The 57087-nt window shown below is 70.1% G+C and carries 47 protein-coding genes, 1 tRNA gene and 1 pseudogene (2 of these 49 only partly in view); 18 read left to right on the plus strand and 31 right to left on the minus strand.

What is annotated here, in order from left to right:
- Both JHW38_RS11890 and JHW38_RS11895 read right to left on the minus strand, forming a co-directional pair.
- Nucleotides 1-700 (minus strand): annotated as a pseudogene (locus JHW38_RS11890) (protein kinase domain-containing protein); its annotated part reaches 1670 nt to the left of the window's first position; the annotation flags it as partial.
- Between the two features lie 28 nt (nt 701-728).
- The gene (locus JHW38_RS11895; RefSeq protein WP_207526111.1) at nt 729-1280 is read right to left on the minus strand and encodes an ECF-type sigma factor; all 552 of its coding nucleotides are present in this window, start codon (nt 1278-1280) and stop codon (nt 729-731) included.
- A 219-nt stretch (nt 1281-1499) separates the two neighbouring features.
- On the opposite strand from JHW38_RS11895, the gene JHW38_RS11900 reads away from it, so the two are divergent.
- On the plus strand, nt 1500-1976 hold the full coding sequence (locus JHW38_RS11900; RefSeq protein ID WP_207526112.1) for a GNAT family N-acetyltransferase: 477 nt from the start codon (nt 1500-1502) through the stop codon (nt 1974-1976).
- 239 nt (nt 1977-2215) lie between these two features.
- Here the strand turns inward: JHW38_RS11900 and JHW38_RS11905 are convergent.
- From JHW38_RS11905 to rplM, 3 genes are all read right to left on the minus strand, one after another.
- Nucleotides 2216-2290 (minus strand) — tRNA-Gln (locus JHW38_RS11905).
- A 75-nt stretch (nt 2291-2365) separates the two neighbouring features.
- A complete protein-coding gene (gene rpsI, locus JHW38_RS11910) occupies nt 2366-2758 on the minus strand; it encodes a 30S ribosomal protein S9 (RefSeq protein WP_207526113.1) in 393 nt (130 codons plus the stop codon).
- Between the two features lie 15 nt (nt 2759-2773).
- Complete coding sequence (rplM, locus tag JHW38_RS11915; RefSeq protein WP_207526114.1) at nt 2774-3202, minus strand: 50S ribosomal protein L13; 429 nt, start codon at nt 3200-3202, stop codon at nt 2774-2776.
- A gap of 185 nt (nt 3203-3387) precedes the next feature.
- On the opposite strand from rplM, the gene JHW38_RS11920 reads away from it, so the two are divergent.
- Nucleotides 3388-4587, plus strand: a complete 1200-nt coding sequence (locus JHW38_RS11920; RefSeq protein WP_207526115.1) for a (Fe-S)-binding protein — start codon at nt 3388-3390, stop codon at nt 4585-4587.
- A gap of 388 nt (nt 4588-4975) precedes the next feature.
- Nucleotides 4976-5617 (plus strand): 2-polyprenyl-3-methyl-6-methoxy-1,4-benzoquinone monooxygenase, encoded by a 642-nt coding sequence (gene coq7 / locus JHW38_RS11925; protein ID WP_207526116.1) that lies wholly within the window; start codon nt 4976-4978, stop codon nt 5615-5617.
- Nucleotides 5618-5927: 310 nt separating this feature from the next.
- Here coq7 and speD read toward each other — a convergent pair whose 3' ends face one another.
- Complete coding sequence (speD, locus tag JHW38_RS11930) at nt 5928-6722, minus strand: adenosylmethionine decarboxylase (RefSeq protein WP_057948915.1); 795 nt, start codon at nt 6720-6722, stop codon at nt 5928-5930.
- 240 nt (nt 6723-6962) lie between these two features.
- Here speD and crp point away from each other — a divergent pair, with 240 nt between their 5' ends.
- Nucleotides 6963-7628, plus strand: a complete 666-nt coding sequence (gene crp, locus JHW38_RS11935; protein ID WP_036148366.1) for a cAMP-activated global transcriptional regulator CRP — start codon at nt 6963-6965, stop codon at nt 7626-7628.
- Between the two features lie 6 nt (nt 7629-7634).
- Nucleotides 7635-8096 carry a global regulator CLP-associated N-acetyltransferase gene (locus tag JHW38_RS11940; protein WP_207526117.1) on the plus strand — a complete coding sequence of 154 codons (462 nt, stop codon included), beginning with the start codon at nt 7635-7637 and terminating at the stop codon, nt 8094-8096.
- A gap of 338 nt (nt 8097-8434) precedes the next feature.
- Here JHW38_RS11940 and JHW38_RS11945 read toward each other — a convergent pair whose 3' ends face one another.
- From JHW38_RS11945 to JHW38_RS12010, 14 genes are all read right to left on the minus strand, one after another.
- The gene (locus tag JHW38_RS11945) at nt 8435-9178 is read right to left on the minus strand and encodes a haloacid dehalogenase-like hydrolase (protein ID WP_207526118.1); all 744 of its coding nucleotides are present in this window, start codon (nt 9176-9178) and stop codon (nt 8435-8437) included.
- Nucleotides 9175-9966 carry an indole-3-glycerol phosphate synthase TrpC gene (trpC, locus tag JHW38_RS11950; RefSeq protein ID WP_207526119.1) on the minus strand — a complete coding sequence of 264 codons (792 nt, stop codon included), beginning with the start codon at nt 9964-9966 and terminating at the stop codon, nt 9175-9177. The genes JHW38_RS11945 and trpC overlap by 4 nt, the downstream gene beginning before the upstream one ends.
- Nucleotides 9963-10304, minus strand: a complete 342-nt coding sequence (locus tag JHW38_RS11955) for an antibiotic biosynthesis monooxygenase family protein (RefSeq protein ID WP_207526120.1) — start codon at nt 10302-10304, stop codon at nt 9963-9965. The genes trpC and JHW38_RS11955 overlap by 4 nt, the downstream gene beginning before the upstream one ends.
- Before the next feature lie 47 nt (nt 10305-10351).
- Complete coding sequence (trpD, locus tag JHW38_RS11960; protein ID WP_207526121.1) at nt 10352-11386, minus strand: anthranilate phosphoribosyltransferase; 1035 nt, start codon at nt 11384-11386, stop codon at nt 10352-10354.
- Nucleotides 11387-11526: 140 nt separating this feature from the next.
- Nucleotides 11527-12108, minus strand: a complete 582-nt coding sequence (locus tag JHW38_RS11965) for an anthranilate synthase component II (RefSeq protein WP_207526122.1) — start codon at nt 12106-12108, stop codon at nt 11527-11529.
- A 521-nt stretch (nt 12109-12629) separates the two neighbouring features.
- Nucleotides 12630-13988, minus strand: coding sequence for a sensor histidine kinase (locus JHW38_RS11970; protein WP_207526123.1), 1359 nt, complete (start codon nt 13986-13988; stop codon nt 12630-12632).
- Between the two features lie 106 nt (nt 13989-14094).
- Nucleotides 14095-14769: a response regulator transcription factor gene (locus JHW38_RS11975; protein ID WP_057948930.1), complete on the minus strand. Its 675-nt coding sequence runs from the start codon at nt 14767-14769 to the stop codon at nt 14095-14097.
- Nucleotides 14770-15094: 325 nt separating this feature from the next.
- The gene (locus JHW38_RS11980; RefSeq protein WP_207526124.1) at nt 15095-15298 is read right to left on the minus strand and encodes a hypothetical protein; all 204 of its coding nucleotides are present in this window, start codon (nt 15296-15298) and stop codon (nt 15095-15097) included.
- A 213-nt stretch (nt 15299-15511) separates the two neighbouring features.
- Nucleotides 15512-16063 carry an ester cyclase gene (locus tag JHW38_RS11985; protein WP_207526125.1) on the minus strand — a complete coding sequence of 184 codons (552 nt, stop codon included), beginning with the start codon at nt 16061-16063 and terminating at the stop codon, nt 15512-15514.
- A 328-nt stretch (nt 16064-16391) separates the two neighbouring features.
- Entirely contained in the window at nt 16392-17867 is a 1476-nt protein-coding gene (gene trpE / locus JHW38_RS11990; RefSeq protein ID WP_207526126.1) for an anthranilate synthase component I, read from the minus strand.
- Nucleotides 17868-18013: 146 nt separating this feature from the next.
- A complete protein-coding gene (gene yegS, locus JHW38_RS11995) occupies nt 18014-18994 on the minus strand; it encodes a lipid kinase YegS (protein ID WP_207526127.1) in 981 nt (326 codons plus the stop codon).
- Nucleotides 18995-19359: 365 nt separating this feature from the next.
- Nucleotides 19360-19833: a ribonuclease E activity regulator RraA gene (gene rraA / locus JHW38_RS12000; RefSeq protein WP_207526128.1), complete on the minus strand. Its 474-nt coding sequence runs from the start codon at nt 19831-19833 to the stop codon at nt 19360-19362.
- A gap of 79 nt (nt 19834-19912) precedes the next feature.
- Nucleotides 19913-20593: a ribulose-phosphate 3-epimerase gene (gene rpe, locus JHW38_RS12005; protein ID WP_207526129.1), complete on the minus strand. Its 681-nt coding sequence runs from the start codon at nt 20591-20593 to the stop codon at nt 19913-19915.
- 135 nt (nt 20594-20728) lie between these two features.
- Nucleotides 20729-21070 carry a J domain-containing protein gene (locus JHW38_RS12010; RefSeq protein ID WP_207526130.1) on the minus strand — a complete coding sequence of 114 codons (342 nt, stop codon included), beginning with the start codon at nt 21068-21070 and terminating at the stop codon, nt 20729-20731.
- A 271-nt stretch (nt 21071-21341) separates the two neighbouring features.
- Between JHW38_RS12010 and JHW38_RS12015 the strand changes: the two genes are divergently transcribed.
- The 3 genes from JHW38_RS12015 to JHW38_RS12025 all read left to right on the plus strand — a co-directional run bounded on the left by JHW38_RS12015 (nt 21342) and on the right by JHW38_RS12025 (nt 23574).
- Nucleotides 21342-22271: a phosphoribosylaminoimidazolesuccinocarboxamide synthase gene (locus tag JHW38_RS12015; protein ID WP_207526131.1), complete on the plus strand. Its 930-nt coding sequence runs from the start codon at nt 21342-21344 to the stop codon at nt 22269-22271.
- A 375-nt stretch (nt 22272-22646) separates the two neighbouring features.
- Nucleotides 22647-22982: a DMT family transporter gene (locus JHW38_RS12020; protein WP_207526132.1), complete on the plus strand. Its 336-nt coding sequence runs from the start codon at nt 22647-22649 to the stop codon at nt 22980-22982.
- 97 nt (nt 22983-23079) lie between these two features.
- The gene (locus tag JHW38_RS12025; RefSeq protein WP_207526133.1) at nt 23080-23574 is read left to right on the plus strand and encodes a DUF962 domain-containing protein; all 495 of its coding nucleotides are present in this window, start codon (nt 23080-23082) and stop codon (nt 23572-23574) included.
- Here the strand turns inward: JHW38_RS12025 and JHW38_RS12030 are convergent.
- Both JHW38_RS12030 and JHW38_RS12035 read right to left on the minus strand, forming a co-directional pair.
- The gene (locus tag JHW38_RS12030) at nt 23571-24023 is read right to left on the minus strand and encodes a hypothetical protein (protein ID WP_207526134.1); all 453 of its coding nucleotides are present in this window, start codon (nt 24021-24023) and stop codon (nt 23571-23573) included. The genes JHW38_RS12025 and JHW38_RS12030 overlap by 4 nt on opposite strands.
- 190 nt (nt 24024-24213) lie before the next feature.
- On the minus strand, nt 24214-24627 hold the full coding sequence (locus JHW38_RS12035) for a hypothetical protein (RefSeq protein ID WP_207526135.1): 414 nt from the start codon (nt 24625-24627) through the stop codon (nt 24214-24216).
- A gap of 122 nt (nt 24628-24749) precedes the next feature.
- Between JHW38_RS12035 and JHW38_RS12040 the strand changes: the two genes are divergently transcribed.
- The 3 genes from JHW38_RS12040 (at nt 24750) to JHW38_RS12050 (ending at nt 31783) form a co-directional block, all read left to right on the plus strand.
- The gene (locus JHW38_RS12040; RefSeq protein ID WP_207526136.1) at nt 24750-25610 is read left to right on the plus strand and encodes a DMT family transporter; all 861 of its coding nucleotides are present in this window, start codon (nt 24750-24752) and stop codon (nt 25608-25610) included.
- Nucleotides 25611-25886: 276 nt separating this feature from the next.
- On the plus strand, nt 25887-28775 hold the full coding sequence (locus tag JHW38_RS12045; RefSeq protein WP_207526137.1) for a S8 family serine peptidase: 2889 nt from the start codon (nt 25887-25889) through the stop codon (nt 28773-28775).
- A gap of 74 nt (nt 28776-28849) precedes the next feature.
- Complete coding sequence (locus tag JHW38_RS12050) at nt 28850-31783, plus strand: S8 family serine peptidase (protein ID WP_207526138.1); 2934 nt, start codon at nt 28850-28852, stop codon at nt 31781-31783.
- Nucleotides 31784-32028: 245 nt separating this feature from the next.
- Here the strand turns inward: JHW38_RS12050 and JHW38_RS12055 are convergent, their stop codons facing one another.
- From JHW38_RS12055 to hppD, 7 genes are all read right to left on the minus strand, one after another.
- Nucleotides 32029-32895: an SDR family oxidoreductase gene (locus JHW38_RS12055; RefSeq protein WP_207526139.1), complete on the minus strand. Its 867-nt coding sequence runs from the start codon at nt 32893-32895 to the stop codon at nt 32029-32031.
- Nucleotides 32896-32917: 22 nt separating this feature from the next.
- Nucleotides 32918-34150: a Na+/H+ antiporter NhaA gene (gene nhaA, locus JHW38_RS12060; RefSeq protein WP_242691336.1), complete on the minus strand. Its 1233-nt coding sequence runs from the start codon at nt 34148-34150 to the stop codon at nt 32918-32920.
- 64 nt (nt 34151-34214) lie between these two features.
- Complete coding sequence (locus tag JHW38_RS12065) at nt 34215-35228, minus strand: sodium:calcium antiporter (RefSeq protein ID WP_207526140.1); 1014 nt, start codon at nt 35226-35228, stop codon at nt 34215-34217.
- Between the two features lie 178 nt (nt 35229-35406).
- Nucleotides 35407-36060 carry a lectin gene (locus JHW38_RS12070; protein WP_207526141.1) on the minus strand — a complete coding sequence of 218 codons (654 nt, stop codon included), beginning with the start codon at nt 36058-36060 and terminating at the stop codon, nt 35407-35409.
- Nucleotides 36061-36304: 244 nt separating this feature from the next.
- Nucleotides 36305-37636, minus strand: coding sequence for a homogentisate 1,2-dioxygenase (gene hmgA / locus JHW38_RS12075; protein WP_242691391.1), 1332 nt, complete (start codon nt 37634-37636; stop codon nt 36305-36307).
- A 165-nt stretch (nt 37637-37801) separates the two neighbouring features.
- A complete protein-coding gene (locus tag JHW38_RS12080) occupies nt 37802-38302 on the minus strand; it encodes a hypothetical protein (RefSeq protein WP_207526142.1) in 501 nt (166 codons plus the stop codon).
- Nucleotides 38303-38328: 26 nt separating this feature from the next.
- Nucleotides 38329-39420, minus strand: a complete 1092-nt coding sequence (gene hppD, locus JHW38_RS12085) for a 4-hydroxyphenylpyruvate dioxygenase (protein WP_207526143.1) — start codon at nt 39418-39420, stop codon at nt 38329-38331.
- A 99-nt stretch (nt 39421-39519) separates the two neighbouring features.
- Between hppD and JHW38_RS12090 the strand changes: the two genes are divergently transcribed.
- Complete coding sequence (locus JHW38_RS12090) at nt 39520-40092, plus strand: MarR family winged helix-turn-helix transcriptional regulator (RefSeq protein WP_207526144.1); 573 nt, start codon at nt 39520-39522, stop codon at nt 40090-40092.
- Nucleotides 40093-40464: 372 nt separating this feature from the next.
- Here the strand turns inward: JHW38_RS12090 and JHW38_RS12095 are convergent, their stop codons facing one another.
- Entirely contained in the window at nt 40465-42048 is a 1584-nt protein-coding gene (locus JHW38_RS12095; RefSeq protein ID WP_207526145.1) for a peptide MFS transporter, read from the minus strand.
- Nucleotides 42049-42455: 407 nt separating this feature from the next.
- Nucleotides 42456-43328: a tryptophan 2,3-dioxygenase gene (locus JHW38_RS12100; RefSeq protein WP_207526146.1), complete on the minus strand. Its 873-nt coding sequence runs from the start codon at nt 43326-43328 to the stop codon at nt 42456-42458.
- A 284-nt stretch (nt 43329-43612) separates the two neighbouring features.
- Between JHW38_RS12100 and JHW38_RS12105 the strand changes: the two genes are divergently transcribed.
- From JHW38_RS12105 to JHW38_RS12130, 6 genes are all read left to right on the plus strand, one after another.
- A complete protein-coding gene (locus JHW38_RS12105) occupies nt 43613-46876 on the plus strand; it encodes a lamin tail domain-containing protein (RefSeq protein ID WP_207526147.1) in 3264 nt (1087 codons plus the stop codon).
- 223 nt (nt 46877-47099) lie between these two features.
- Entirely contained in the window at nt 47100-50597 is a 3498-nt protein-coding gene (locus JHW38_RS12110) for a lamin tail domain-containing protein (protein WP_207526148.1), read from the plus strand.
- A 152-nt stretch (nt 50598-50749) separates the two neighbouring features.
- Entirely contained in the window at nt 50750-53974 is a 3225-nt protein-coding gene (locus tag JHW38_RS12115; protein ID WP_207526149.1) for a lamin tail domain-containing protein, read from the plus strand.
- Between the two features lie 713 nt (nt 53975-54687).
- The gene (pdhA, locus tag JHW38_RS12120; RefSeq protein ID WP_207526150.1) at nt 54688-55758 is read left to right on the plus strand and encodes a pyruvate dehydrogenase (acetyl-transferring) E1 component subunit alpha; all 1071 of its coding nucleotides are present in this window, start codon (nt 54688-54690) and stop codon (nt 55756-55758) included.
- Complete coding sequence (locus JHW38_RS12125) at nt 55755-56786, plus strand: alpha-ketoacid dehydrogenase subunit beta (RefSeq protein WP_207526151.1); 1032 nt, start codon at nt 55755-55757, stop codon at nt 56784-56786. The genes pdhA and JHW38_RS12125 overlap by 4 nt, the downstream gene beginning before the upstream one ends.
- 152 nt (nt 56787-56938) lie before the next feature.
- On the plus strand, nt 56939-57087 hold the start of the coding sequence (locus tag JHW38_RS12130; RefSeq protein WP_207526152.1) for a dihydrolipoamide acetyltransferase family protein. 1231 nt of this gene lie beyond the right edge of the window; the window shows 149 of its 1380 coding nt (coding positions 1-149); the start codon lies at nt 56939-56941; its stop codon lies off the right edge, out of view.

A 57087-nucleotide genomic window follows, 5' to 3' on the forward strand; every position in this document is an offset into this window, starting at 1 on the left:
GCAGCACCGGCTCGCCGTCCGCGGCCACCAGCACGTTGGCCGGCTTCAGGTCGCAGTGCACGATCAGCCGCTGGTGCGCGCTCTGCACCGCGCCGCAGATACGCTGGAACAGATGCAGGCGCTGCTCCAGGTCGGGCGCGCTGCGCTTGCAGTACTCGTCCAGCGGCTCGCCCTGCACGTACTCCATGACCAGATAAGGCTGGCCGGCGGGCGTGGTGCCGCCGTCGTACAGGCGGGCGATGTTGGGGTGCTGCAATTCGGCCAGCAACTGCCGCTCCGCCGCCAGGCGCCGGGCGAATTCGTCCTGCTCGCTGCGGCTGCGGCGCACGCCGTCGCTGCGCAACAGCTTGATCGCGGCCTGCTGGCGGAACAGGCCGTCGGCGCGTTCGGCCACGAACACCGTGCCCATGCCGCCGCTGGCGACGCGTTCGACCAGCAGCCACGCGCCGAGGCGATCGCCGGCGCGCAGTTCGTCGGCCGCGTCGGCGCCGTCCGCGCCGGTATCGCCGGCGATCAAGGCCTGCAACGGCCGCGCCACCGCGCCGAGTTCGTCGGTCTGCGCGCGCAGCAGTTGCAGCGCTTCTTCGATCAGCGCGGGATCGTCGCTCAACCCGGCCAGCGCATCGCGCCAGCGTTGCGGCGGCAGGTCGCAGGCCGCGTCGAACAAACGCCGCAGTTGCTGCCAATGCTCGGTCTGCATGCTCTCTCCCGCGCGCCGCGGCGGGCGCTCAACTCAGTTGCTGGCTCAGCCAGGCGCGGGCGAAGCGCAGGTCGCGCTCGACGGTCGGCACCGACACCTCAAGCACGCAAGCGATCTCGCCCTGGGCCATGCCGCCGAAGTACGCCATCTCCACCGCCCGCGCCGCGCGCGGGTCGCGTTCGGACAAACGTTGCAGCGCCTCGTGCAAGGCCAGCACGTCGAGCCCGTCGGTAGCGCCGCCGTGCAGGTCGGCGTGCGACAGGGTCAGCATCACCGGCGACGCGCCGCGCTTGTCGGCGGCGCGCGCGCGCGCTTCGTCGACCAGCACCGAACGCATCTTCAGCGCGGCCAGGGCGAAGAAGTGCGCGCGGTCCTGCCAGTCGACCTCGCCGCCGAGCAGCCGCATCAAGGCTTCGTTGACCAGGGAAGTCGCCTGCAGCGTGCGCTCGCCGCCGCGCGCGCGCAGCCGCGCCGCGGCCATGCCGCGCAGGGTGTCGTAGACCTGGACGAACAGGCGGTCGCGCGCGGCCTCGTCGCCCGAGCGCCAGTCGCGCAGCAAACCGGTCAGATCCTCGCCCATGCGCGTCCCCCGACGCCGTCCGTCCGCGCCCGGTCGGGCGCGCAGGCGAGCATCTCGCAGTCGCCTGCGCGCGGACGCGACGGCCGGCACGGTTCGGGGTGGATCGATGCGTCCGCTGCGATCCGGCGCGCGGCGCGGCAACCGCCGGATCGCGCGTCGCGGCGGCGACGCCGCGGCGATTACAGTGTCGGGCCCGCGCCCGCTGCCCGAATCGACGCCATGACCCCGCTGCGCCCGCTCGTCCCCGCCGACCGCGACATCGTGCGCCGCTTCCTGGGCTCGCGCTGGGGCAGCGCCACGATCCTGCTCGACGGCCGCGCGATCGACGCCGCCGCCCTGCCCGGCTTCGTCGGCTGCAACGGCGGCGAAGTGGCCGCATTGGCGACCCTGCTCGACGAACGCGGCCACAGCGAGATCGTCACGCTCGACGCCACGCCCGCGGGCGCCGGCATCGGCAGCGCGTTGCTCGAACTCGCCGCGCAGCGCGCCCGCGCGCTCGGCCTGAACGCGCTGCTGACCCGCACCACCAACGACAATCTCGACGCCTTGCGCTTCTACCAGCGGCGCGGCTTTCGCCTGCACCGGCTGGTGCCGGGCGCGATCGATCTGGAACGCGAAGCCGATCCGGCGATTCCGCTGCTCGGCCGCCACGGCATTCCGCTGCGCGACGAAATCAGCCTGATTCGCCCGTTGTAGGAGCGGCGCGAGCCGCGACGCGGCCAATCCGAACGCCGAGACAACCGGTCATGCGCGATGCTGCCGGCGCGAACGACGGACTGAGGGCGAATTGCGTTGTAGCCGCGATGGCGCGGTCGCGGCTCGCGCCGCTCCTACAGGGGGCTACGGCGGTTTTCGTAGGGCCGGAAAACAAAAAACCCGCCTCGCGGCGGGTTCTTCGTTGCGCCTGGAACCTTGCGGTTCTCAGCGATCTTGTTTGGCAGCCCCGGATGGATTCGAACCACCGAATGTCTGAGTCAGAGTCAGATGCCTTACCGCTTGGCGACGGGGCTATAAAACGGATTCTAGCGCAAAATTCCGCGACTGCAAAAACAATTTGAAGCCGCGGAACGACCAGCCGGCGAAGCTTAGCGCTTCGAGAACTGGGTGGCGCGACGCGCCTTGTGCAGACCGACCTTCTTGCGCTCGACTTCGCGCGCGTCGCGGGTCATGAAGCCCGCCTTGCGCAGCTCGCCCTTCAGCGATTCGTCGTACTCGACCAGCGCGCGGGCGATGCCCAGGCGGATCGCACCGGCCTGGCCGGTGATGCCGCCGCCGGCGACGGTGATGGTCAGGTCGAACTTGTCGCTCGACTGGGTCAGCTCGAGCGGCTGGCGCACGATCATGCGCGCGGTCTCGCGACCGAAGAAGTCTTCGATCGAACGCTGGTTGATGGTGATCTTGCCGTCGCCCTTGCGCAGGAACACGCGAGCGGTGGAAGACTTGCGGCGGCCGGTGCCGTAGTTCTGCTGGATAGCCATATTCGTGCCTTTACCTTAGATGTCCAGCGGCTGCGGCTGCTGGGCGGCGTGCGGATGCTCGGAGCCCTTGTACACCTTGAGCTTGCGGTACATGGCGCGACCCAGCGGGTTCTTCGGCAGCATGCCCTTCACGGCGATCTCGATCACGCGTTCCGGGTGGCGCTCGAGCGCCTGGCCGAGGGTTTCGCTCTTGAGGTTGCCGATGTAGCCGGTGAACCGGTGGTACATCTTGTCCTGCAGCTTGTTGCCGGTGACCGCGATCTTCTCGGCGTTGATCACCACCAGGTAATCGCCGGTATCGACGTGCGGGGTGTAGACCGGCTTGTGCTTGCCGCGCAGGCGGCGTGCGAGCTCGGTGCTGAGACGACCGAGGGTCTTGCCGGTCGCGTCGACGATGTACCAGTCGCGCTGGACGGTCTCGTTCTTAGCGGTAAAGGTCTTCATTGAGAGTTCTGCTTTGGGTGCCTGGTCGGGCTGGTTCCGGTCGCGGCCCAGGCGGGCAACCTGCGGCGGAACTTCGCCTCGCGTTGTGGAATACGAAACGCAAGAGGCGGAATGATAGCGGCCGCCTGGGTCTCGCGCAAGTCGCCGGCTCAGGGCGCCGGACCGGCCATGTTAGCATCCGGCCCATGCCCGCCGCCCCGTCGCAGCCCGCCCCGCCCGGCCTTGGCCCCTCGCGGCCCGGCCCGGCGGCCGATCCGCTGGCGGCGTTGGCCGACCGCTGCGTTCAATGCGGCCTGTGCCTGCCCGCCTGCCCCACTTACGGCCGCGAACGGGTCGAAGCCGAATCCCCGCGCGGCCGCATCGCCCTGGCCCGGGCCTGGGCGCTGGACACGATCCCGGCCACGCCCGCCTCCGACGCCCACCTCGACCACTGCCTCGGCTGCCGCAGCTGCGAGGCGGTGTGCCCGGCCGGGGTCGAATACGGCAGCCTGCTGGTCGCCGTGCGCGGCCGCCAACGCGAGCGTCGGCCGGCCGGCTGGCGCCAGCGCTGGGTCGAGGGCTTGGCCGCACGGCCGCGCGCGCTCGCGGCCGGACTGGCCGGGTACCGCGCGCTGTACCCGTTGCTGCCGGCGGCCCTGCGCCCGCTGCCGCGCCCGCCCGGACGCGTGCGCGCCCTGCCGCGCGGCCGCGTCGCGCCGGCGGGCGGCCGCGCCGCGTTGTTCGTCGGTTGCATCGCCGACCGCTACGAAGCGCCGCTGCGCGCGGCGCTGGCGCGGCTGTGCGGCGCGCTCGGCGTGGAACTGGAGATCGCCGCCGGCCAAGGCTGCTGCGGCGCCTTGCACGAGCACGCCGGCAACACCGCGGCCGCGGCGGCGCTGGCCACGCGCAACCGCGCCGCCTTCGCCGGCTGCGGCACCGTGCTGACTCTCGCCAGCGGCTGCCACGACAGCCTGCGCCGCGCGCTGCCCGACGATGCCCAGGCCGTCGATGCATTGGCCTTCGTGGCCGAACGCATCGGCGCCCTGCGCTGGCGGCGCACGCCGCAGCGGGTCGCGCTGCATCTGCCCTGCACCCAGCGCAACGTGGTCAAGTCGGTGCCTGCGCTGCGCCGGTTGCTGGCCGCGGTGCCGGGGCTGGAGGTGGTCGAACTCGACGCGGGTTTCGGCTGTTGCGGGGCGTCGGGTACGCAGATGTTGACCGAGCCGGAACGCGCGGCGGAGTACCGCGCGCCGTTGCTGGCGCAGTTCGAACGCAGCGGAGCGACTGCGGTGTTGAGCGCGAATGTCGGATGCCGGTTGCATCTGGGCAATGGGACGGCGGCGCCGGTGCTGCATCCGCTGGAGTTTTTGGCCGGATGCCTGGACGAAGGCGGCGCGGCGGGCTGAGCAGAAGGCGTCGGGGCTGAAGGCCCTTCCACGAGAGCCGCCGCTCCTGCAAAAGCCGCCGCTCCCGCAAGAATCGCTGCTCCCACAAGAACCTTCCCCAAGAGCGGCCGTCCCCACCAGAACGTCATCCCCGCGAAGGCGGGGATCCAGGGCCTCATCGCGACATGACGCTGAAGTCTCTGGATCCCCGCCTTCGCGGGGATGACACCCTGGGGAATGCGCGGCGAGCCCGGCTCGCCCCAGCACAGTTCGCACCAGACCGTTCGCTACCAGACCGTCCGCCCAGACCGTCCACACTCAGCCCATACGCCCACAAGCCCGCGCCCCCGGACGATTTGTCCACCCCGCTTAACCGACTTCTACCCCGCCGCCGCCGTAGAATCGGCGCATGAACGCCCGTGCCCTCAGCCCCCTGGATCGCGTGCTCAGCGAAGCGCAGCGCGCCCTCGACACCGTGTTCGGCGCGCCGCTGGCCGAGCGCGCCAACCCGGCCGGCAACACCGCCGAACTGGTGCTGGAAGCAGGGGAAAAGCGCCATTCCGCCGGGCTGATGCGTATCAACCACGTCGGCGAGGTCTGCGCCCAGGCGCTGTACTGCGGCCAGGCCGCGGTCGCCCGCGACGAGGCCACCCGCGAACACCTGCTGCACGCGGCGCAGGAAGAAACCGACCATCTGGCCTGGTGCGCCGACCGCCTGCGCGAACTCGACAGCCGCCCGAGCCTGCTGAACCCGCTGTGGTACGCCGGCAGCTTCGCCATCGGCGCGCTGGCCGGCCTGCGCGGCGACGGCTGGAACCTGGGCTTCGTGGTCGAAACCGAGCGCCAGGTCGAGGCGCATATCGACGAGCACCTGGAATCGCTGCCCGAAGGCGACCAGCGCAGCCGCGCGATCCTGCGCACGATGAAGGCCGACGAGGCCCGCCACGCCGCCAACGCCGAAGCCGCCGGCGCGCGGATCCTGCCGGTGCCGGTGCCGACGATCATGGCGGCGGCGTCGAAGGTGATGAAGGCGGTCGCGTACCGGCTTTGAGGCTTGGGGCCGGCCGGGCTTCGAGCTGACGCCGGCGGCCGGGTTGCGCGGTCGCGGCTTGCGCCGCTCCTACAGGGCGCGCCCGAACCGGCCGTACCCACCTGTAGGAGCGGCGCAAGCCGCGACGCGGCCCTGTAACCGCCGAGGAGCCCCGGCCGGGCGAGCCTCCACCCGAGCCGCCCCCGATTCGATCCGTAGCCATGCCGGAAGAGCCGCCCCGCCCCAACCCGCCCACGAAAAAGGCCGGCTTGCGCCGGCCTTTCCGCGATGCCCCGGGCCGCCCGCAGGCGCCCCGCGCGTCCGCCCGAGCTCAGTCGGCCAGATTGCGCCCGTGGTAGAGCTCTTCGATCTCGCGCTTGAGCCGCGCCTCGATCTTCATGCGCTCCTTGAACGAGAGGTTCTTGGCCTTCTCCTCGAACAGGTAGGTGTCGAGGTCGAATTCCTTCAGGTGCATCTTCGAATGGAAGATGTTTTCCTGATAGACGTTGACGTCGATCATCTCGTAGCGCGACTTGATGTTCTTGGCCAGGTAGTCCTGGATCGAGTTGATCTTGTGGTCGATGTAGTGCTTGCGGCCCTTGATGTCGCGGGTGAAGCCGCGCACCCGGTAGTCCATCACCACGATGTCGGACTCGAAGCTCTCGATCAGGTAATTCAGGGCTTTCAGCGGCGAAATCACCCCGCAGGTGGCGACGTCGATGTCGGCGCGGAAGGTCGCGATGCCGTTGTCCGGATGGGTTTCCGGATAGGTGTGCACGGTGATGTGCGACTTGTCCATGTGCGCGACCACGGCGTCGGAGATGATCTCCTTGCCGGCGTCCTTCTTGTCGATCACCGGCTCTTCCGAGATCAGGATCGTGACCGACGCGCCCTGCGGGTCGTAGTCCTGGCGGGCGATGTTCAGGATATTCGCGCCGATGATTTCCGCCACATCCGTCAGGATCTGGGTGAGGCGGTCGGCGTTATACGCCTCGTCGATGTACTCGATATACCGTCGGCGCTCGTCTTCGGAGGCCGCGAAGCAGACATCGTAGATATTGAACGAGAGGGCCTTGGTGAGGTTGTTGAAACCCTGCAACCGCAGGCGCGGCAACGGCTTGACCACTGTAGGAAGATTCCGGAGGGACGGCGAGGGCCGCGATTATGAGGCAATTAGCCCCGGGGGGAAACGCACGTCGTTTTTGGGCGCTGTCGGTGACAAAAGCGTGACCGTCGCTGAACTTCCATCACAGGTCCCTATCGGAGCGGGATTTTCGGCGGCAGGATTTGCTCCAGCGGCCGTATCGCCCTAAGCTCGGTCGAAAACAAAGCCCAAATCCCAATGTCCGCCAACCCGGTAGCTCCCTTGACCGCACTGCGCCGAACCAACAGCCCGTTGTTGCCTGACGGCGCAACGATCGAACGTTTCCTGGCCCACTGCCACCGTCGGCGTTATCCGTCCCGCACGGACGTATTCCGCCCCGGCGACCCGGCCAGCACCCTCTATTATGTCGTCTCCGGCTCGGTCAGCATCATTACCGAGGAAGAAGACGGCCGCGAACTGGTCCTGGGCTACTTCGGCCCCGGCGAGTTCGTAGGCGAGCTCGGCCTGTTCATCGAGAGCGACCATCGCGAGGTGATCCTGCGCACGCGCAGCACCTGCGAACTGGCCGAGATCGGGCACGAGCGCCTCTACGACCTGCTGCTGACCCGGCTGTCGCTGGATGCGCCGAAGCTGCTGTACGCGATCGGCGCGCAGATTTCCCGGCGCCTGCTCGACACCAGCCGCAAGGCCGGCCGCCTGGCCTTCCTCGACGTGACCGACCGCATCGTGCGCGCCCTGCACGATCTGGCCAAGGAACCCGAGGCCATGAGCCATCCGCAGGGCACCCAGTTGCGGGTGTCGCGCCAGGAGCTTTCGCGCCTGGTCGGCTGCTCGCGCGAAATGGCCGGCCGCGTGCTGAAGAAGCTGCAGGCCGACGGCAAGCTGCACGCCCGCGGCAAGACTGTCGTCCTCTACGGGACCCGCTGAACCCCGATGGGACGCGCCGCCCCGTCCGACCAGACCGCGCCCACGGTGCGGCTGGCGGAACTGGGAGATGCCAGCGATGTGGCCGAGCTGCTGTGCCAGCTCGGCTACCCGTGCACCCGCGACGAGGCCGCCGAGCGCATCCACGCGCTGCGCGAAGACCCGCGCCATTACCTGTTGCTGGCCGAAATCGACGGCCACGCCTGCGGGCTGATCTCCAGCCACACCCGCTATTCGCTGACCCACGGCGCCGACTTGACCCGGATCACCGCGCTGGTGGTGGCCCGCTCCTGCTACGGCCAGGGCATCGGCCGCCAGCTGCTGCGCGAGGTCGAACGCCGCGCGCGCCGCGACGGCGTCAGCCGGGTCGAAGTCACCAGCAACGTCTCGCGCAGCGACGCGCACGAGTTCTATCGGCGCTGCGGCTATGCCGACGGGTCGTTGAAGTTCGTCAAGACGCTGGGCGATTGAGCGCTTAGGGCTGTCTTTTTGTAGGAGCGGCGCGAGCCGCGACCGCGACAATCCGAACGCCGGCGCCAACAGCCGCAGCCCGTGTCGGGGCCGGTCTCGAACAGGCCTCCACTGCATCGGCCGCCCTGATGGCCGCGTCGCGGCTTGCGCCGCTCCTACAGTCGTCTTCGGCTGGATCGGTAGCTGCCTGTAGGAGCGGCGCGAGCCGCGACCGCGACAATCCGAATACCGGCGCCAATAGCCGAGCCCGCGTCGGGGCCGGTCTCGAACAGACCTCCACTGCATCGGCCGCCCTGATGGCCGCGTCGCGGCTTGCGCCGCTCCTACAGGGGCTTCGGTCAGGAACCGACCGGTTCGCCGCCGCGCCCGGGGCAGCCCCAGTTGAGGATCGGCGTGCCGGGCGGCAGCACGCGTCGGAACATCTCGACCCGGCGCGCTTTCGGGTTCACCACCACCGGCTTGCGCGCGGCTTGCAACAACGGCAGGTCGGCGCTGCTGTCGGAATACGCGGTTTCCACCGGCGCGGTGAAGCCGGCTTCGCGCAGCATCGTCATCTTCATGCGCGAATGGCAGTGGCGGCGCGCGCCGAGCGCGCCCAGGCGCGGGCCGACCAGGGTGCCGACCACGGGCACGTCCTCGTGGGCGACGAAGGCCAGGATCGCGCGCGCCAGTTCCGGCGGCGCGCCGGTGGCGACGACGACCTGGTCGCCCTGTTCGCGGTGGTGGTGCAGCACGTCCAGGGCGATCGGCAGCAGCCGCGCGCGGATCTGCTCGGTGTGGCCGGCGACGTAGCGGTCGATCGCGGCGTCGAGCGTGCGCGCGCCGCGCATGCCGATCGTGCCGACCCAGACATAGGCCGAGATGCCGACCCGGCGCGTGCGCAGCCACGCCACCATCGGCCCGGCCAGCGGGGTGATCGCCAGCGCCAGCGCCATTCGCCACCACGAACGCTGGATCAGCCACGCGAACAGATGGCTGCCCGAATCGCCGTCGTACAGCGTGTGGTCGAAATCGAACACCACCAACGGCGCGCCTTCGCGCACCGCCGGGAAGCGTCCGGCGCCGGCCGGCCGCAGGCTCATGCGGCGAACAGGCGCTGCAGCGCCGTGCCGGGGTCGCGTTCGCGCATGAAACTCTCGCCGACCAGGAAGGTCTGCACGCCGGCTTCGCGCATGCGCGCGACGTCGCTGGCGGTGGCGATGCCGCTCTCGGTCACCAGGGTGCGGTCGCGCGGCACCGCGTCGCGCAGGGCCAAAGTCGTGTCCAGCGACACTTCGAAGGTGCGCAGGTTGCGGTTGTTGACGCCGATCAGCTCGCAATCGGTCTGCAGCGCGCGTTCGAGTTCGTCGATGTCGTGCACTTCCACCAGCACATCCATGCCGAGGTCCATCGCCAGCCCGGCCATTTCGACCATCGGGCCGTCTTCGAGCGCGGCGACGATCAGCAGGATCGCATCGGCGCCGATCGCGCGCGCTTCGTACACCTGATACGGATCGACGGTGAAGTCCTTGCGCAGCACCGGCAGCGTGCAGGCTTCGCGCGCTTCGGCCAGGTAGGCGTTGCTGCCCTGGAAGAAGTCGACGTCGGTCAGCACCGACAGGCAGGCGGCGCCGCCGGTCTGGTAGCTGCGCGCGATCTCGGCCGGGCGGAAATCGGGACGGATCACGCCCTTGGACGGGCTGGCCTTCTTGACCTCGGCGATCACCGCCGCGGTGCCGGCGGCATGCTTGTCGCGGATCGCCTGCACGAACCCGCGCGCCGGCGCCTGGGCGCGGGCGCGCGCGCGCAGGTCGTCGAGCGAACGCACGCGCGAGCGCTGCTGAATCTCCTCGTGCTTGCGCGCGATGATGGTGTTGAGGATGTCGCTCATGCCTTGCTCTTGCTCCCGTACGCGCGTTCGACCTTGGCCACGCGCAATTCGAAATGGTCGTACCAGTGCTCGCGCCCGTAGGCGCGGGTGGCGGCGTGGTCGGCCTGCCGCTTCCAGGCGGCGATGGCCGCCTCGTCGCGCCAATAGCTTACGGTGATGCCGAAGCCGTCGCTGCCGCGGGCCGACTCCACGCCGAGGAAACCGCGCTGCTGCGCGGCCAGTTCGACCATGCGCTGCGCGGCTTCGGCGTAGGCGGCGTCGTCGCCCGGGCTGCGCTGGGAGCTGAAGATCACCGCGTAGTAATGCGGTTTGGGCAGGTCGGCGAAGCTGGCGGTCATGCTGGCTCCCGGTGCGGTGGGCTGGCGGTTTCGGCGTAACGTTGAGGTTATTTTCCCGCGAGTTGCGCGGTCAGCGCGACGAACTCGTCGAGCTTGGCCCGCGCCGCGCCCGAGGCCAGCGTGCGCCGCGCCAGATCGATGCCTTCGGCGATGCTCTCGACCTTGCCCGCGACGTACAGCGCCGCGCCGGAGTTCAGCGCGACGATCTCGCGCGGCAGGCCTTCCCGGTTCTCCAGCGCCTGCAGCACCATTTCCCTGGACTCGCCGGCATCGCTGACGCGCAGGTTGCGGCTGGCCGCCATCGCGATGCCGAAATCCTCCGGGTGTACTTCGTACTCGCGCACCTGGCCGTCGCGCAGTTCGCCGACCAGGCTGCCGGCGCCGAGCGAGAGCTCGTCCATGCCGTCGCGGCCCCACACCACCAGCGCGCGTTGCGCGCCGAGTTCCTGCAGCACGCGCACCTGGATGCCGACCAGGTCGGAATGGAACACGCCCATCAGGATGCTCGGCGCGTCGGCGGGGTTGGTCAGCGGGCCGAGGATGTTGAACAGCGTGCGCACGCCCATCTCGCGCCGCACCGGCGCGACGACCTTCATCGCCGGGTGATGCACCGGCGCGAACATGAAGCCGATGCCGGCGCGTTCGATGCACTGCGCGACCTGTTCGGGTTCCAGTTCGATGCGCGCGCCGAGCGCTTCGAGCACGTCGGCGCTGCCGGACTTGGACGACACGCTGCGGTTGCCGTGCTTGGCGACCTTGGCGCCGGCCGCGGCGACCACGAACATGCTCGCGGTGGAAATGTTGAAGGTGTGCGCACCGTCGCCGCCGGTGCCGACGATGTCGACCAGATGGGTCTTGTCGGCGACCGTCACCGGCCGCGCGAATTCGCGCAACACGGTCGCCGCGCCGGCGATTTCGCCGACGGTCTCCTTCTTGACCCGCAGCCCGGTGAGGATGGCCGCGGTCATGGTCGGCGAGACTTCCCCGCGCATGATCGTGCGCATCAGCGCGACCATTTCGTCGTGGAAGATTTCGCGGTGTTCGATGGTGCGCTGGAGCGCTTCTTGCGGGGTCAAAGGCATGGTGGTTTGAATCGGAGAATGGGGAAGGCAGAAGCGGGAATGGGGAACTGCGGGGACGCAGGGGCGGGCCGCGACGCGGTCACCCTCGCCATCGCTCCCTCAGTTCCCCAACCCCGCTTTTCATCTCCCGCTCCACCGCCTCAGCGCTCCAGGAAATTGCGCAACAACGCATGGCCGTGCTCGGTCTTGATCGATTCGGGATGGAACTGCACGCCCTCGACCGGATGCTCGCGATGGCGCAGGCCCATGATTTCCTCGAAGCCGCCGTCTTCGTATTCGGTCCAGGCGGTGACCTCCAGGCTGTCGGGCAAGCTTTCGCGCTGGACCACCAGCGAGTGGTAGCGCGTGGCCTCGTAGCCGTCGGGCAGGCCGGCGAACACGCCGCGGCCTTGGTGGCGGATCGGCGAGGTCTTGCCGTGCATGATCCGCTTGGCCCGGATCACCTGGCCGCCGTAGGCCTGGCCGAGGCTCTGGTGGCCCAGGCACACGCCGAGGATCGGGGTGTGCGCGCCGAGGCGGCGGATCACCTCGAGCGAGACGCCGGCCTGATCGGGCGTGCACGGACCGGGCGAGATCACGATGCGCTGCGGCGCGCGCCGCTCGATCTCGTCCACCGACAGCTCGTCGTTGCGGATCACCTCCACCTCGCTGCCGAGCGCTTGCAGGTACTGCACGAGGTTGTAGGTAAAGCTGTCGTAGTTGTCGATCATCAGAACGGACATGACGCGCCTCGGGTGCGGGTGGTGCCTGGATGGAACGCGGAAGCGCGCCGGCCGGCGGGCCGGCGCGAGAACGGGAACCGCGCGCGCGGACGCGGCGGCGACCGCCCGCGGCGGTGCGCCGGGCCGGCATTATCGCGTGCGCGGACGCCGCCCGGCGCTATCGGGCGGTGGGGTCGGATGCAGGATCCGCGAGCGGCGTCGCGCTGGCGGGGACGGTCGGATCGGGCGGCGCGCAGGGCGCGCGGGCCGGACTCAGCGGCCGCGGGGGCTCGGAACGATGGCGGGGTCACGCGAAAAATCCTCGGAAGACGGCTGCGGGCGGACGGAGGCGCTACGCCACCATCGCCAGCCCAGGCCGGCCTTCGGGGATTTCGTCGGGATCGCGCGGAGGATCATGGGGCTACTGTAACCGCTGGGCGGCGGGGGCGCGAGCCGCGCGGGATCGGCTGTGGCTGAGACAAGTGCGTCGGGCCTGAACGCCCTCGCACAGGCCGGACCTGCGGGCGGGCCCGCCGCTGCGCCTAGCCGCCGGCTTCGCCCAGGCTGACCCGCACCCGCAGCCCCGGCGCGTTGTCGAGCAAGGCGATGTGCCCGCCGTGGCGGTGCAGGATCGCCCGCACCAGGCTCATGCCCAGGCCGGTGCCGGGCGAGCCGCGATGCTCCTCGAGGCGGGCGAAACGGTCGAACACGCGCTCGCGGTCGGCGGCGGGGATGCCGGGGCCGCGGTCGTCGATCTGCAGGACGATGGCGTGGCGCTCGCGCTGCACGCTCAAACCCACTTCGGTGTCGGCCGGCGCGTACTTGATCGCGTTGTCGAGCAGGTTCACCAGCATCTGGAACAACTGGTCGGCATCGCCGCGCACCGCCGCGGCGCCGGGATCGGGCAGGCGCAGGGTCAGGGCGATGCCGCGTTCGGCGGCGATCGGGGTGTACAGCTCGGCGGCGTCGCGGGCGAGGTCGCTGAGGTCGAGCACCGGTTCGTCGTGCACCGGCGATTGCGCTTCGATCCGCGCCAGCCGCAGCAGCGCGCCGAAGGAATGCAGCAGTTGGTCGGTCTCGCCGATCGCGGCGTCGAGCTGGGCGCCGGCTTCGGCACCGGGTTCGCGCCGGCGCAGTTCTTCCAAACGGTTGCGCAGGCGGGTCAGCGGCGTGCGCAGGTCGTGGGCGATGTGGTCGGTGGCGTGGCGCACGCCGTCGAGCAGGTCCTGGATGCGGTCGAGCATGGCGTTGAAGCGCCGCGCCAGCCGGTCGAAGGCGTCGTCGCTGCCGTCCAGGCGCGCGCGCAGCGCCATTTCGCCGCTGCCGACGCGCCCGGCGGTGTCGTCGAGGTGGCTGAGCCGGTGCGAGACCCAACGCGAGGTCAGCCAGCCGATCAGCGCGCCGAGGGTCGCCGCGACCAGCAGCGCGGCCAGCGCGGTGCGCAGCATCAGGCCGAGGAAACGGTCCTGGCTGCGGGTGCGGGTGCCGGTCAGCAAGGTGGTGCCGTCGGGCAGTCGCTGCAGCTGCGCGACCACGCGCAGGTCGCCGTCGGCGCGGTGTTCGGTGAACTCGATCCAGCGCGCGCCGCGGTGATGCAGCGGCAACGCGATGTTGCCGGCGACCACGCGGCCGTCGGCCGCGGTCAGCGCATACACCGCGTCGGGGTCCTCGTCGGCTTCGATGCGGTCGCGCAGTTCGCCCATCAACGCGGTGCGGCCGTCGTCGTGGTACATCTCGACCAGGCCGGCGGCGTCGACCCGGACCAGGTCGCGCGCGTCCTGGATCAGCATCGCCGACACCGCGTAGTGCACGCCGATGCCGAGCAGCACGAACGCGAGCAGGAACGAAGCGGTGACCGCGAGCGCGAGCCGTGCGCTGGTCGAGCGCGGCATCAGCCTCATGCGCGCGCGTCCGCGCCGGAGCGGGCGGCGCGACCACCGGCGGCGCGCGCTGGCGCCGCACTCGTCATGGCGGCGTCCGCAAGCGCAGCGCTCATCGCGGCTGCGCTCACGCGCCCAACCGGTAGCCGGCGCCGCGCACGGTATGCAGCAGCGGGCGCGGATAGCCCTGGTCGATCTTCTGGCGCAAGCGGCTGATGTGCACGTCGATGACGTTGGTCTGCGGGTCGAAGTGATAGTCCCACACCGCTTCCAGCAACATGGTCCGGGTGACCACGCGTTCGGCCTGGCGCATCAGGTATTCGAGCAGGCGGAATTCGCGCGGTTGCAGTTCGATGCGCTTGTCGCCGCGGCGCGCTTCGCGGCTGAGCAGGTCCAGCTCCAGGTCGGCCACGCGCAGCCGAGTCGGCTCGCTGCCGCCGGCGCTGCCGCGGCGCAGGATGCTGTCCAGGCGCGCCGACAGTTCGGCGTAGGCGAACGGCTTGACCAGATAGTCGTCGGCGCCGGCGCGCAGGCCTTCGACGCGGTGGTCGACTTCGCCTAGCGCGGTCAGCAGCAGCACCGGCGTGCGGTTGCCGGCGCCGCGCAGGGTTTGCAGCAGGGTCAGCCCGTCCAGGCCCGGCAGCATCCGGTCCAGGACGATGGCGTCGTAGCTTTCGGTGGTGGCCAGGAACAGGCCGTCCTTGCCGTTGCCGGCGTGATCGACGCTGTGGCCGTCTTCGCGCAGGCCCTTGGCGATGAAGCCGGCGGTGTGGGGATCGTCTTCGACGAGCAGGACGCGCATACCGCCTCCGCGAACGCGACGGTGCATGAATGGGGCGCCGACAGGATAGCGCGCGGGCCGGTGGGCGAGGCGCGAATGCGGCGGTGGATCGGGGACGGCAGGGCGGGCTGGGGAACTCAGAGCTTTCGTCGGCCGGCGCCGGGCGCTGCGCGGGAGACCGACCCTGCCGGCTCACGCCGGCAGCGAACCGCTCTGAGAAAGCTGCCTCGCTGGCTTGCGCCGGCGACGAGTCTCTACAAAAAAGATACCCCGCCGGCTCACGCCGGCGGGGTATCGCACCCACGCCGACGATGCGTGGGGCTCGGGGGAGCAGGCTCGCGAAGGATCAATTCGAGGCCGGCGCCGCTTCCGCAACCGGGGCGGCCGAGGCGGTCTTGGCCTTCGCGGCCTTGTGGTGCTTCTTGTGCTTGTGCTTGACGGTCTTCGCGGCCGGAGCGGCGGTCGCGCCGGCGGTCGCCGGAGCGGCGGCGAAGGCGGAACCGGCGAACGCAGTCAGGGCAGCGGCGAGCAGGATGTTGCGAACGTTCATGGTGAGGCTCCTGGGGAATTCGGGTTGGGAGGTCTGAACCGGTGGGGTGGCCCCATCGCGAAGTCAGATTGCGCCCGCCGCCCTGCCCCGGGCCTTTCCGCCGCATGAACTTTTTTTAATCTGCGCCGGCCGCGTTTTTGCGACGGCCGGCGCGGACGGATCCGATTCGCGCGCACGGCCGCGACGGCCGGCGCGGTTCGCGGCGGCGGCCGATCAGCGTCCGAGGACGCCGAGTTGCCGTTGCAGGCTCAGATTGTCTTCCAGGTGCCAGTTTTCCTTGATGCGGCCGTTCTCGACGCGATAGAGATCGAAGGCCTGGAAATCCACGCGCTGGCCGCGGCCCTGCACTTCGCCGTAGCGGCCGGTGAAGGTTCCGGTGAAATGCAGGCGTAGGGCGACGCGGTCGCCGGCGGCGACCAGATCGGCGATCTCGACCTTCAGGTCGGGCACGGCGGCGCGAAAACCCGCCGAAGCCTGCAACGGCCCCGGCACGCCCTGGACGCGGCCGTCGGGCAAGGTGCGGTCGGCGAAATCCGTGGCCAGCGCGGCGTGCGCGTAGGCCGCATCGCCGGTGTTCCAGAACGCGGCGTAGCGGCGCGCGGCGAGCACGGCGGCGCGCGAGCGGGCGTCGTTGCGGTCGATGAAGTTTCGCTGCGGGAGCGGCAGATTGGCGTCTGCGTCTGCGTCGGTTGCCGGCGCCGCGTTGGCGGCGGACGCGGCGAGCACGACCGATGCGACGATCAGGGCGAGAGGTTTGGCGAACATGGCGGCTTCGAAGACGTGCGAAAGGAACCGCATCGTCGCCGTCGCGTGCCGGCGCGGCATCGGCCCAGGGCGCGAATCAGTTTCCGGTCGCGCTTGAAAATGAAGGCCCGACTGCAGGTGCGGCGCGAGCCGCGACGCGGTAGACCGTTCGCCGAGGAAATGCGAAGCGCTGCGGCTCGATACGGCCGCAGCGGACAAGCCCGCGCAGCAGTTCGGTTGGCGCGGTCGCGGCTTGCGCCGCTCCTGCAGTCGCCTTCGGCCGCTTCGGTCGCGTCCTGCAGGATCGACGCGGGCGATCGTTCGCCGGGAAATCGCGACCGCGCGGGCTTTACAGCCCGCGCGCGGCTTCGGCGACAGCGCGGAACAACGCGCGCCCCTTGTTCATCGTCTCCTCCCACTCCTTCTGCGGATCGGAGTCGTAGACGATGCCGGCGCCGGCCTGCACGTGCAGGCGGCCGTCCTGGATCACCGCGGTGCGGATCGCGATCGCGGTGTCGGCGTCGCCGTGCCAGCCGATGTAGCCGACCGCGCCGGAATAGACGTTGCGCTTGACCGGCTCGAATTCGCGGATCACTTCCAGCGCGCGGATCTTCGGCGCGCCGCTGACGGTGCCGGCCGGGAACGTGGCGCGCAACACATCGGCGTAGCTCATGCCGTCCTTGAGCCGGCCGGTGACCTCGCTGACGATGTGCATGACGTGGCTGTAGCGTTCGATCACGAACTGCTCGCCGACCTCGACCGTGCCGGCCTTGGACACGCGGCCGACGTCGTTGCGGCCGAGGTCGATCAGCATCAGGTGCTCGGCGCGCTCCTTCGGATCGGCCAGCAGCTCGGCTTCCAGCGCCTGGTCTTCGTCGACGGTCTTGCCGCGCGGACGGGTGCCGGCGATCGGGCGCACGGTGACTTCCTCGCCCTGCAACCGCACCAGGATTTCCGGCGACGAGCCGACCACCTGGGTGCCGCCGACATCGAGGAAATACATGTACGGCGACGGGTTCAACGCGCGCAGCGCGCGGTACACGTCGACCGGCCGCGCCTTGAACGGCACGCTGAGCCGCTGCGACAGCACCACCTGGAAGATGTCGCCGGCGCGGATCAGCTCCTTGGATTTCTCGACCGCGTCGATGAAGCCTTCGCGGGTGAAACCGGAGACGAAGTCGCCTTCGTCCAGGCCGACCGAATGCAGGTTTTCCGGATAGCCCGGGCCGCTGATGCGCAGGCGGTGCACCAGTTGGTCGAGGCGGCGGTTGGCGCGCGCGTAGGCCTGCGGCTGGCTCGGGTCGGCGTGGACGATCAGGTACAGCCGGCCCTTGAGGTTGTCGAACACCGCCACTTCCTCGCTCTCCATGAGCAGGATGTCGGGCGTGCCGAGTTCGTCGGGCTTGGCGCTGCCGGCCAGGCGCTGTTCGATGTACTGGATGCACTCGAAGCCGAACCAGCCGACCAGGCCGCCGGCGAAACCCGGCAGGCCGTCGATCTTGGGCACTTTGTGCGCGCTGCGCAGGCGCTCGACTTCGGCGAAGGGATCCTCGACTTCGCGGTGTTCGACCAGTTCGCCGTTCTCGGTGACGAACAAGCTGTGGCCGGCGAAGGCGTACACGCGCTGGGCCGGCAGGCCGATGATCGAGTAGCGGGCGAAACGCTCGCCGCCCTCGACCGATTCGAACAGGTAGGTGTGCGGGCCGTCGGCGAGCTTGAGATAGACCGAGAGCGGAGTATCGAGGTCGGACAGGACCTCGCGCACGACCGGGATGCGGGTGTAGCCGTCAGCGGCCTGCTGCTGGAAAAGTTCGTGCGAAATCACGCGGGCATTCCTTCATGGACGAGTGGGCAGGAGCGGTGGTGACCGACGGCCACCATCGCCAACCCACGTCGGCGCAGAAGGAATGCGGGTTCGCCCAGGTTTGCATGGCCGCCACTCTAACCGGTTTCGCGCGCCGTGCGCGACCGTCAGGACGCCGGGCCGTGCGCGGCGGCGCCGGGCCGAGCGGGCGGCGCGGCCGGGTCGCGCAGCAGCGGGCAGCCGGGCGGCAGGTGCATGCGCACCCGCGCCGGTACGCAGTCGATGCGGAAGTGGTGCGACTGCACCGGTTCGCCGTCGAGATTGAGGTTCAGCGGCTGCGGCGATTCGATCTCGACCCAGCGCAGCTGCGCGCGCGCGGCGACGCGTTCCAGCGCCGCGTGCTGGCCCTGGGTCACCAGGGTGCCGACGGTGGCGCCGACCGCGCCGGACAGCTCGGGCACGACGGTCACGTCGAGCAGGCCGTCGTCGATCAGCGCGTCCGGACACAGCCCCTGGCCGCCGCCGGCCTGGCGTCCGTTGCCGATGCCCAGGGCGATGAAATCGCCCTCCCATTCGAAGCCTTCGCCGTGCACGCGCGCGCGGATCGGCTCGATCTTGCCGAGCTTGGCGATGCCGGTCAGCAGGTACGCCAGCCCGCCGAGCATCTTCTTCAGGCCCGCATCGGTCTCCAGCGTCACCTGGGTGCCGAAGCCGCCGCTGGCCAGGTTCGCCGCCCAGTGCAGGCCGTCGGGCGCCTGCAGGCGCAGCAGGTCGATCGGCTGCGGCGGCTGGCGGTGGATCAGGTCCAGCGCCTGGACCGGATCGACCGGAATCGTCGCGGCGGTGGCGAAGTCGTTGGCGGTGCCCAGCGGCAACAGGCCGAGGCTCGGCAGCGCGGCGGCGTCTTCGTCGCGGTGGGCGAGCGTGGTCGCCACTTCGCTGAGCGTGCCGTCGCCGCCGCCGGCGATCACCGTGTCGACGCCGTCGGCGATGGCCTCGGCTACGTAGCGTTCGGCGTCGCCGCTTTCCCAGGTCACGCGCACGTCGAGGGCGACGCCGCGGTCGCGCAGCGCGGCGACGGCTTCGCGCACCTCGTCGTTGCCGGCGGACTTGCCGTTGAGGATCAGCCGCCAGCGGGGTGGGGTCATGCGCGCGTTGCTCCGGGTGTGAGGCGCGGCGAGGCTAGCAGCGCGGCGCGATGGCAGGATGAATGTCTGGATGAGCCAAGTCTGTCACACACCTGTAATCGCCGATCCGGAATATAGGAGGCCATATCAGGGACGACGGGCGGAGGCTGGATTGCCTCCAAATCTTCCGGAACGCGGGCCGCAAGGTCCGCGTTCTTTTATTTTGGGCCGGGGGATTTGCGGCGGGGATTGCGGCGTTCGCCGTAAGCGCGGTGTCGCGGTCGCGGCTCGCGCCGCTCCTACAGTCGGATACGTACCGGCCGCAGCCCCTGTAGGAGCGGCGCAAACCGCGACCGCGAATCCGCAACGACGACGCAACCCGCCGCTCACTGCAAAACTTCGTCCGCAAACACCACCCCGTCCTCATCCGCGCAGACCCAATCGCCCGGACGGATCGCCACGCCGCCGAACGCCAGCGCGACGTCGCGCTGGCCCTGCCCGCTTTTCTCGGTCTTGCGCGGACACGTGCCCAACGCCTTGACCCCCAGCGCCATCGCGCCGATCGCCGCGCTGTCGCGGATCGCGCCGAACACGACGACCCCGGCCCAGCCGTTGTCGACCGCCAGCGCCGCGAGCTGGTCGCCGAGCATCGCCCGGCGCGAGGAACCGCCGCCGTCGATCACCAGCACTCGGCCAGCGCCGGGTTCGGCGACCGCTTCGCGCACCCGCGAATTGTCTTCGTAGGCCTTGATCGTGCTGACGGTGCCGGCGAACGCGATGCGTCCGCCGTAGTCGCGCAAAGGCAGGTCGAGCACGCGCACGCGCGCGTCGTGGCGGTCGCACAGATCGCAGGTGTTCATGGCGGCGCATCCGTCGGAGGGATGCGGCCACCATGCCATGCGCGGCGCGCGGCGCGAAACCGCGGCGCGCGCGGCCGGCTTACTTGCGCGCGGCGGCCACCGCCGCCTTCATCCGCCCGATCGTGTCGGCGTAGTCGGGCGCGTTGAAGATCGCCGAGCCGGCGACGAAGGTGTCGGCGCCCGCGGCGGCGATCTCGCCGATGTTGTCGGCCTTGACCCCGCCGTCGATCTCCAGCCGCACCGCGCGGCCGCTGCGGTCGATGCGCTCGCGCACCCGGCGCAGTTTCTCCAGCGCCGAGGGGATGAAGCTCTGGCCGCCGAAGCCGGGGTTGACCGACATCAGCAGCACCATGTCGAGGTCGTCGAGCACCCAGTCCAGCACGTCCAGCGAGGTGCCGGGATTGAGCACCAGCCCGGCCTGGCAGCCGTGCGACTTGATCAATTGGATGGTGCGATGCACGTGCGCGCTGGCTTCGGGGTGGAAGCTGATCGTGGTCGCGCCGGCCTTGGCGAAGTCCGGGACGATGCGGTCGACCGGCTCGACCATCAGGTGCACGTCGATCGGCGCGGTGACGCCGTGCTTGCGCAGCGCCTCGCAGACCATCGGGCCGATGGTCAGGTTCGGCACGTAATGGTTGTCCATCACGTCGAAATGGACCCAGTCGGCGCCGGCCTTGATCACGTTGTCGACTTCCTCGCCGAGCCGGGCGAAATCCGCCGAAAGGATGGACGGGGCGATGACGGTGGATTGCGTGGACATGGGCGGGACCGGCGGGAAAGGCGGCTATTGTCGCCCCTGAGCCGCTTTCCAGGCAAAAAGCGCGGGGTGGCGCAAAGGAGTGGGACGCGGCAGAAGCGCCCGGACGGCCGCTCGCTGTCTCCCGGCGCCTGTGCGCTATTTCCTGCCCTTGCGCAGCTTCTGGATCCGGTCGTAGGCCCGGTTGATGTCGCGGGCCTTGGCCTCGGCGCGCTGGCGGATGTCGGGCGGATCGTTGGCGTAGCGGTCGGGGTGGTATTGCGAAATCAGCCGGCGGTAGGCCTTGTCGATGTCGGCGTCGCTGGCTTCGCTGTCCAGGCCGAGCGCGGCGTAGGGGTCGTCGCCGCGCAGCTTGAACCAGTCGGTGTCGAAGGCGTGGCCGATCAGCAGGCCGACGATCGCGCCGAGGAAGGGGTTGGCGCGCATCAGCGCCGCCCCGGCGAAGAATCCGAGCAATTTGCCGTACCAGCGCTGCTTCATCGCCACCGCGACCCGCCCCGTGCCGGGCCGCCGCGGCCCGCTGCCGGGCATCTTAACGGGGCCGGCGGGCCGCGCGAGGGCTCCGGCCGGGCCCGGCGCGGGCCGGACCGCGACGCGGGGCCTGCACGGCGGGCGCAAGCGGCGTACACTGCCCGGCCCCGTCGCGCGCCCGCGCGCGATTCCGGGCGGCCCGGAAGGCCCAGGCCCACGACCGTTCGGGCGCGCACAGCGCGGCGGGGAGTCGTGCCTTACGCCATCAGGGGTCCCCACGTTGACGACCACGCTGCTGCAATCCGAACTGCCCGGCCTGCCCCTTCGCCACCGCGGCAAGGTCCGCGATGTCTTCGATCTGCCCGCCGACCGCCTGCCCGCCGGCGCCGCGCCCGGCGGCGACTGCCTGTTGATGGTCGCCACCGACCGCCTCAGCGCGTTCGACGTGGTGCTGCCCGACCCGATCCCGGGCAAGGGCGAGATGCTGTGCCAGATCAGCAATTTCTGGTTCGGCAAGACCGCGCACATCATTCCCAACCACCTCACCGGCATCGACGTCGCCGCGGTGCTGCCGGACGGCGTCGACCCGGCGCTGTACGCCAAGCGCACGGTGGTGACCAAGAAACTCAAGCCGGTGGCGATCGAATGCATCGCCCGCGGTTATGTGATCGGCAGCGGCTGGAAGGACTACCAGCGCACCGGCCGGATCAGCGGCATCGCCCTGCCCGGCGGACTGCGCCAGGCCGAGCAGCTGCCCGAGCCGATCTTCACCCCGTCGACCAAGGCCGCGGTCGGCGACCACGACGAGAACATCGACTTCGACACCGCGGTGCGCACGGTCGGCGCCGGGCTGGCCGAAGCGGTGCGCGACGCGACCCTGCGCCTGTACCGCTACGCCGCCGACTACGCGGCGCAGCGCGGCATCCTGCTGGCCGACACCAAGTTCGAGTTCGGCACCGACGCCGACGGCCGCCTCTACGTCATGGACGAGATGCTGACGCCGGATTCCTCGCGCTACTGGCCGGCCGACCTGTACCAGGTCGGCACCAGCCCGCCGAGCTACGACAAGCAGTTCGTGCGCGATTACCTGGAGACGCTGGACTGGGACAAGACTCCGCCGGGGCCGAATTTGCCGGCGGAAGTGATCGAACGCACCCGGGCCAAGTACGCCGAGGCCTTGCAGAAGTTGGCGGGGATTTCTGTCGACTGATCGGGGTTCGGTAGATCTACGAAGGGCCGCGCGAGCGGCCCTTCGTCGTTTGCGGGTGGGCGAAGTTGCGCCGTGGTGCGGAGTGGCGCGGTCGCGGCTTGCGCCGCTCCTACAGGGGGTGGTCGAGGCGGCCGGAGGCGACTGTAGGAGCGGCGCGAGCCGCGACGCGGACCATCGGGGGCCGAGGCAATGCGAAGGCGCGCCGCTGCCGTCCGGCCTGGGCGCGTTCATCGCCGCCGCAACGCGAACTGTCGCCTGCTTTACAGACCCCCACGCGGCGGCGGGCGACACTCCGGCCCATCCCGTCAAGCCGGTGCCAGCTCCCGCCCATGCGCGCTACCCTGCCGAATCCGTCCTCAGCAGACCCGCATCCGCATGAACATCGGCTACCTGTACCTGGCCGTCGCCATCGCCGCCGAAGTGGTCGCGACCAGCGCGCTCAAGGCCTCCGAAGGCTTCACCAAGACCGGCCCGTCGATCGTCGTCGCCGCCGGGTACGGGGTGGCGTTCTACTTCCTGTCGCTGGTGCTCAAGACCGTCCCGGTCGGGGTCGCCTATGCGCTGTGGTCGGGCGTCGGCATCGTCCTGATCGCGCTGATCGGCTGGCTGTTCATGAAGCAGCACCTCGACGCCGGCGCGCTCGCCGGGATCGGCCTGATCGTCGCCGGCGTGCTGGTGATCCAGCTATTCTCGAAATCGGCGGCGCACTGACCTTCGCGCGCCGCAACGCACACAGCCGCGCGCCCGCAACGGGCGCGTCAGCCAACCGACGGGCGCTGCGCCCGTCCTCCATCCACGGGAGCCGTCCATGAGCACCCTCGCCCACCCCGCCGCGACCGACCGCCCGATCGACCGCTGGTTCGCCAGCTATTCCGGCGACCATCGCAACGCCACCAACCAGCGCATCCACGTGTTCGCTGTGCCGGCGATCCTGTGGAGCGTGATCGCGCTGCTGTGGTGCATTCCCTCGCCCGACGCGATGTTCCGCGCCGGCGTCTGGGCCGCGCTGCCGATGTTCGCGGCGATGCTGTTCTACTACCGCGCCTCGCGCACGCTCGGGCTCGGCATGCTGGTGCAGTTCGTGCTGTTCTCGCTGCTGACGAACTGGATCGCGCAGCGCTTCGGCATCCGCACATTGTTGTGGACCGCGGTGACGGTGTTCGTGGTCGCCTGGATCGCGCAGTTCATCGGCCACAAGATCGAAGGCAAGAAGCCGAGCTTCCTGACCGACCTGACCTATCTGCTGATCGGCCCGGCCTGGGTGCTGGCCAAGCTGTACCGCAAGCTCGGCTGGTCGTATTAACCGGCCATCATCGGCGGGCTGAACACGCCCAGAAACAGCGGAACCGCGAGTATCAGCGCGGTGATCAGCCACCAGGTCAGCGCCGCCGGCGCCGCCACGAGCGCGGCGCGCGGCCACGACAGCGGCCGGCGTTCGCCGTCGCGCACCGCCATGCGCAAGCCCAGCATCAGCCCCAGCCACGGCAGCGCCGCGACCACCGCCACGTGCGCCGACTCCGGCGCGCGCGCGCCGACCAACGCCCACAGCAGCGCGGCCGGCAGCATCGACATCAGCGCGATCTGCACCGCGTTCATCGCCGCGCCGTCGCGCAGCGGCGCGCCGAGCGCGCGCTGCGCCAGACGTTGCGCGACCCAGGCGACCGGCTTGAGCCAGAGCAGGAACAGCAGCACCAGGGTTACGCCGACGGCCAGCGCCGCGAGGACGATTTTTCCGATCGTGGCGATGTCCATGCCTGGTACGTTTCCTTTGAGTGGGCGATAGCGCCGGCCCGTTGAGCGGCATCGTAGTCGGATTGGCGCGGTCGCGGCTCGCGCCGCTCCTACAGTCGCTGCGTCGCGGTTTCGTTTCCGACTGTAGGAGCGGCGCAAGCCGCGACCGCGCCAACCAAACCGCCGCGCAACCGCGCGGCAACGACTCCCCTCAACCGCCCGCGACCCATCCCGCGACAATCCGCGCCAGCTTCGCCCGATCCCACAACAACAGCGCCGCCTCGCCCCACACCAACAACGCCGCCGGCAACGCCGCTCCCAGCGCGCGCGACCACGCCAGCTTGGCCCCGTCCGGACCGGGCAGATACAACCGCACGCCGGTCCCCAGCGCCAACCACACCAGCGCCGCGACCGCTACGCCAGAGCCCGTCCCCATGGCCTGCGCGACGATCATCGCCAGCACCGCCAGCATCGCCCACAGCACCGCGGCGAACACCACCGTCCACAGCGCCGCGCCGAACACCGGCCGCGCGCCGACCGCGCGCGCGACCCGGGCGCGCAGCAGCCACGCCGCCGGCAGCAGGCACACCAGCAAAAACGCCAGGAACAGCAGTCCCCAGCCCATCGGTCCCGCAGCCTGCATCGCTTGCTTCACAATAACCGCCCCGTCACGCCGTTCGCGTCCGCCCGCAAGGCGGCCACGATAGCCCAGCCGCCTCCGCCATGCCCGCTCGCGATCTGCTCCTGATGCTGCTCGTCGTCCTGTCGTGGGCGATCAACTTCCTGACCTCGGCGCTGGCGCTGCGCGAGATTCCGCCGTTCCTGTTCACCGGCCTGCGCTTCGCCGCGCTGGCGCTGCCGCTGGCGTTCTTGCTCAAACGCCCCGCGCCGGGCCAGTGGCCGCGCCTGATCGCGGTATGCCTGTGCATCGGGGTGATGCATTTCGGCCTCAGCTTCAGCGCGCTCAAGGCCGCCGGCGACCTGTCTTCGCCGGCCATAGTGATGCAGAGCTATGTGCCGATGACGACCTTGCTGGCGTGGTGGCTGCTCGGCGAACGCTTCGCCTGGCGCACCGGCGCGGCGATCGCGGTGAGCTTCTGCGGCGTGCTGGTGCTCGGCTTCGATCCGATGGTGCTCGACCATCCGCTGGCGGTGGTGCTGATGCTGGTCTCGGCCGCGTTCCTGTCGCTGGGCACGGTGTTGATGAAAGGGCTGCGCGGGCTGGACATGTTCAGCCAGCAAGGCTGGACCGCGCTGATCGCGGTGCTGCCGCTGCTGTCGATCAGCCTGTGGCTGGAACCCGGCGGCATCGCTGCGCTGCCGTCGGTGAGCTGGGTCGCGTGGGCCGGCGTGGCGTATGCCGCGTTCGTGTCCTCGCTGCTCGGGCACGGCCTGTACTACGTGCTGGTACAGCGCCATCCGGTCGCGCAGATCACGCCGTGGCTGTTGCTGGCGCCGGTGGTCGCGATCGGCCTCGGCATCGCGTTCTGGGGCGACCGGCCCGGGCCGAGCCTGTGGATCGGCGGCGCGATGGTGCTCGGCGGCGTGTTGATGATCGCGCTGCGCACCTTGTCCAAGTCGCGCGAGCGCAGGACCGCGGCCGGCTGAAGCGCCCGCGCCGCGGCGATTCGCGCCGCGACCTGTAATGAAATGTGCATTCGTGAACTTCGCACGCTGAGGCGTCCGCGCGAAGCGCAAGGCGTGCGCGCGCTCGGTAGGGCGGCATCGCAACGGTGCCGTTTTTATATCTAGGGACTGCACTCCTCCGCAGCACCCCGACATCGCCGGTCTGTCGCTTGTGCGTCTTCGCGACGCGCAACAGGGACGTTTTGCGCCTGCGCAGCCGGCATGCGCCCCCGCTCCCAGCCCACGAAAGGACTTTCCATGAGCAAGCAGGACAAACTCATCCGCAGCGGCATCGCCGCCGCCATCGCCGTCGCCTTGGGCGGCCTGGTCTACAGCAACCACGCGCAGACCGGCGCCGGCGGCGCCTCGGTCGCCCAGGCCGGCGCCGACGCAAGCGCGGGCGCGGGCGCAGGCGCCGATCCGGCCGCGCAGCAGCGCGCGCGCCGGCAGTGGCTGGCGACGGTGACGCCGCCGCAGGGCGCGGTCGCCGCGAATTCGCAGAGCATCGCCCGCGCGGTGCGCGACAAGCGCGTGCTGATCCTGCAGTCGGGCCTGTTCGATCCCAACGACCCGCGCCAGAACGCGCCCAACGCCGGGGTCAGCGTGTCCGAGCAGTACGCCATCGTGCAGTTCCAGGACGGCGCCCGCGACGCCCGCGCCACGCTGGAGAACACCGGCGCGCAGATCCTCGGCTACGTCCCCAACAACGCCTACCTGGTGCGCACCGACAACGGCGTCGCCGCGCTGCAGAAGCTCGACGGCGTGCGCTGGGCCGGCGGCTACCGCTCGGACATGAAGATCGCGCCGGGCCTGTTGCAGCAGGCCGGCGCCGACACCCAGGCCGGTTCCACCACCCTGACCGCGAGCCTGTTCGACCGCGAGAACGTGCGTCGCGCCGCCGAGGCGATCCAGGCGCGGCTGCCCGAAGCGAAGCTGCTGAAGGTGTTCAACGACGCGCAGGCGCCGTCGCTGAACCTGGAAGTGCCCGGGCGCCTGCTGGCCGAGGCGCTGTCGGCGATCAGCGGCATCGATGCGGTGCAGCAGCTGAGCCTGTACGTGCCGCCGAAGCTGGAGAACACCGCGACCATCCCGGTGCTGCAAAGCAACTACGCGCCGGCGGCCGGCGCGGCCGAACCCGGCGAGGGCCGCATCGCCGGCGCCACGCCGCTGTGGGACCAGGGCATCGTCGGCGCCGGCCAGATCGTCGCCATCTACGACGGCCAGATCGACAACGACGAAGCCTGGTTCGCGTACTGGCGCAATTCCGACAACGACGACGCGGTCGCCGCGGTGACGCCGTTCGCGACCTTGGCGCCCGCCGCGGACGGCCAGCCGCTGGCGCTGGGCCCGCTGAGCCCGGCGAACAAGCTGATCGGCCACTGGGGGCCGGCCGGCGGCGCGTACGCGCCGGATTACCACGGTACCCATGTCGCCGGCATCATCGCCGGCGATCTCGGCGGCGAACACGGCGACAGCCTGTACTCGCCGTCCAGCAACCGCCGCGCCGAACACGACAGCGCCGACGGCATCGCGCCGAACGCGCAATTGCTCGGGCAGGACCTGAATCTGCCCGACCCGCTGCAAAAGCTGCTCGACCAGGCCTACGCGGCCGGCGCGAACGTGCACAACAACAGCTGGGGCGCGGGCAATCCGGGGCTGTACCAGACCAATTCGCGCGCGGTGGATCTGTCGACTTATCGCAACGATCTGCTGGTGATCAAGTCCGCCGGCAACAACGGAAACAAACAGACAGTCTGTCCGGATCCGGCGGAATGGCGCGGCGGCCGCTGCTGGCGCAGCGTCACCGACCCGGGTTCGGCCAAGAACAACCTGACCGTGGCGGCGAGCAAGCACGGCTCCTCGACCGAGATCGACGCCTATTCCGCGCGCGGCACCCTCGACGGGCGCTTCAAACCCGACATCGTCGCCCCGGGCACCGACGTGATCTCGGCGCGCTGGCAGCCGCAACCCGGGATCGGCGTCGCCGGCTACACGCCGCGCACGATGGCGCTGACCGGCACCTCGATGGCCTCGCCCGGCATCGCCGGCGCGGCGGCGCTGGTGCGCCAGTACTTCACCGACGGTTTCTATCCGTCCGGCCAGCGCACCGCGGCCGATCGCATCGCGCCGAGTTCGGCCGCGCTCAAGGCGGTGTTGCTCAACGGCACCCGGCCGATGACCGATCCGGCCAACGCCTCCAGCGCGATCAACAACGGCGCCAACGACTGGCCGACCTCCGGCGGCGGCTGGGGCCGGCCGTGGCTGGATTCGAACCTGTGGTTCCAGCGCACCACCCCGGGCGGCAACGACGAGCGCCGCCTGCGCGTGTTCGAACGCGGCAACGCCAACGGACTGGTGACCGACGAAGTGCACGAGTACACGCTCGATGCGCTGCGCGAAGGGCAGGAACTGCGCGCGACGCTGACCTGGATGGATCCGCCGACCACGCTCGGCGCGGCGGTCGCGTTGGTCAACGACCTCGATCTCGAGATCGAAGGCCCCGACGGACGCCTGTATCGCGGCAATCAGCTCGTCGCCGGCCTGTCCAAGGAGTTCTGCACGCGCGAACGCTACAACCGCCTGCGCAACACCACCCAGCGCTGCGATCAGGCCGGGCCGGCGAATGCCGACGCGCTCAACAACGTCGAGCAGGTGCGCCTGACCGCGCCGGTCGCCGGGCGTTACATCCTGCGGATCAAGGGCGGCTTCGTGCCGGGCGCCGGCGCCGACCTCGCCGGCAGCACTCGCCAGGGCTATGCCGTGGTCGTCTCCGGCGCGTTCGGCCCGGCCGCCGGCAAGGCCCAGTTGGCCGCACCGGGCGGCGTGCGCGTGGCCAACCGCGTCGCGCTGCCGACGCCGAGCGCCACGGTGCAGTTCAACGCCGTCGCCAACGCCAGCGGCTATCAGCTGTATCGGGTCGACGGCGGCTGCGGCGCCGGCAACGCGGCCAAGCGCTACCGGCTGGTCGCGCACCAGTCGGGCGGCGCGACGACCTTGACCGATCCGCTGATCGACGACAACGCCGATTACGGCTACGCCGTGCGCGCCATCGGCAGCGACGTCGAAGGTCGCCTGTCGGCCTGCAAGGCCTCGCTGTCGACCGCCAACGCCGCCGTCGCCGCCGCCGCGCCCGCCGCGGAGTCCTGATCGCGCCGACGCCGAAACGCCCCGTCGCGGGGCGTTTCGGCCGTCGCGCAGCATCCGTCCAACAAGGAAATCCCATGAACAAGCACGACAAACTCATCCGCAGCGGCGTCGCCGCCGCCGTCGCGGTCGCGCTCGGCGGCCTGGTCTACAGCAACTACGCGCAAACCGGCCGCGCCCAGGGCGGCGCTTCGCACGCCCAGGCCGGCGCGGGCGCCGCGGCGTCCGCCAACGATCCGGCCGCGCAGCGCGCGCGGCGCCAGTGGCTGGCCAGCGTCACCCCGCCTTCCGGCGTCGCCGCCGCCGATCCGCGCAGCATCGCCAAGGCGCTGCGCGACAAGCACATGCTGATCCTGCAGGCCGGCCTGTTCGATCCCAACGATCCGCGCCAGAACCTGCCCAACGCCGGCGCGAGCGTGTCCGAGCGCTACGCCATCGTGCAGTTCCACGGCGATGCGCGCGATCAGCGCGCGACGCTGGAGAACGCCGGCGCAAAAATCCTCGGCTACGTGCCCAACAACGCCTACCTGGTCCGCGCCGACCGCGGCATCGCCGGGCTGCGCTCGCTCAACGGCGTGCGCTGGGCCGGCGGCTACCGCTCCGACCTGAAGCTGGCGCCGGAACTGCTCAAGCGCGCTCAATCGCAGGCCGACCGCGGCGCCGGCCGCTCGCAGCTGGAACTGAGCCTGTTCGACCCCGGCGTGGCGTTGCAGACCGCGCAGACGCTGGCCGACCGCATCCCCGGCGCCAAGCTGCTGCGCGCGTTCGACGACCAACTGTCGCCGATCCTGCGCATCGAAGTCGGCAACGACACGCTCGCCCAGGCCTTGTCGGTCGCCAGCCGGATCGACGCGGTCCAGCACATCGCCGACTACGTGCAGCCGCGCGACTTCAACACCGCGACGATCGCGGTGCTGCAAAGCAACCACGCGCCGCCCGGCGGCGGCGACGAGCCCGGCGAAAGCAACGCGTTGCACGGCGCCACGCCGTTGTGGGCGCAGGGCCTGATCGGCGGCGGCCAGATCATCGGCGTGCTCGACGGCTTCGGCGGCTTGCTCGACCAGGACGAGGCCTGGTTCGCCTACTACAACGCGCCCGGCGACGAGGATGAGGTCGCGCGGGTCACCCCGACCCACAACGTCGCGCCCGCCGCCGACGGCCAGGAGCTCGCGCCCGGCCCGCTGCATCCGAACCACAAGATCGTCGGCTTCTGGAAGCCGGCCTCGGTGGTCACCATCGGCAACCACGCGACCCACGTCACCGGCATCGTCGCCGGCGATCTCGGCGGCGAGTTCGGCACCTCGCTGTACGCCGCCTCGTCCTCGTTCGACGCCGCCCACGACCGCGCCGACGGCAACGCGCCGAACGCGCAGGTGCTGTACCAGTCCGCGCCGCTGGTCAACGAGAATCCCTACGACAAGATCCTGCGCCAGGCCCACGGCGTCGGCGTGCGCGTGCACAACAACAGCTGGGGCGCGGCGTTCGCCGGCTACAACGCCAATGCGCGCGCGGCCGACATCGCGATGTACCAGAAGGACGATCTGCTGGTCATGATCGCCGCCGGCAACGACGGCGATTCGCCGGCGCTGTTCGGCTGCCCCGACGGCGAGTTCCGCGGCGGCCGCTGCTGGCGCAGCGTCGGCGCGCCGGGCACGGCCAAGAACAGCCTCTCGGTCGCCGCGCTCGGCCACGGCGCGTCGACCGACGTCGACAGCTATTCCTCGCGCGGCACCCTCGACGGACGCTTCAAGCCCGACATCGCCGCGCCCGGCACCCGCATCGTCTCGGCGCGCAACCAGAACAACGCCGGCGTGCTGACCGCCGGCTACGCGCCGACCACCGCGCCGCTGACCGGCACCTCGATGGCGACGCCGGCGATCACCGCGTCGGCCGCGCTGGTGCGCCAGTACTTCAGCGACGGCTTCTATCCCTCCGGCCAGCGCACCGCCGCCGACCGCACCGCGCCGAGCGCGGCCGCGCTCAAGGCGGTGATGCTCAACGGCACCCGTCCGGTCAACGATCCGGCCAACGCGTCGAGCGCGATCGCCAACGCCGCCAACGACTGGCCGATCGTCGGCGGCGGCTGGGGCCGGCCGTGGCTGGATTCGAACCTGTGGTTCCAGCGCACGACTGCGGGCGGCAACGACGAGCGCCGCCTGCGCCTGTTCGAACGCGACAACCGCGGCGGGCTGCGCACCGACGATCAGCACGAGTACGAGATCGCCGCGGTGCGCGAAGGCCAGGAATTGCGCATCACCCTGACCTGGATCGACCCGCCGACCACGGTCGGCGCCGCGGTCGCGCTGGTCAACGATCTCGACCTGGAAGTCGAAGGCCCCGACGGGCGCCTGTATCGCGGCAACCAGCTCGTCGCCGGCCTGTCCAAGGAGTTCTGCACGCGCGAGCGCTACAACCGGCTGCGCAACACCACCCGGCGTTGCGATCAGGCCGGGCCGGCGAACGCCGACGCGCTCAACAACGTCGAACAGGTGCGCCTGACCGCGCCGGTCGCCGGGCGTTACATCCTGCGGGTCAAGGGCGGCTTCGTGCCGGGCGCCGGCGCCGACCTCGCCGGCAGCGACCGTCAGGGTTATGCGCTGGTCGCCGCCGGCGCGTTCGGCCCGCCGGCCGGGCGCGCCCAGCTCGCCGCACCGGGCGGCGTGCGCGTGGCCAACCGCGTCGCCCTGCCGGCGCCGAGCGCGACCGTGCAGTTCAACGCCGTCGCCAACGCCAGCGGCTATCAGCTGTATCGCGTCGAAGGCGGCTGCGCCGCCGGCAACGCGGCCAAGCGCTATCGGCTGGTCGCGCACCAGTCGGCGGCGCAAGGCGCGCGGCCGACCCTGGTCGATGCGGCGATCGACGACAACGCCGACTACGGTTATGCGGTGCGCGCGATCGGCGCGGATGTGGAAGGACGCTTGTCGGCGTGTGCGGCGTCGGTTTCGAGCGCGAACGCGAACGTGGCAGCCGCAGCGCCCGCGGCGGTCGCCGCGGCCGACGCGGAGTCCTGAGCGACGCCGGCCGGGCGCCAGGACGCGTCCGGCCGGCGGCGGTGCAACGTCCCCAGCGATGGGGACGTTGCGCGCGCGCGCGACGCTGTGGGGGGGATTTCAGTCCCGACGCTTTCGTTTCGGCTGCGGCGTAGCGATCGGAACGCAGAGCGTCGGGACTCAAGCCCTTCCCGCACGCCCCGAAGCGGCGATGCTGGCGTTCCCTGCGCAATCGAAAATCGCAGACGCCGAAGTCGCAGCCGCGCTCACCCGCGCGGCGGCTCGAACATCTCCGCGCTCGGCAGGAACGGCCGCGGCGCATAGCCGAAGTCGCGCTGGGCCGGGCCGATGTCGAAGGCCATGTCGCTGCGCATGCGCCGCACCGCGGCTTCGCCGAGGCCGGTGGCGCGGCCGGCGGCCTGCGCGGCCAGCAGGGCGAGGTTGAACAACGGCGACGGCAGTTCGATCAGCTTCACCGGCGGGCGCAGGCAGGCCAGCGTGCGCGCGACCATGTCGCGATAGCTCAGGGTTTCGCCGCCGGGCACGGCGTAGGTCTTGGCGAACGTCGCCGGCGCGCCCAGCACGGCGAACGCGGCGTCGGCGAGGTCGTCCACGTGCACCGGCTGGCGCAGGCCGTTGGCGCCGCGCGGCAGCGGGAAATAGCGCAGGCGCTGGGCCAGTTGGGCGATCCGGGTCAGGGTGGCGTCGCGGCCGGCGCCGTAGATCAGGGTCGGCCGCAGCACCGTGGCCGCGTCGCTGCGCGGCTGCGCGGCGGCGAACAGGGTCGCCTCGCCTTCGCGCAGTTCGCTGGCGACCCGGCGCTCCTCGGCATCGGCCGAGCCGCGCTTGGTCTCGGCGCTGGTCGAGCCGAACGCGATCACCCGGCTGGCCTCGACGCCCGAGGCGTCGTACCACTTGGCGAACTTCAGCAAGGGGCCGCAACTGAAGATCGCGTCCACGTGCTTGGGCAGTTCCGGCATGTTTTCCAGATCGCCGCGCAGCCAATGCAGGCCGGGCCGGTCGGTCTGCTCGCCGCGCGACAGCGCGGTGACCCGCCAGCCGTCCTGGTACAGCCGCTGCAACAGCGGCAGGCCGATCTGGCCGCTGCCGCCGAACACCAATGCGTGTTTCATGCCTTGTTCTTGATCGCTCGTCTCAGCCGTGGGCGCCGCCGCGCGCGGGCAACACCGCGCGCAGCCAGAAGTAACCGATCACTGCCGACAGCAGCGAAGCGCCGAGGATGCCGAGCACGGCTTCTTCGTACAAGACCGGGTCCTGGTAGGCCAGCGAGGCGATGAACAGACTCATGGTGAAGCCGATGCCGCACATCAGGCCGAGGCCGAGCATTGCCCGCAGGTCCATCCCGGCCGGGAACTTGGCCCAGCCCAGCGCGCGCATCAGCAGCGCCGCGCCGACGATGCCGATCGGCTTGCCGACCACCAGGCCGATCACCACGCCCATCGGCAGCGCCGCCAGCATGTCCTTCATCTCGATCCCGCCGAGCGACAGGCCGGCGTTGACGAACGCGAACAGCGGCAGGATCGCGTAGGCCACCCACGGGTGCAGCGCGTGTTCGAGGGTTTCCAGCGGCGAATGCTCTGTGTCGTCGTCGATATTGTTGCGCTTGTCGACGTGCGGGATCAGCAGGCCGGTGGCGACGCCGGCCAGGGTCGCGTGCACGCCGGACTTGAGCACGCACACCCACAGCACCACGCCGAGCGCCAGGTACGGCCCCAGCGACTTGACCCCGCGCCGGTTCAGCAGCCACATCAGCGCCAGCGCCACCGCCGCCCAGATCAGCGCGGTCACCGACAGGCCGTGCGAATAGAAGAACGCGATGATCAGGATCGCGATCAGGTCGTCGACCACCGCGATCGTCGACAGCAGCAGCTTCATCGCCGCCGGCACCCGCGAGCCCAGCAGCGCCAGCACGCCGAGGGCGAAGGCGATGTCGGTCGCGGTCGGCACCGCCCAGCCGCGCATCGCCGCGGCGTCGCCGCGGTTGAAGGCGAAGAACAGCAGCGCCGGCACCGCCACGCCGGCGATCGCGCACACCAACGGCAGCACCAGCTGCGAACGCTCGGCCAATTGCCCGCTGAGCGCCTCGCGCTTGATCTCCAGGGCCACGACCAGGAAGAAGATCGCCATCAGCCCGTCGTTGATCCACAGCAGCAAGGGCTTGCTGATGTCGAGCGCGCCGACGCGCACCTGCACCGGGATTTCGCGGAAAGCTTCGTAGGCCGCTTGCAGCGGCGAATTGGCGGCGATCAGGGCCAGGACCGCGGCGGCGATCAGGACGATGCCGCCGGCGGCTTCGAGGCGGAAGAATTCGCTGAGCGCGCGCAACGCGCGTCGCGGCATCCGCGGCGTGGTGGTGATTTCGCTCATCCGGCGATTATAAACAGGCCGCTTGCATGGAATTTGTGGATGCCCGGCCGAACGGACCGGGCGCTCAGCCCAGCATCGCCAGTTCCAGGCCGATCCAGGCCAGCAGCGCGACCACCAGCACCGCGCCCTCGCGCCGGCTGATGCGCAGGTCGCCGCGCAGCATCGGGTAGAGCATCAGAGCGAACACCGCCGCGGCCGGCAGCTCGAAGCGCACGAACGAGGCCGGCAGCGGCAGCGTGCGCCACGCGGCCATGCCGCCGAGCACGAACAGCAGATTGAACAGGCTCGAACCGATCACGTGGCCGACCACGATCTCGCCCTGGCCGCGCCGCGCCGCGGCGATCGCGGCGGCGGCCTCGGGCAGCGCGGTGCCGATCGCCACCGGCAGCAGACCGGTCAGCAGCGGCGACAGGCCCAGCGCGGCGCCGACGATCGCCGCATTCGGCGAGCCGAAGCCGCCGGCCGCGGCCGGCAGCGGCGCGTGCAGGCTCCACAGGCCGTGGCCGCCGACGATCAGATAAGCGCCCAGGTGCAGCAGCACCGCAGCGATCAGCAGGCGCACGAGGTTGAGGCCGAGGTGGGTCTGGGTCTGGGCGAAGCCGGCGATGGCGTCCTGCACGTCGGGCTTCTCGTGGCGGGTGCGCACGGTCGCGAACACCACCACGGCCGCGAACACGACCAACATGGCGACGCCCTCGCCGCGGCTCAGCGCGCCGTCCAGGCCCAGGCCGATCGTGCCGAGGGTTCCCAGCAGCAGCACCAACAGCAGCGGCGCCAGCGCGCGCCAGCGCACCGTCAGCGGCGCGGCCAGCGCCGCCAGGCCGAGGGTCAGGCCGAAGTTGACCACGTTGCTGCCGACCGCGTTGCCGAGCGCCAGCGCCTGCTGGCCGCGCAGCACCGCCTGCAGATTCACCGCCAGCTCCGGCAGCGAGGTGGCGAAGGCGACCAGCACCAGCCCGGCGGCGAACGGCGAGATTCCCAGGCGCTGGGCCAGGCCGGAAGCGCCCTTGACGACCGAGTCGCCGCCCAGGGCCAACACGAACAGGCCCAGCACGAACAAGCCGACGGCTTCCAACATGGCGTTCTTCCCCTAACTGATGGCTCTGGACCTTGCGATGGCGGCGTGCGGGCCGGTGCCCGGCGACCCCGCCGGCGCGACGCGCGTGCGTACCGCCGCCCTGCCCGCCCGTACCGCCGAGGCCGCACCGCCGCGGCGGTCGGCCGCGACAGCGCCGATTATGCCCAGCCGGACCGGCTCAGGAGCAGCCTTCGACGTAATCGACCTGCGGCGGGATGCCGACGCGCCAGCGCACCACCTTGCCGCCGCCGTCGGTCTCGAACACCAGCACGCCGCCGCTGGCGTCGGCGACGCGCAGCACCTTGGCCTTGGGCTCGTACTTGTGCGGCTGGGTTTCGACGCGGCCGGCATAGAGCTTGCCGATCTCGTCGGCGCTCATGCCCTTCTTGCCGCCGCCCGGCGCGATCTCCTTGTCGTTGCCGACGTCCAGGCGCACGAACTTGCCGTCTTCGACCATGAAGCCGAAGTCGCGCGGATTGCTGCCCCAGATCGGTTGCAGGTAGTAGCAGCCGCCGGGTTCGTCCGGCTTGCCCTTGAGTTCGCCGCCCCAGGCCTGCTTGGCCTGATCGACGGTCATGCCGAAGCGCAGGTCGCCGTAGCCGTCGAAGCGGGACATGCCGGCCGCGGCGGAAGGCGGCGTGGACACCGGCGCAGTCGCCGGCGGCACGTTTTCGGCCGGCTGATCGTCGATCGGCGCGGGATTCACCGGCGGCGCGGCGGACGCGGACTCCTGCGGCGCCGGCGCGGGTTCGCGCTGGCATGCGGCCAGCGCGAGCAGCGCGGCGGCGAGCAGGCCCAGGCGTGCGGGCAGCGAGTTCGGCGCGAGGAACATGGGCGGACTCCGGCGCAAGAGCGCGTTGCGAATGGCCGGTGCAGCCTAGCGGTTTTGCGTGAACGCGGCGAGAAGCGGCGTGCGCCGGCGTTCCCTCTCCCGCTTGCGGGGTGAGGGACCGCGCTTGCGAGCCACTGGCTCGCGCGGGCCCGAACGCCCGAACGCTCTGCGTTCGGGCCGGGGCGTGGCCAGGGTGAGGAGATGAGCGCCGCAGGCGCGAATGCTTCCGACCGCGAAAGCGCGATCAATCGCGCCTGGACGGATCGAAATGCTTCTGCAACCCGGCCCAGCACGCCTGGTAATCGCGCTGGCGGTGCGCCGCGTCGAAGGCCTGCGCCGCCGGGCGGATCACCGCGCGGGTTTCGAACATGAAGGCCATCGTGTCGACGACGACGTGCGGCTTGCTGAGATCGGCGTGCGAGGCCTTGTCGAAGGTCTCCGCGTCCGGGCCGTGGCCGGTCATGCAGTTGTGCAGCGACGCGCCGCCCGGAGCGAAACCGCCGGCCTTGGCGTCGTACACGCCATGCACCAGGCCCATGAACTCGCTGGCGACGTTGCGGTGGAACCACGGCGGGCGGAAGGTGTGCTGCGCCACCAGCCAGCGCGGCGGGAAGATCACGAAATCGATATTGGCCGTGCCCGGGGTGTCGCTCGGCGAGGTCAGCACGGTGAAGATCGACGGATCGGGATGGTCGAAGCTGATCGAACCGATGGTGTTGAAGCGGCGCAGATCGTACTTGTACGGCGCGAAGTTGCCGTGCCAGGCGACCACGTCCAGCGGCGAATGGCCGATGTCGGCGCGCCACAGGTGGCCCTGGAACTTGGCGATCAGTTCGAACTCGCCGTCGACATCCTCGTAGGACGCGTGCGGGGTCGAGAAATCGCGCGGATTGGCCAGGCCGTTGGAACCGATCGGGCCGAGGTCGGGCAGGCGCAGCAGCGCGCCGAAGTTCTCGCACACGTAGCCGCGCGAGGCGCCGTCGAGCAGTTCCACGCGGAAGCGGATGCCGCGCGGGATCACCGCGACTTCCATCGGATCGACTTCCAGCGCGCCCAGTTCGGTGCCGATCAGCAACCGCCCCTGCTGCGGCACGATCAGGGTTTCGCCGTCGGCGTTGTAGAAGAAGCGGCCGCGCATCGAGCGGTTGGCCGCGTACAGGTGGATGCCGCAGCCGTGCTGGCCGGCGGCCGAGCCGTTGCCGGCCATGGTGTACAGGCCGTCGAGGAAATCGACCTCGTCGCCGTCCTCGGGCAGCGGCAGCGGATCCCAGCGCAGTTGGTCCGGCGACACCGGGCCGTCGCCGAAATCGTTGTGCAGGCGCGGCTGGGCGTACGGCGCGAAGGTGCCGTGCATCGCCGCCGGACGGATCCGGTACAGCCAGCTGCGGCGGTTTTCCTTGCGCGGCGCGGTGAACGCGGTGCCGCTGAGCTGCTCGGCGTACAGCCCGAACGGCGCGCGCTGCGGCGAGTTCTGCCCGTCCGGCAGCGCGCCGGCGACGGCTTCGGTGGCGAATTCGTTGCCGAAGCCGCTCATGTAGCCGCGCGGCTGCTGGCGCGCAGAGTCGGTGCTGGGCATCGGGATCACGTTGTCGATGTCGTTGGCTGCGGTGCTCATACGGACTCGCTATGCGGTTGGACGCCGCGCGCATCGGCGGCGTGGCGCCGTGCGGCGGCGCCGTTTCGAAATCTTCGCGGCCGCGGCGCCGGCGCGTGAGCCCCGGCGCGGCGCGGCCGCCGCCCTTCAAGCCATCGCGCGGTAACCCGGCGAACGCTGGGTCGACGATTCGATCGCCAAGCCCAGTTCGCCCGCCAGTTCCAGCACCCGCGCGGTGTCCTTGCGCCAGACCAGCAAGGCGTTCAACTGCTCGCTGAAGCTGTCGTCGAGCAACAGCAAGCGGTAGCCGCCGCCGTGCTGGCCGCGTTCGGCCAGCAACGGGTCGAGCCAGACGAAATAATCGTCCGGCGAGTACCGGCGCCCGTTGGCGTAGCGCGGGAAATCCGCCAGCGGCTCGGCGAAGAAATCGCTGATCTGCTGGTGCACCTCGTCGACCTTGTCGCCGACGGCCAGATGGTTGACCAGCTTGAACACGATCGCGTTCTGGATCAGCTCCTCCGGCGACGGGTCGTCCAGCCAGTCCAGGTCGGGATCGTCGCCGGCGTTCTCGATCGCGGCCGTCAGCGACGCCAGTTCCTCCGCGTCCAGTTCCCGGCAGGTCAACAGGTCGACGAGTTCCTTGAGCATGTCCACGGCCTTGCGATGGGAGGCGCTTATAGTACGCCGCGCTTCATCTGGTCGCGTTCGATGCTCTCGAACAGGGCCTGGAAGTTGCCCTCGCCGAAGCCTTCGTTGCCCTTGCGCTGGATGATCTCGAAGAAGATCGGGCCGATCGCGTTCTGGGTGAAGATCTGCAGCAGCTTGCGCTGGTGGGTTTCCGGGTCGGCGTCGATCAGGATCTTGTTCCTGGCCAACCGGGCGACGTCTTCCCCGTGATTGGGGACGCGCATGTCGATCACGTCGAAGTAGGTGTCCGGCGTGTCGAGGAACTCGACGCCCTGCGCGCGCATGGCTTCGACGCTGTCGTAGATGTTGTCGGTGAAGCAGGCGATGTGCTGGATGCCTTCGCCCTTGTACGCATCCAGGTATTCGTTGATCTGGCTCTTGGGGTCGTTGGACTCGTTGAGCGGGATGCGCACGATGCCGTCCGGCGCGGTCATCGCCTTCGACACCAGGCCGGTCTTGGCGCCCTTGATGTCGAAGTACTTGATCTCGCGGAAGTTGAACAGACGCTCGTAGTAGTCCGACCACTTCTGCATGTTGCCGAAGTACAGGTTGTGGGTCAGGTGGTCGATGAAGGTCAGGCCGAATCCGGTCGGGTTCTGCTCGGCGCCCGGGATCGGCTCGTAGTCGGCGTAGGCGTCGCCCTTGTCGCCGTACTGGTCGACCAGGTACAGCATGCAGTCGCCGATGCCCTTGACCACCGGCGCGTCGACGACGCGGGTGTCCGCGCGCTCGCCGACGGCTTCGCCGCCGTTGGCGAGCACGGCCTTGAGCACTTCGGCGGCCGGCTTCTTGAAGCGGATCGCGAAGCCGCTGGCGCAGGGGCCGTGGGCTTCGGCGAAGGCCGAGGCGAAGCTGTCGGGGGTCTCGTTGACCAGGAAGTTGACCCCGCCCTGGCGGTAGACGGTGACCGGGCGCGACTTGTGCTTGAGCACGGCGGTGAAGCCGAGCTTGCGGAAATAGTCGTGCAGCAGGGCGCCCTGGCCCTTCGGCGCGGCGAATTCGACGAACTCGAAGCCGTCGATGCCGAGCGGATTTTCGAAGGTGGTGACCTGCATGCCGAGGTTGGGCTGTGCATTCATGGCATTGTTCTCGGGTGGCGGCCGGGTCCGCTGCGGACGGCCTCAGGGAAAGTGGTCGTTGTAGTTTCACATGAAACCATAATCAAGACACAGTGCAGCATGAATCGACCGACTTCGCATTCCGGGGCGTCCGCCCCGTCCGACCCGGCCGCGGCTGAATCGCCGTCCGGCCGCCCCGCCGCCGCGCCCGCCCGCGCCGGCGGCCGCCACGCCGAGCTCGACCTCGACCACTTCCTGCCGTACCGGCTGTCGGTGCTGTCGAACCGGGTCAGCGGCGCGATCGCGCGGGTTTATTCCGAGCGCTACGCGCTCAGCGTCACCGAATGGCGGGTCATGGCGGTGCTCGGGCGCTTCCCCGGCCTGTCGGCCAACGAGGTGGCCCAGCGCACGGCGATGGACAAGGTCGCGGTCAGCCGCGCGGTGGCGCGCCTGACCGAAGCCGGCCGGCTGGAGCGCGACACCCACGACGACGACCGCCGCCGCTCGGTGCTGCGGCTGTCGCCGGACGGCTACAAGATCTACGACGAAGTCGCGCCGATGGCGCTGGCGTTCGAGCAGCGGCTGCTGACCGGGATCGAAACCGCCGAGCGCGAGGCGCTGTTCCGTTTGCTCGACCGGCTGGACGAGTTGGAGATGCAGGCTGAGGCCGAGATGGCGGCGGAGTCGCGCTGAAGTTCGTTCGCTCCCTGTAGGAGCGGCGCAAGCCGCGACTGCGCAAACGCAGCAACGACGAACGCCTCACGCAACGCGACGACGACGCAGCGCTACGGCGCCCAGGCGGTTTCGTCGTCGTTGCGTTTGCGCGGTCGCGGCTTGCGCCGCTCCTACAGGAGGGCAACCGCGACTGCGCTTACTTGCGGCGATTGGCGAGCCAGGAAATCAGCGCCACCACGCCGGCGGCACCGCCGATCAGCGCGAACAAGACCAGCCAGTGGAAGATCCCGACGCTGCCCATCCCGCGCGCTCCGTTGCCTTTCGCGCACCATCGCACAAACGAAAACGGCGGCCCAGGGCCGCCGTTTCCGCATCCGCGTCGCAGCGCGCTTACTTCACGCCATGCATCAGCTTCTGCACCAGCGGCGCGATCAGGAACAGCAGCACGCCGGCGCCGACCAGGACCAGGAAGCCGAAGCCGTAGCCGGTCAGCGCGGTCGAGGTGTCCATGCCCTTCTCGCCGCTGACCACGCCGGCGAAGATGCCCGACAGGTTGTTGCCGATGCCGGTCGACAGGAACCAGCCGCCCATGCCGAAGCCGACCAGGCGCACCGGCGCCAGCTTGGTCACCATCGACAGGCCGATCGGCGACAGGCACAGCTCGCCGACCGACTGGATGACGTAGACCATGAACAAGGACCAGAACGGAATCTTGCCGGCGGCGGCCGGGAACGCCGAATCCGGCGACACCGACGGCGCCCACTTCAGCCACGACGGCAGGCTGTCGATGCCCAGCGCCGGCACCACCAGCGGGGTCAGCACCACCACCAGCAGCAGGAACGCCAGGCCGTTGAAGATCAGGCCCAGGCCGAACTTGCGCGGGATCGACGGGTTGGCCTTGCGCATCACGATCCAGATCCAGGCGATGATCGGCGCCAGGGCGATGATCGCCAGCGAATTGACCGACTGGAACCACGCGTTCGGGAACACGAAGGTTTCGGTCAGCTGGCGGTCGACGATCTTGTCGGCGAGGAAGGTGAAGGAGCTGCCGGCCTGCTCGAAGAACATCCAGAACAGGATGTTGAAGGTGAAGATGATCAGCATCGCGATGACCATGTCGCGCTGCTTGGAGCCTTCGCGGAAGCCTTCCACCAGCAACAGGCCGCACAGGCCCAGGAACATCGCCAGCAGGATCCACTGCAGGGTGGCGGCGCCGAGCGCCAGCAGGAAGTACACGACCGGAATCGCGACCAGCGCGGCCAGGAACACGTACAGCACCTTCTGCTTGCCGGCGCTGTCTTCCGGCGGACGGCCGATGCCTTCGAGCTGACGGCGGCCGAACCAGAACCAGAACAGGCTGATCAGCATGCCCACGCCGGAGGCCAGGAACACCATCTTGTAGGCCGGCATGACCGAGGTGCCGAACACCTGTTCGGCGAGGATGCCGGTCAGGATCGGCGAGATGAAGCCGCCGCAGTTGATGCCCATGTAGAAGATGGTGAAGCCCGAATCGCGGCGTTCGTCGCCGACCGCGTAGAGCTTGCCGACCATGGTCGAGATGTTCGGCTTGAACAGGCCGTTGCCGACCACGATCGTGGCCAGGCCGAGCTTGAAGATCTGTTCGTTGGGAATCGCGATCAGGAACAGGCCGGTGGCCATGATCGCCGCGCCGAGCAGGATCGAGCGCTGATAGCCGAGGATGCGGTCGGCGACGTAGCCGCCGAAGATCGCCGCCGCGTACACCAGCGCCAGGTAGGCGCCGTAGACGCGGTTCGCCGGCGCTTCGCCGGACGAGTCGCCGCTGTAGAACTGCGCCACGATGTACAGCACCAGCGCCCAGCGAATGCCGTAGAAGGCGAAGCGCTCCCAGAATTCGGTCATGAACAGCATCCACAGCGGCTTGGGATGACCCATGCGCTGCGGGAATTCGGGAATGGGCGCCTGGCCCTGGGTCGGTATCGCGGCTCCGCTCATGCGGTGTCCCCTGTCGTGTGGAAACTGAATGAAAATCCCACGCCGACGGCACGGGCCGGGGAGATTTACCGGCACAGGCCGGCCCCGTCAAACATTCGTGAAGGCATGCAATGCGTGCTGCGGCGCAACATTTATCCCCGTAAGCGCCTGAACGGGGGAGGTTTTTGCGCGTCAATACGGCGAAAGTCGGGCTATGGGGCGGCTTCTTGCCGCCAACGGGTGACAACTGTCATTAAAAGCCGCGCGAGGGAAGGCAGGCCCGGTTCGCCTGGCGGGGCGGATTGGCTCTTGTGGGCGGGCCTGCGGGGCTAAGGCGTTTGTTTGCGCGGCTGCGGCGGTTCGCGCTCGATGCCGGCAGGCCGGATGGGCCGATTTCATGCCGCTTCGCCGGTGGGGCGGTCCCGGCTTCAGGTTCCGTAGTCCCCAGTTGGACCGATCGTGGTGCGCACCGAAAACAACTCCGGAAAGAACGTCAGCTCCAGCGCCTGCTTGAGGAAGCCGACCCCGCTCGAGCCGCCGGTGCCGCGCTTGAAGCCGATGATCCGCATCACCGTGCGCATGTGGCGGAAGCGCCACAGCTGGAACTGGGTTTCCAGGTCGACCAGATCCTCGCACAGCGCGTACTCGCGCCAGTAGCGGTCGGTGTTCTCGTAGATGCGTTCGAACACCGGTTGCAGCTCTGCGTCGGCCACGTGCGGCCGGCGCCAGTCGCGCTGCAGATGCTCGGCCGGCACGGCATGGCCGAAACGCGCGAGGTACATCAGGAATTCGTCGTACAGGCTCGGCGCGGCCAGCGCGCGCTCCAGCGTGGTCTGGCCCTGCGGATCGTGGGCGAACACCTTGAGCATCGCCTCGTTCTTGTTGCCGAGCATGAACTCGATGGTGCGGTACTGCAGCGACTGGAACCCCGACGACGGGCCCAGGGTTTCGCGGAAGCCCATGTACTCCGACGGGGTCAGCGTTTCCAGCACCGACCACTGTTCGGTCAGCTGGCGCAGCACCTGCTTGCAGCGCGCCAGCACCTTCTGGCATTGCCAGACCTGATCGCTGCGCAGGTGCACGAGCGCGGCGCTGAGCTCGTGGATGATCAGCTTCATCCACAGCTCCGACACCTGATGCTGGACGATGAACAGCATCTCGTCGTGGTGGCCCGGCTGCGACAGCGGGCGCTGCGCCGACAGCAGCTTGTCCAGTTGCAGGTAGCCGCCGTAGGTGATGCGCCCGTGCAGGTCGGTATGGATACCGCTTTCCAGTTCGCGCTGGTTCTTCTCTACGGACATCGTCGGCGGGGCTCGCAGCAGGGGCGCAAAGCGTAGCGCATCCGGACGCGCGCCGGCGCCGCTCCGGCGACCGCGGCGGATGCGTGCGCCGCGCCCCTCGTCGCGGCGCGTCCCGGCTCGCGCACCCGCTCGCCAAGCCCGATTCGCGCACCCCATCCGCGCGGGCCGCGACGGCGGTCACGCGGTCGCGGCGTGTGCGACCGCCGCAGGCGAAAATAGCCGCGCCTGCCCGCCACCGCGCGCAGCGGCGCGCGACCGCCGGCAGGCTCACTCAAGGGGAATGCATGCACTCACTCGCTAGCCGCGCTCTCGCGGCCGGTATCGCTTTGGCCCTGTCCGGCGCCGTCCAGGCCGAAATCGTCGTCAGTCAGATCCACACCGGCGCCGGCTCGTTCTCGAACTCGCCGTATCGCAACAACTACATCGAATTGCACAACACCGGCGATACGTCGGTATCGCTGGGCGGCTGGTCGCTGCAGTTCAATCCCTCGACCAGCGCCGCCAACTGGCAGCGCTCCGCCCTGAGCGGCAGCATTCCGGCCGGCGGTTATTTCCTGATCGCCACCGGCAGTCCCACCGGCGGACTGGCGCCGTTGCCGACGCCGGACCTGCAACTCGGCTTCAACCTGCAGCCCGCCAACGGCCGCATCGCCGTCGTCAGCGACAACCGCACGCTCAGCGGCCAGTGCCCGACCGGCACGCGCGACCGGGTGATCTGGGGCGCGGCCGCGCGCTGCAACGCGGCCGCGGCGCTGGCCTCGCCGCTGCGCAACGAAGCGCTGCTGCGCGGCAAGGACGGCTGCGACGACAGCGGCATCGACTCTGCCGATTTCGCAGTCGGCGCGCCCGCTCCGCGCAATTTGCGCTCGCCGGCGAAGGTGTGCGGCGGGCAGGCGCAGGTCGTGCTGAGCGTGGCCGACATCGCCCAGGCCGAAGGCGACAGCGACCGCACCGCGTTCGCGTTCGTCCTCAAGCTCAACCGGCCCGCGCCGGCCGGCGGCGTGGTCTGGCGCGCCTACACCAATGCCGGCAGCGCGGCCGCGGGCCAGGACTTCGAAGCGCTCGCGCCGATCACCGGCACCATCGCCGAGGGCGCGACCAGCGCGACGGTCACGGTGAAGGTGATCGGCGACCGCGTCGTCGAAGCCGACGAAACCTTCGAGCTGCACGTGGAAGCGGTCACGCCGGGCGTGATCACCGACGCCGACGGCGTGCTCAAGGCCAAGGCCACGATCCTCAACGACGATTTCCCGTTCGTTCCGATCGGCGCGGTGCAAGGCAGCGACGCGCAGTCGCCGTTGCTGGGCCAGCTGGTGTCGGTGCAAGGCACGGTCACCGCGGTCGCCGCCGACGGTTTGTTCGTGCAGAACAGCGCCGCCGAAGCCGACAACTCCCCCGACACCTCCGACGCGCTGTTCGTGTCGACCGGCCAGGCCGGCGATCCGAGCCTGGTCGGCCAGCGCGTGAGCGTGTCCGGCACCGTGTTCGAGCACGCGCCGGATCCGGCCACGCCGGCGTCCACGCTGACCGCGATCGGCGGCTCGCCGCGGATCGACAAACTCGGCGCCGGTACTTTGCCGGCGATGCAACCGCTGCTGTATCCGGCCTACGACGCCGCGCGGCAACTGCGCCGACTCGAAAGCATGCGCGTGCGCCTGACCGACGAACTGCGCGTGGTCGGCCCGACCGGCGGCCGCATCGTCGCGGGCCAGGACACGACGGTCAGCGACGCGACGTTCCACGTGACGTTCGCATCGCTCGACCCGTCCCGGCAGACGCGTCCGCAACGCGAACCCGGCCTGCGCGTGCGTCCGCAGGATCCCGGCGATTCGGCCAATGCGCCGCTGCTGCCGGTGTGGGACGGCAATCCGGAAGTGATCGCGATCGACAGCTCCGGCTCCGGCTCGGGCCCCTTGCAGGTCGCCAGCGAAGCGCGGCTGCGCGATGCGGGCGGCGTGCTGAGCCTGCGCAACGGCCGCTACACGCTGCTGATGAGCAGCGACGGCAAGCCGTTCGTCGTCGCGCCCGGCGTGGCGCCGCGCAGCGCCGACGACGACCGCGACGGCGGCCCGACCGCCGCGCCGCTGCCGCCGCTGCCGGCCGACCGCGCGGTCAGCGTCGCTTACTACGACCTGGAGCGTCTGTTCGACGTGCAGGACGATGCGCGCTACGCCGACGAGGTGCCGACCGCGGCCGCGTTCGAACGCAATCTGCGCAAGGCCGCGCTCGGCATCCTCGACTCGCTCGGCGCGCCGGACGTGGTGGCGCTCGGCGGCGTGGAAGGCAACGCCTTGCAGGCGCTGTCGATGCGCATCGACGCGCTCGCCAGCGAGGCGCACAAGCCGCTGCCGAACTATCAGTACTCGCTGGTCGAAGGCAACGACCCGCGCGGGATCAGGACCGCGTTCTTGTTCAAGACCGCGACGGCGCAGGGCGGCGGCTTCCAGCGCATCGGCAACGCGAACATCCAGCCGATCGGCGCCTACGCGACGTGGGAAGGCCCGGGCCCGTTGTACCGGCATCCGCCGCTGGCGATGGACGCGACCGTGCATCTGGCCGACGGCAGCGCCGCACCGCTGAACCTGGTGCTGGTCGGCATGGACGGCCGCGCCGACAGCGAAACCGGCACCGCCGGCGTCAACGCCGAAGGCGTGCGCATGCGCCGGCAGCGTCAGGCCGAGTTCCTCGCCGGTTATCTCAACCAGCGCCAGAACCAGGCCGTCGACGGAGTCAAGCCGCCGCTGCTGGTGCTCGGCGATTTCGACAACTTCGCCTTCAGCGACGGCTATGTCGATACGGTCGACGCGATCGCCGGAACGCCGGGCGACGACAGGGCGACGTCGGTGCCCGACGGCCAGGACTGGGTGCAACCCGACCTGATCCAGGCCGACAGCCTGATCGAAGCGCAACGCCGTTATTCCTCGGTCGAGCAAGGCAGTACGCAAAGCACCCGCCATGCGCTGCTGAGCGAGGAGTTCGTGCTCGCCAGCGAACAGCTGCGCGTGCAGCGCGCGCGCATCAACGCCGATTTCCCGGCGTTCCTGCACGACGACGCGAGCACGCCGGCGCGCGCGGCCAGCAGCGATCCCTTGCGCATCGCGTGGGTGCCGCGGGTGCGCGCGGACCTGCGGGCGCGCATCGAGCCCGACGGCGCCGCCTCGGTGCCGCTGGGCGAGCGCCTGCGTTATCGCGCCTGGCTGCGCAACAACGGCCCCGGCAGCGCCAACGCGGTCGGCGTGGCTTTCGCCACGATCGTTCCCGACGGCGACCTGCACGTCGTGCCGCCTTCGCCGCAATGGACCTGCGCGGCGCCGGCGGCGAGCGGGAACGCGACCACGGTGACCTGCAGCGCGGCGCAGTTGCCCGTCGGCGCGAACGAGCTGTTCCAGGTCGACGCCGCGACCGTGCCGGCGATGGTCGGCGCCTCGGCGCCGCTGGCGGTGTCGGCGACGGCGCAGTCGTACGACCCGACGCCGGACGACGGCCGTGCGATCGAATACCTGCAAGTGACGCCGCCGGTGGATCCCGGCTCTGCGCCGACGCCCTGACCGCCACCCGGGCCCGCCCGGCCGCACCGCCCCGGCCTCGCGCCGGGGCGGTGTTCGCGGCGCAGCGCGGCGCTTGCGCGCGGCGCCCATTCAGCTGCGTAAAGCGCTGAAAATCACGGCAATTTCGCCAAGGTCATCACATTGCAATCCCGCCCCGGCACAGTTGGGGCACAATCGTCTACCTGCCGAAGGGGTTCGGCGGGTACTCATAATGGGGAGCAACATGGACAAGTTACGGGGCCGCCTGCTGGCGGCATCGGTGCTGGCGTTCGCCGTCGCCGGTTCGGCGCAGGCGCAGGTCGTCATCAGCCAGGCGTACGGGGGCGGCGGCAACGTCGGCGCTCCGCTGAAGAGCGACTTCATCGAGTTGCACAACAACGGCTCGACCGCGGTCGACCTCAACGGTTGGAGCGTCCAGTACAACTCTGCTTCCGGCACCGGCCTGTGGCAGAAGACCAACCTCACCGGCAGCATCGCGCCCGGCGGCTACTACCTGGTCAAGCAGGCCGACGGCACCGGCGGCGGCGCCGCGCTGCCGACACCGGACGTTACCGGCACTATCGCGATGGGCGCCGGCGGCTTCCGCATCGCCCTGATCAACAACGCCACCCTGGTCACCGGCGCGTGTCCGCTGTCCGCGTCGGTCGTCGACTTCCTCGGCGCGGCGTCTTCCGGCGCCAACGGCTGCTCGGAAACCGCGCCCGCAGCGGCTCCCAGCAATACGATCGCGGTGCTCCGCAACGGCGCCGGCTGCACCGACACCAACAACAACAGCGCCGACTTCGCCACCGGCGAGCCGGCGCCGCGCAACAGCGCCACGGCCGCGAACGTCTGCGGCGGCGGCCCGACCCAGCCGACCCTGAGCGTCGCCGACATCTCCAACGCCGAAGGCAACAGCGGCGTCACCGCGTTCGTCTTCACCCTGAGCCTGAACCAGCCGGCCGGCGCCGGCGGCGTGGCCTGGACCGCGTCGACCGTCGACGGCACCGCCACCGCGGGCAGCGACTACACCGCGCTGACCAACCTCACCGGCACGATCCCGGCCGGCCAGAGCAGCGCCACGGTCACGGTGAGCGTCAACGGCGACACCGTCACCGAGCCGAACGAAACCTTCAAGCTGCGCGTGCAGGTCGTCAGCGGCGCGCTGCCGGCCACGCCGATCGAAGCCACCGCCACCATCGTCGACGACGACTTCCCGGTGGTCGCGATCCACGACATCCAGGGCAACGGCGCGCGTTCGCCGCTGGAAGGCCAGACCGTCACCACCGAGGGCGTGGTCACCGCGCGCAAGAGCAACGGCTTCTTCATCCAGACCACCGACGCCGAAGCCGACGCCGACCCGCTGACCTCCGAGGGCGTCTACGTCTTCACCAGCACCGCGCCGACCGCGGCCGCCACCGTCGGCAACCGCGTGCGCGTCAGCGGCACCGTCGTCGAATACATCCCGACCCAGGATCCGGGCCAGCTGCCGCTGACCGAGATGACCTTCGCCAGCTACCAGCAGATCGGCACCGCGCCGCTGCCGGTGCCGGTGGTGCTGCCGGTGGTGCAGCCGACCGCGCCGCTGGACGCGCTGGAACCGTACGAAGGCATGCGCGTGGCGATCCAGAGCTTCAAGGTGACCGCGCCGAACACCGGCAATTCGGTCAACGAGACCAACGCCACCGGCAGCACCCGCAACTTCTTCTTCGGCGTCATCGGCGACGTGCCGCGTCCGTTCCGCGAAGCCGGCATCCAGCCCGGCGACAACCCGCCGGCCGGCAGCATTCCGCCGATTCCGCGCTGGGACGGCAACCCGGAACTGATGCAGATCGACACCGCCGCGGCCGGCGCGACCAAGTTCGAAACCTCGGCCGGCGCGACCATCACCGGGCTGGTCGGTCCGCTGGACTACGGCTTCCGCCGCTACACCTTGCTGATCGAGCCGGGCGCCGCGGTCAACGTGACGGCGGGGCCGGCGCCGCATGCGGGCGTGGAGACGGTCGATCCGAACGCGGTGTCGGTGGCCGGCTACAACATGCAGCGCTTCTTCAACGCGGTGAAAGACTCCAGCGTGCAGGACGAGCCGGTGCTGACCGCCGACGCCTACGCGCGGCGCAAGCAGAAGGCCTCGCTCGGCATCCGCGATTACCTGAAGACCCCCGACATCCTCGGCGCGGTCGAGATCGAAAACCTGGTCACGCTGCAGGACCTGGCCGCGAAGATCAACGCCGACGCGGTCGCCGCCGGCCAGCCCGATCCGAAGTACGTCGCCTACCTGGTCGAAGGCAACGACCCGGGCGGCATCGACGTGGGCTATCTGGTCAAGACCGCCGAAGTGCTGCCCGGCAAGCCGCGGGTGGAAGTGCTGGCGGTGACCCAGATCGGCAAGGACACCACCTGGGTCCAGCCCGACGGCAACAGCGCCAAGCTCAACGACCGTCCGCCGCTAGCGCTGGACGCGGTGGTCCACTACGCCGACGGCCGCGACTTCCCGGTCAACGTAGTGGTGGTGCACCAGCGTTCGCTCGGCAGCGCCGAACTGGCCGGCGGCGACGGCCCGCGCGTGCGCCTGAAGCGCCAGCGCCAGGCCGAGTTCCTCGCCACCTACCTCAACGGTCGCCAGACCCAGGACCCGGCGACCCGCCTGATCGTGCTCGGCGACTTCAACGCGTTCGAGTTCAACGACGGCCTGACCGACGTGATGGGCACCGTGATCGGCGAGCCGAGCCCGGACGACGCCACCGCCGTGCCCGGCGACGGCGCCGACCTGGTCGAGCCGAACCTGATCAACCTGGCCAGCCTGATCGACCCGATGGAGCGCTACTCGTACACCTTCGACGGCCACGCCCAGAGCCTGGACCACACCCTGGTGAACGAGGAAATGGTGGTCAACACCAGCTCGATCCGCCTGACCCATCCGCGCATCAACGCCGACTACCCGGAAACCAACCGCAACGACGCGAACTCGCCCTCGCGCCTGTCCGACCACGACCCGATGGTGACCTACCTGGTGCCGCGCGAGATCGCCGACCTCGGCGTGACCGCGGCCGCCAACGCCGCCTCGGTCGAAGTCGGCCAGAGCCTGGGCTACACCGCGACCGCGACCAACCACGGCCCCGGCCGCGCGGACGCGGTCGGCGTGGGCTTCGCGCTCGACGCCGAACTGCCGTCGCTGAGCGCGACCCAGCCGGCCGGCTGGACCTGCGATGCGCCGCAGATCGCCGCCGGCAAGACCTCGCTGGCCTGCCGCAGCGCCAGCCTGGCCAACGGCGACAGCGCCAGCTTCGCGCTGAGCGCCAACGCCACCGCCGACCTCGCCGGCAAAACGGTGAAGCTGGCCGTGGCCGGCAGCACTGCGGCCTTGGACAAGGTGGCGGGGAACGACACGGCTGAGGCGAGTGTGGCGGTGACGGCGGCGAGCAATGCCACGCCGATCTTCAACGGCCAGCCTTTGATCATCGACGGCGCAGCCGGAGAGTCCAAGATGTTCCGCCTGGAAGTCCCGCAAGGCCTGCGCGCCTTCCGTGTGGCGACCCAAGGCGGCAGCGGCGACGTTTCTCTGTACCTCAAGCGCGGTTCGCTGGCGAACGCGGGCAACTACGACCAGCGCTCGATTCGCACCGGCAACAGCGAGACGGTTACTGCGATCGCGCCGGCCGCGGGCACTTGGTACATCACGGTGTCGGGCGGTGCGGCCGCCTTCGCCAAGGTCGCGGTGCTCACCACGTTCGTGCCCTAAGACCTAGCTAGCTGCACTCTGTAGTCCAAGACCCCGGCTCCGGCCGGGGTCTTTTTTTGCCCGCCCCCCGCCGCCATCGCCGAATCTGCGATCTGCGTCATGCAAAATCGGCGCGCCGCCTTACGTATCGGCGGCTTACCCAAGGGAGCACCATGAACAAGTCAGGGAGCCGCCTGCTGGCGGCAGCGCTGGCCTTCGCCGCGGCCGGCACGGCCCAGGCGGGGGTCGTCATCAGTCAGGTCTACGGCGCCGGCGGCAATGCCGGCTCGACCTACAAGAACGATTTCATCGAGTTGCACAACAACGGCGACGCCGCCGTCAGCCTCGATGGCTGGTCGATCCAGTACAACCTCGCGCCGAGCGCCGCCGCCTGGCAGCGCACCGCGCTGTCGGGATCGATCGCGCCGGGCGGCTATTACCTGATCCAGCAGGCCAGCGGCGGCAGCGGCGGCCTGTCGGCGCTGCCGGCGGCCGACGCCACCGGCACGATCGCGTTGCAGGCCAGCGGCGGCAAGGTGCTGCTGGTCGACCACGCCGGCGCGCTCAGCGGCGCCTGCCCGGCGCCGCGCATCGACGCGCTCGGCATCAGCAATTCGGCGACCTGCTCGGAAACCCGTCCGCTGCCCGTCACCCTGACCGCCACCACCGCCGCGGTGCGCAAGGACGGCGGCTGCAACGACAGCGACGACAACAGCGCCGATTTCGAAGCCGCGCTGCCGGTGCCGCGCAACTCGGCCTCGCCCGCGCGCCTGTGCAGCGGCGGCCTGCCGCAGTTGCGCATGGACGACACCGCGCTCGACGAAGGCAACAGCGGCACCCGTCCGGCCACGATCCGGATCGCGCTCGACCGCCCGGCCGGCGCCGGCGGAGTGAGCTTCGCCTACGCCACCCGCGACGGCAGCGCCAACGCCGGCAGCGACTACGCGCAGACCTCCGGCACCGCCAGCATCGCCGCCGGCCAGAGCGAAACCAGCGTGACCGTCGCGGTCGTCGGCGACACCACGCCGGAACCGAACGAAACCTTCTTCCTCGACCTGTCCAACCTCAGCGGCGCCGCCGGCGCCGACCTCAGCGCGCGGGTGACGATCAACAACGACGACATGGAGATCACCGCGATCGAAGCCGTGCAAGGCACCGGCGCGATCTCGCCGTTGAACGGCAGGCCGGTGACCGTGCAGGGCGTGGTCACCGCGCGCCGCGCCGACGGCTTCTTCATCCAGACGCCGTACAGCGGCGGCGAGCAGCCCGGCCCCGGATCCAGCGGCCTGTACGTCGCGGTCGGCTTCGCCCCGCCGGCCAGCGCCAGCCTCGGCAACCTGGTGCGGGTCAGCGGCACCGTGGTCGAGTACGCGCCCGCGACCGGTCCGAACCAGGCCACGCGGACCCAGATCGGCGGCTCGCCCGGCATCACCCTGGTGGACACCGGCCTAGCCCTGCCCGAACCGGTGCAGGATCCGGCGGCGCTGAGCGCCGGCGCGCTCGAACGCTACGAAGGCATGCGCTTCCTTGCGTCGTCGGTCTCCATCATCGCGTCGGCCGACGGCATCGTCGACGAAGCGCAGGCGCGCGCGCGCCCGACCGGGCTGATGTACGCGACCGGCAACGGCGCGCGGCCGCAACGCACCCCCGGCATCCGTCCCGGCGATCCGCTGCCGCCGGGCGGCGACGTCCAGTACGCCGACGATTACCCGGGCGTGCTCATCGTCGACTCGAGTTCGACGATCCACTCCAAGGACCGCAATCTGCCCCGCGGAACGATGATGGTCGGGCTCGCCGGCGTGGTCGATTACAGCGATCGTCACTACGTGCTGCTGACCGACTCGGAAGACACGCCCGACTATCAGTACCCGGTACTGGAAGACGGCGCCATCGCGCCGGTCGCGGCCACCCAGCCCGATCTCACCGACGGCGCGGGCATCGCCATCGCCTCCTATCCGGCCCTGCGCCTGTTCGATGCCGCCGATTCGCCGAGCGCGGTCGAGCCGGTGCTGACCCAGGCCGCGTTCGACCGCCGCATCGGCAAGCTCGCGCTCGCCGTGCGCAACTACCTCAAGCTGCCCGACGTGATCGGCTTCACCGACATGGAGAACCTCGCCACGCTGCAGACCCTCGCCGCGCGCGTCAACGCCGACACCGTCGCCGCCGGCCAGCCCGATCCGCGCTACGCCGCGCATCTGCTCGAAGGCAACGACGCGCTCGGCCTCGACGTCGGCTATCTGGTCAAGACCGCCGAGGTGCTGCCCGGCAAGCCGCGGATCGAAGTGCTGCAGGTCGCGCAGATCGGCAAGGACACGACGTTCGTCGGCGCCGACGGCAACACCGCGCGGCTCAACGAGCGGCCGCCGCTGGTGCTCGACGCGGTCGCGCACTACGCCGACGGTCTGGATTACCCGTTCAGCACAGTGCTGGTAAGCCAGTTCCCGGACGCGGGCATCGTCGCCAACGATCTGGCCGGGCAGCAGGTGCGGCTCAAGCGCCAGCGCCAGGCCGAGTTCCTGGCCGGCTACGTCAACCAACGCCAGAGCAACGAACCCAACACCCGGCTGATGGTGTTCGGCGATTTCAACGCGCCGGAGTTCAACGACGGCTACGCCGACGTGCTCGGCGTCGTCGCGGGCGTTCCCAGCGCCGACGAAACCACCGGCGTGCCGGGCGACGGCGCCGACCTGGTGCAGCCGGATCTGGTCAACCTGACCGGCCTGATTCCGCAACAGTTGCGTTACTCGTCGTATCGCGAAGGCATCTCGCACCAGCTCGAGCACATGCTGGTCAACGAGGCGATGGTCGGCGCGACCTCGTCGATCCAGATCCAGCGCGCGTGGCTCAATGCGGGCTTCCCGGAGTACTTCCGCGAGCGGGCGGATTCGCCGGCGCGCGAATCGCTGCGCGATCCGTTGGTGGCGTATGTGGTGCCGCCGACGCGCGCGGACGTCGCGGTCAGCGTCGTCCATCCCAGCACCGCTTCGCCGCGCGGCGACTACAGCTACACCGTCACCGTGACCAATCGCGGCCCGCAGCGCGCGCGCAACGTCGGCGTCGGCTTCGCCATCGACGCGCCATCGTTCGCCTCCTCGATCTTTCCGGTGCCCGCCGGCTGGACCTGCGAGGATCCGCTCGCGGGCGACACCAAGAACGCCTTCTCGTGCAGCGCTGCGGCGATGCAGGTCGGCGCGAGCGCGACGTTCACCATCACCGGACCGGCCGCGCTGATTCCGGATTTCGTCATCCGCGGCGTCACCCTGGCAGTCACCGCCACGGCCACCTCGATCGACACCGACGCGAGCAACAACAGCGTCCAGGCCGAGATCAAACCGGCGCGGGATCTGACGCCGCCCGAGCCGTGCGCCATTTCCGAACCGTGCGAGGTTTTGCTGTAAGCCCGATCCGAATCCGCCGCGCTGCGCACGGATGCGCATCGCGCCGGTTCGCAGTCACGGCGGCGATGCCGTAACGTCGCCGCCGCGGCGATCGTCCGACCCGCGAACTCCGGCCCCGCGCCGGAGTTCGCGTTTCCACGCTCGACACATTTGCCGAAGCAGGCGATTCGAAAGCGCGCCGCGCGATGAATGCGCGGTGCGGCAAGCGCAAACCGCGCCGGCCATCGCGGCCTGCCGCGCGCGTGCGGCGCTTGTCATCGATACCCATAGCCACCGCAGTCGCCGATCCGGCACATGCGCACGCGAGCTTCAGCGCTCAGTCCGATGCGGTACGGTTCACGACGGCGCATTCACGCAACGCCCGCATGCCGCGGCTAACTGCCGGGCCGGCATGAAAAAACTCCGCCGCGCCCGGGATTTCGCGCTCGGCTCGTCTGCGGGCCGATTCGCGCGAACTGCGACGCCTAGCGTTTTTTCTTTCGCAATGCATGCCGCACCGCGCAACGTCGCTTAACCCCGCTTTCGGTATCATCCGCGCCAGACGCAGCGCCCCCGGTTCATCTCGGGGGCGCCGCGGCTTTAGCCCGGCCCGGAACCTCCGTCGCTTTGCGACGGTCTCCGGACCCAGCCGTCTGAAGCTGACCAGCGCGCCCGGCACTGGATCCGGGACCGGAACGATTCGGACCTCATCCCCACCTGAGGACCTTCTCCCGATGACCGTCGCCGCGACGTTCGAAATCGAATACCTCCAATACCTCGGCGCCGACGGCAAACCCGTCGCCGAGATTCCGGCCGCGTTCAAGGACGCCAGCACCCTGCTGCCGCTGTTCAAGCAGATGCTGTTCGTGCGCACCTTCGACAGCAAGGCCATCGCCCTGCAGCGCACCGGCAAGCTCGGCACGTATGCCGCGTGCCTGGGCCACGAAGCCACCCACGTCGGCATCGGCGCGTCGATGAAACCTGATGACGTGTTCGCGCCGAGCTACCGCGAATACGGCGCCCAGTTCATGCGCGGCGTGCAGCCGCGCGAAGTGCTGATGTACTGGGGCGGCGACGAGCGCGGCAACGACTTCGCCGGTCCGCGCAAGGACTTCGCCTGGTCGGTGCCGATCTCGACCCAATGCCTGCACGCCGCAGGCGCCGCACTGGCGTTCAAGCTGCGCAAGGAACAAAACCTCGCCGTGGCCTGCTGCGGCGACGGCGGTTCGTCCAAGACCGACTTCTACGCCGCGCTCAATTCCGCCGGCGCTTACCAGCTGCCGCTGATCCTGTGCGTGATCAACAACGGCTGGGCGATCTCGGTGCCGCGCAAGGCCCAGACCGGCGCCAAGACCTTGGCGCAGAAGGGCATCGCCGGCGGCCTGCACTGCCTGCAGGTCGACGGCAACGATCTGATCGCGGTGCTCGAAGGCATGCGCCGCGCCGCCGAGCTCGCGCGCAACGGCGACGGCGGCAGCGTGATCGAATTCATGACCTACCGCCTGCACGACCACACCACCGCCGACGACGCGCGCCGCTACCGCGACGAGGCCGAGGTCAAGGACGCGTGGACGCGCGACCCGATGCCGCGCCTGCGCACTTATCTCACCGACCAGGGCGTGTGGAACGAGGAACTGGAAAAAGCCTGGCTGGAGGAATGCGGCAAGAAGGTCGACGTCGAGATCAACGCCTATCTGGAAACGCCGGTGCAGCCGGTCGAGGCGATGTTCGACTTCCTTTACGGCGACATGCCGGCGGACCTCGCCGCGCAACGCGAACAGGCGCTGCAGGAGAACCGTCGATGAACGCCGCCACCCAGAGCAAGATCGAAACCGCGCAGACCGCCGCCACGCCGGCCGCGATCACCCTGATCGAAGCGATCACCCAAGCGCTCGCCTACGAGATGCGCAACGACCCGAGCGTGCTGGTGCTCGGCGAGGACGTCGGCGTCAACGGCGGCGTGTTCCGCGCCACCGCCGGCCTGCAGCAGATCTTCGGCAGCGAGCGCGTGCTCGACACGCCGCTCGACGAAACCACCATCGCCGGCCTCAGCGTCGGCCTCGCCGCGCAGGGCATGAAGCCGGTGGCCGAAGCGCAGTTCGACGGCTTCGTCTATCCGATGCTCGATCATCTGATCTGCCACGCCGCGCGCCTGCGCCACCGCACCCGCGGCCGTTTGACCTGCCCGCTGGTGCTGCGGGTGCCGTGGGGCGGCGGCATCCGCGCGCCGGAACACCACAGCGAAGCCAACGAAGCCTTGTTCACCAACGTGCCGGGCCTGCGCGTGGTGCTGCCGTCGTCGCCGGCGCGCGCGTACGGCCTGCTGCTGGCGGCGATCCGCGATCCGGATCCGGTGATCTTCTACGAACCCAAGCGCATCTACCGCCAGTACAAGGAAATCGTCGCCGACGACGGCGAGGCGCTGCCGCTGGACGTGTGCTACGTGCTGCGCGACGGCAGCGACATCACCCTGGTCAGCTGGGGCGCGCAGGTCAAGGAAGCGCTGGAAGCCGCCGACAAGCTCGCCGGCGAAGGCATCAGCGCCGAGGTGATCGACGTGGCCACGCTCAAGCCGCTGGACTTCGCCACCATCGCCGAATCGGTGGCCAAGACCGGCCGCTGCGTGATCGTGCACGAGGCGCCGAAGACCGCCGGTTTCGGCGCCGAAATCGCCGCGCGCCTGGCCGAGGAATCGATGTACGACCTGCTCGCGCCGGTCGAGCGCGTCACCGGCTTCGACACCCACATCCCGCTGTTCCGCCTGGAAATGAAGTACCTGCCCAGCGTCGACAAGATCGTCGCCGCGGCCAAGCGCACGCTCGGCCACGGCTGAGCGATGGGTTCGCGCCGGGGTCTTCGCCGCGCGCCGGATCGCTGCATCCTCCGGCGCGCGTCGGCGCGCGCAGCGATATCGCGCCCGAACCCGGCATCGAGCCGCGACGAACGCAACGACATTCGAAAGCATTCAATTAGGGACGACCGGCAATGAGCGATACCAAGACCTTCCTGCTTCCCGACCTCGGCGAAGGCCTGCCCGACGCGACCATCGTCGAATGGTCGGTCAAGGTCGGCGACACCATCCGCCTCGACGACACCCTGGTGTCGATGGAGACCGCCAAGGCCGTGGTCGAAGT

This window comes from Lysobacter enzymogenes (assembly GCF_017355525.1).
Taxonomy (GTDB): Bacteria; Pseudomonadota; Gammaproteobacteria; order Xanthomonadales; family Xanthomonadaceae; genus Lysobacter; species Lysobacter enzymogenes_C.

What these genes read in the sequence shown, in the direction of transcription:
- trpD (WP_207526121.1), bottom strand. Translation starts at nt 11,386, where the DNA reads ATGCCTTTGACCCCGCAAGAAGCGCTCCAGCGCACCATCGAACACCGC.
- coq7 (WP_207526116.1), top strand. Translation starts at nt 4,976, where the DNA reads ATGAACGCCCGTGCCCTCAGCCCCCTGGATCGCGTGCTCAGCGAAGCG.
- JHW38_RS12010 (WP_207526130.1), bottom strand. Translation starts at nt 21,070, where the DNA reads ATGAAGCAGCGCTGGTACGGCAAATTGCTCGGATTCTTCGCCGGGGCG.
- JHW38_RS11920 (WP_207526115.1), top strand. Translation starts at nt 3,388, where the DNA reads ATGCCCGCCGCCCCGTCGCAGCCCGCCCCGCCCGGCCTTGGCCCCTCG.
- JHW38_RS12055 (WP_207526139.1), bottom strand. Translation starts at nt 32,895, where the DNA reads ATGAAACACGCATTGGTGTTCGGCGGCAGCGGCCAGATCGGCCTGCCG.
- JHW38_RS12020 (WP_207526132.1), top strand. Translation starts at nt 22,647, where the DNA reads ATGAACATCGGCTACCTGTACCTGGCCGTCGCCATCGCCGCCGAAGTG.
- JHW38_RS11900 (WP_207526112.1), top strand. Translation starts at nt 1,500, where the DNA reads ATGACCCCGCTGCGCCCGCTCGTCCCCGCCGACCGCGACATCGTGCGC.
- JHW38_RS12045 (WP_207526137.1), top strand. Translation starts at nt 25,887, where the DNA reads ATGAGCAAGCAGGACAAACTCATCCGCAGCGGCATCGCCGCCGCCATC.
- JHW38_RS12025 (WP_207526133.1), top strand. Translation starts at nt 23,080, where the DNA reads ATGAGCACCCTCGCCCACCCCGCCGCGACCGACCGCCCGATCGACCGC.
- JHW38_RS12035 (WP_207526135.1), bottom strand. Translation starts at nt 24,627, where the DNA reads ATGGGCTGGGGACTGCTGTTCCTGGCGTTTTTGCTGGTGTGCCTGCTG.
- JHW38_RS11980 (WP_207526124.1), bottom strand. Translation starts at nt 15,298, where the DNA reads ATGAACGTTCGCAACATCCTGCTCGCCGCTGCCCTGACTGCGTTCGCC.
- rraA (WP_207526128.1), bottom strand. Translation starts at nt 19,833, where the DNA reads ATGAACACCTGCGATCTGTGCGACCGCCACGACGCGCGCGTGCGCGTG.
- JHW38_RS11975 (WP_057948930.1), bottom strand. Translation starts at nt 14,769, where the DNA reads ATGCGCGTCCTGCTCGTCGAAGACGATCCCCACACCGCCGGCTTCATC.
- JHW38_RS12050 (WP_207526138.1), top strand. Translation starts at nt 28,850, where the DNA reads ATGAACAAGCACGACAAACTCATCCGCAGCGGCGTCGCCGCCGCCGTC.
- JHW38_RS12110 (WP_207526148.1), top strand. Translation starts at nt 47,100, where the DNA reads ATGGACAAGTTACGGGGCCGCCTGCTGGCGGCATCGGTGCTGGCGTTC.
- rpsI (WP_207526113.1), bottom strand. Translation starts at nt 2,758, where the DNA reads ATGGCTATCCAGCAGAACTACGGCACCGGCCGCCGCAAGTCTTCCACC.
- trpC (WP_207526119.1), bottom strand. Translation starts at nt 9,966, where the DNA reads ATGAGCGACATCCTCAACACCATCATCGCGCGCAAGCACGAGGAGATT.
- JHW38_RS12125 (WP_207526151.1), top strand. Translation starts at nt 55,755, where the DNA reads ATGAACGCCGCCACCCAGAGCAAGATCGAAACCGCGCAGACCGCCGCC.
- JHW38_RS12040 (WP_207526136.1), top strand. Translation starts at nt 24,750, where the DNA reads ATGCTGCTCGTCGTCCTGTCGTGGGCGATCAACTTCCTGACCTCGGCG.
- JHW38_RS12100 (WP_207526146.1), bottom strand. Translation starts at nt 43,328, where the DNA reads ATGTCCGTAGAGAAGAACCAGCGCGAACTGGAAAGCGGTATCCATACC.
- JHW38_RS12030 (WP_207526134.1), bottom strand. Translation starts at nt 24,023, where the DNA reads ATGGACATCGCCACGATCGGAAAAATCGTCCTCGCGGCGCTGGCCGTC.
- nhaA (WP_242691336.1), bottom strand. Translation starts at nt 34,150, where the DNA reads ATGAGCGAAATCACCACCACGCCGCGGATGCCGCGACGCGCGTTGCGC.
- JHW38_RS11965 (WP_207526122.1), bottom strand. Translation starts at nt 12,108, where the DNA reads ATGTCCGTTCTGATGATCGACAACTACGACAGCTTTACCTACAACCTC.
- JHW38_RS11985 (WP_207526125.1), bottom strand. Translation starts at nt 16,063, where the DNA reads ATGTTCGCCAAACCTCTCGCCCTGATCGTCGCATCGGTCGTGCTCGCC.
- JHW38_RS11940 (WP_207526117.1), top strand. Translation starts at nt 7,635, where the DNA reads ATGGGACGCGCCGCCCCGTCCGACCAGACCGCGCCCACGGTGCGGCTG.
- rplM (WP_207526114.1), bottom strand. Translation starts at nt 3,202, where the DNA reads ATGAAGACCTTTACCGCTAAGAACGAGACCGTCCAGCGCGACTGGTAC.
- JHW38_RS11895 (WP_207526111.1), bottom strand. Translation starts at nt 1,280, where the DNA reads ATGGGCGAGGATCTGACCGGTTTGCTGCGCGACTGGCGCTCGGGCGAC.
- JHW38_RS12095 (WP_207526145.1), bottom strand. Translation starts at nt 42,048, where the DNA reads ATGAGCGGAGCCGCGATACCGACCCAGGGCCAGGCGCCCATTCCCGAA.
- JHW38_RS12070 (WP_207526141.1), bottom strand. Translation starts at nt 36,060, where the DNA reads ATGTTCCTCGCGCCGAACTCGCTGCCCGCACGCCTGGGCCTGCTCGCC.
- JHW38_RS11970 (WP_207526123.1), bottom strand. Translation starts at nt 13,988, where the DNA reads ATGAGGCTGATGCCGCGCTCGACCAGCGCACGGCTCGCGCTCGCGGTC.
- JHW38_RS12115 (WP_207526149.1), top strand. Translation starts at nt 50,750, where the DNA reads ATGAACAAGTCAGGGAGCCGCCTGCTGGCGGCAGCGCTGGCCTTCGCC.
- hmgA (WP_242691391.1), bottom strand. Translation starts at nt 37,636, where the DNA reads ATGCCCAGCACCGACTCTGCGCGCCAGCAGCCGCGCGGCTACATGAGC.
- JHW38_RS11945 (WP_207526118.1), bottom strand. Translation starts at nt 9,178, where the DNA reads ATGAGCCTGCGGCCGGCCGGCGCCGGACGCTTCCCGGCGGTGCGCGAA.
- hppD (WP_207526143.1), bottom strand. Translation starts at nt 39,420, where the DNA reads ATGAATGCACAGCCCAACCTCGGCATGCAGGTCACCACCTTCGAAAAT.
- JHW38_RS12065 (WP_207526140.1), bottom strand. Translation starts at nt 35,228, where the DNA reads ATGTTGGAAGCCGTCGGCTTGTTCGTGCTGGGCCTGTTCGTGTTGGCC.
- JHW38_RS12080 (WP_207526142.1), bottom strand. Translation starts at nt 38,302, where the DNA reads ATGCTCAAGGAACTCGTCGACCTGTTGACCTGCCGGGAACTGGACGCG.
- rpe (WP_207526129.1), bottom strand. Translation starts at nt 20,593, where the DNA reads ATGTCCACGCAATCCACCGTCATCGCCCCGTCCATCCTTTCGGCGGAT.
- JHW38_RS12090 (WP_207526144.1), top strand. Translation starts at nt 39,520, where the DNA reads ATGAATCGACCGACTTCGCATTCCGGGGCGTCCGCCCCGTCCGACCCG.
- yegS (WP_207526127.1), bottom strand. Translation starts at nt 18,994, where the DNA reads ATGACCCCACCCCGCTGGCGGCTGATCCTCAACGGCAAGTCCGCCGGC.
- JHW38_RS11955 (WP_207526120.1), bottom strand. Translation starts at nt 10,304, where the DNA reads ATGACCGCCAGCTTCGCCGACCTGCCCAAACCGCATTACTACGCGGTG.
- JHW38_RS12105 (WP_207526147.1), top strand. Translation starts at nt 43,613, where the DNA reads ATGCACTCACTCGCTAGCCGCGCTCTCGCGGCCGGTATCGCTTTGGCC.
- pdhA (WP_207526150.1), top strand. Translation starts at nt 54,688, where the DNA reads ATGACCGTCGCCGCGACGTTCGAAATCGAATACCTCCAATACCTCGGC.